The organism is Nonomuraea sp. NPDC059007 (assembly GCF_042740555.1).
GTDB lineage: Bacteria > Actinomycetota > Actinomycetes > Streptosporangiales > Streptosporangiaceae > Nonomuraea.
This window is the reverse complement of sequence record NZ_JBHYJD010000013.1, coordinates 57,255-113,293: the sequence shown is the minus strand read 5'-3', so window position 1 is coordinate 113,293 and position 56,039 is coordinate 57,255. Positions and strand designations below refer to the sequence as shown.

Sequence of the window (56,039 nt, the reverse complement as noted above, 5' to 3'; positions counted from 1 at the left end):
GGACGATCCACCGCCTGTTGCAGACCCTGCTGTCACGCGGCTACGTGCGGCAGGAGTCCGACCGGCGCTACGCCCTCGGTGGCGGGCTGGTACGGCTGGGCGGCGTCGCCGAGCGGATGGTCGGGGTGTGGGCGCAGCCGTACCTGACGAGGATGGTCGAGCTGTCCGGTGAGACGGCGAACCTGGCCGTGCTGGAGGGCGACTTCATCGTCTACGTGGCGCAGGTGCCGTCGCCGCGGCGGCTGCGGATGTTCGCCGAGGTCGGGCGGCGGGTGCTGCCGCACAGCACGGCCGTCGGCAAGGTACTGCTCGCCGACCGGGCCACCGACGAGGCCCTCAGCCTGTTCGAGCGCACCGGCATGCCCCGCAAGACCGCCAACACCATCACCGACCCGCAGGCGATGCTCGCCGAACTGGACCGGGTCCGCGTCCGCGGCTACGCGATGGACCTGGGCGAGGAGGAGCTGGGCGTGCACTGCCTGGCGGTACCGGTACAGGACGGCAACCGCGTGGTGGCCGCCATGTCGGTATCCGGCCCGGCCGAACGCATCGACGCCCTGGACCGGGACGAACTCGCCACCGGCATGCGCAAGATCGCCACCGCCTTCGGCGCAGAACTCAGCCCCACCCCCTGACCCCCATCCCGGGACCCGCATCGGGGTAACACCCCGAACCCAACCGGACAGCCACCGCGACCCCGGCCACTCCACAAGCGCGCCAGACGAACAGCCACGTCACTCCGCGAACGCACCACACACGCGGGCGCGAGGACCCCGCATGCGTCACCGACAGACACGGGCGACCACCATCGACCTGACGCGCTGGCCGACCCCACACGCGTGCCGCCAACGGCGCGGCACGGCGCAGCGCCGGGGCGGGACGGCGCGGTGACGGCGGCACGCCGCGAGGCGACGCGGCGCGGGGCAGCGCCGGGGAACGGTCCGCAGGGCGGCACGGTGCGGGGCCGGGGGCGGGTGCCTTCCGGGCGGGAGCCCACGGGGCAGCGGGTGGGGTTGTGGTTAGGTGGGGGTGATGGCGGTGAAGGGGATGCCGGTGGGGTCGCCGATGATGGCCAGGCGGCCGTGGGGGGAGGCCACGGGGCCATGGCCCACGGTGCCGCCCAGGTCTTCGGCCAACGAGGCCACGGAGTCCACGTCCGCCACCGCGAAGTACGTCATCCAGTGCTCGGGGACGCCGGCCCACTCGGCGTCGTTCATCTCCAGGCGGCCCGCCACCGGCCGGCCGCCGGAGTGCCACAACGTGTAGTCGCCGGCCGCCGGATGCGGGTCGTAGGACAGGACGGCGGTGTAGAAGGCGTCGATCCGCTCGCCGTCCCGGGTGTTGAGGTCGAGCCAGTGCACGCCGCCGCCCGTGAACTCCCTCGGCTGCCACAGCACGAACGGGGTCCCGGCCGGGTCGGCGGCCCGGGCGTAGTGGCCGTGGCCGGGGACGTCGAAGGGTTCTTCCAGGAGGGTGCCGCCGGCGGCCGGGACCCTGGCCGCGGCCGCGGCGAGGTCGGGGGTGGTCAGATAGACCTCCCACGCCTCTCCCGGGGCCTGCGTGATCTGGGCGACGGGGCGGGTGCCGTCCAGGCACACGGCCCAGGCGCCGCGCTCGTCGAAGGTCCAGCCGAACAGGCCGCCGTAGAAGCGCTTGGCCGCGGCGGCGTCGGGTGTCAGCAGTTGCACCCAGCAGGGTGTGCCTTCCGAGAACTCCATGAGCGAGAGCTTCCCACCCGGCACCGACAGAACCCAGTAGTGTTGCGTCATGAGCAACAGCTCGGTGCAGTCGGTGGATCGGGCGATCGCGATCCTGGAGATTCTCGCCAGCAAGGGCGCCACCCGGGTGACGGACCTGGCCGTGGAGCTGGACGTGCACAAGTCCACCGCGTTCCGCCTGCTCAACGCCCTCGAACAGGGCGGCCTGGTCGAGCAGAGCGGCGATCGCGGGCGCTACCGGCTCGGGTTCGGGGTGGTCAGGCTGGCCGGGGCGGCCACCGCGCAGCTCGACCTGTCCAAGGAGAGCCGGGAGGTCTGCCGCCGCCTGGCCGAGGACGTCGGCGAGACGGTCAACCTCGCGGTCCCCCAGGACGGCCACGCCGTCAACATCAGCCAGGTACGCGGCCCGTCGGCCATCAGCGGACACAACTGGGTGGGCCAGCGCACCCCCTCCCACGCCACCTCCAGCGGCAAGGTCCTGCTGGCCTTCGGCGCGCTGCCGCTCCCCCGCGACCTGGAGCGCTACACGCCCGCCACGATCGTCACGGTCGAGGGCCTCGCCCTGGCCGAGATCAGGGAGCGCGGCTGGGCGGGCACGGTCGAGGAGCTGGAGCTGGGCCTGAACGCGGTGGCGGCGCCGGTGCGCGGCTCGGACGGTTCGGTGGTGGCCGCGGTCAGCGCGTCGGGACCGTCGTACCGGCTGACGGCCGAGCGCCTGCCGGAGGTCGGCGCGATCCTGGCGGCGGGTGCCCGCGAGATCAGTCAGCGCATCGGCTATTACCGTTGAGGCATGTGTAGAAGCATCAAGACGCTGCGCCCGCCGTACACCGAAGACGTGACCGAGGAGGACGTGCGGGCCGCGGCGCTGCAGTTCGTGCGCAAGATCTCGGGATTTCGCGCGCCCGCCGCACACAACGCGGAGGCCTTCGACCGCGCGGTGGAGTCGATCACCCAGGCCTCCGAGGAACTCCTCAGCTCCCTCCAGGTCCGCGGAGCTCGCTGAAACGGCCTGTTGACAGGCTCCCTCAGCGAGGGGAACGTCCCCGGTGTAACCCCCATCGGGAGGGAGCCCCCCATGATCAGCGGGCTGTACCAGGGCCAGAACGGCGACTCGCGGCTGGAGCTGAGGGTCGACGTCGACGGAGCACGACCCACCGGACGGGTCAGCGGCGATCTGTTCTCGGTGGCCGGGGCGACCACCTCGTACGTGGGCTCCTTCCGCGTCGACCAGCCGAACACCCAGGCCGAGGGCGACAGGACCCGGGTCTGGGGGTCCGGCCGGTTCACCTACAGCGTGCCGACCGCGAGCGTCAGCATCACGGTCACCGACGAGGGCGCGTCCGCGCACGTGGGCGGGGACGACTTCCAGCTCGCCTACGTCTCGCCGTACTTCCGCACCGTCCTTCTGGAGCAGGATTCGGTGGCCGGGACGGCGCCGTTCGTGTCGTACGACACGGGTTCGCTGCCGGGCCCGACCGGCTCGCCCGCGCGTGAGCTCAGCGTGCCCGCCGCCTACGCCGAGGCCGGGATCGAGCTGCGCGTCACCGAGCCGGGCACGGTGCCCACCGGCGGCGAGGGCGCCGACCTGGCCTGGGACGACGCCGAGCTGCATCATGCGATGACAACCCAGTTCAGCCGGTACGGCGACGCCGCCGCCTGGCGGGTCTGGCTGCTGGTGGCCAGCAAGCACGTGGGCGGCTACCGGGGCATCATGTTCGACTACAACGACGGCTTCCAGCGGCAGGGCGCGGCCGTCTTCTACGACGCCATCCAGGGCCAGAGCCCGCAGGCGCAACGCGCCCAGCTCCGCACGTACGTCCACGAGCTGGGCCACGCCTTCAACCTGCTGCACTCCTGGCAGAAGAACCTGGCAACCCCACCCCAGCCGCTGGGCCCGAACGGCGGCTTCGGCGACCTGTCGTGGATGAACTACGTGCAGAACTACCGCCCAGGCGGCGAACAGGGCTACTGGTCGGCCTTCCCGTTCCAGTTCACCGACGTGGAGCTGGTCCATCTGCGCCACGGCTTCTTCCGCGACGTCGCGATGGGCGCCAACGCGTTCGGCACCGGCGCCGCCGAGATCGACCCGTTCGAGCAGCCCGTCATGGACCAGTCGGGGCTGCGGCTGGAGCTGCGGGCCAAGGAGTCGTTCGGCTTCGGCGAGCCGGTCGTCGTGGAGCTGAAGCTGGGCGTCACGGGCGAGGCGCGGACCACGCACAGCCACCTGCACCCGGACACGGAGTTCACGCAGGTCTGCATCACGCAGCCCGGCGGCCGCACGGTCGTGTACCGCCCGATGATGCGCCACTGCGTGGACGCCTCGCCGGACATCCGCCTCGACGAGAACAACCCGGCCGTCTACCGCAGCGCGTACATCGGCCACGGCCGTGACGGCCACTACTTCCAGCAGCCGGGCGAGTACCAGGTGCGCGCCCAGTACATCGCGGGCGACGGCTCGCGCATCGTCTCCAACGTCTGCGCGGTCAGGGTCGGCTACCCGGTCTCCGCCGACGACCACCGGGTGGCCGAGCTGATGCTGGGCGAGGAGCAGGGCAAGCTGTTCTCACTGCTCGGCTCCGACTCTCCGGCGCTGCGCTCGGGCAACGACGCGCTGGACGAGGTGATCTCCCGATACGGCTCGCACCCCCTGTCCGTCTACGCCCGGATGGTGAAGGGGCTCAACGCGGGGCGGGAGTTCAAGGACCTGACCCCGGCCAAGAACCTGCGCATCCGCCCGCCGGACACCAAGGAGAGCATCGAGCAGCTCGGCGTGGTCGTCAGGGACGCCTCGATCGACAACATCACGCTCAACATGGTCATGCGGCGCCTGGCCCGCGCCGAGGCCCGCCAGGGCGACCTGGCCCAGGCCCACGCGGTCATGGACACGATGATCGCGACCTTCGAGGCCAAGAACCTGAACCCGGTCGTGATGCGCCAGATCCGCCGCCAGGCGGAACTGACCAAGGCGGCGCTGAGCGCGGAAGGCTAGATGACCGGCCGGCCGTTCTGGCAGCGGACCACGACCTCGACGTCCTCGCCTTCCTCCCGGTCGAACTCGACCTTCAGGGAGGAGGCGGGGCCGGGCTCGGGGTCGTCGACGGAGTAGCCCTGGGAGGGGCTCCAGTTGCGGAGGCTGACCTGCCCGGCCGAGCAGGTGGCGATGACGGTGCCGCCCCGCGTCTTGATCACCTTGCCCACGGGAGCACCGCCGCCGGTCGGCGCCGTGGACGGGGAGGCGCCGGGGTCCGTCGGAGAGCCGGTGGGGTTGGCCGACGGGAGGGTGGCGAGCGCGGAGCGGGCTTCCGCCTGCGTCATGACATTTCCGGACTGGCCGGTGAGGACGCCGCCCAGGAGCCCGAGCACCGCCACCGCCACCCCGGCAGCGGCCAGCGCGGTCACCGCCCATGCCAGCATCAGTCTCTTCACGGCCCCACACTCCCCCAACCAGGTCTAACGCCAGGTTAACGTGGAGTTATATGGCCTCCATCCTCCTCATCGAGGACGACGTGACCATCCGCACCGCCCTGACCAGGGGTTTGCGCGAGCTGGGTCACGCCGTCTCATCCTCGTCCACCGCCCTCGACGGCCTGCGCCTGGCCGTGCAGGACCGCCCCGACCTGGTCGTGCTCGACCTCGGCCTGCCCGACCTCGACGGCCTGGAGCTGCTGCGCATGCTGCGCTCGGTCAGCCAGGTGCCGGTGATCGTGGCCACGGCGCGCGACGGCGACGCCGAGATGGTCCCGGTCCTCGACGCGGGCGCCGACGACTACGTGGTCAAGCCGTTCAGCGCCGCCCAGCTCAACGCCCGGGTCAAGGCGGTGCTGCGCCGTACCGCGGAAGATCGCCCTGACGCGTCGGTGAAGGTCGGCGGGCTGAGCGTCGATCCGCGCTCGCGGGTGGCGGCGCTCGACGGGACACCGCTGGACCTGACGCCGCGGGAGTTCGACGTGCTGCACTACCTGGCCGCCCGCGCGGGCGAAGTGGTCTCGAAGCGAGAGCTGCTCACGGAGGTCTGGCAGCTCCCGTACGGCGGCGCCGACAAGACCGTCGACGTCCACCTGTCGTGGCTGCGCAGAAAGCTCGGCGAGACCGCCTCGGAACCCCGCTACCTCCACACCGTCCGGGGCGTCGGCGTCAAGCTGGTCGGGCCCGCGTGAGGCGCTGGCTGGGGCTGCTGGTGGCGGCCACGACGTCGGTGGTGCTGATCGCGCTGCTGGTGCCGATGGCGCTGCTGATCCGCTCGGTGGCCGAGAACGGCGCCATGGCGCGGGCCACCAGCGCGGCCGAGTCGGTGGTCGTGGCCGTGGGCACGCCGGACCTGGAGCTGGCGGTCGAGCGGGTGCCCGCGCCCGTGTCGGTGTTCCTGCCGGACGGGCGGGTCGTGGGCGCGCGAGCGCGGGAGTCGGACGCGGTCCGGCTGGCGCGCGCGGGGCGCAGCGTGACCGCGGAGGCGGCGGGCGGCAGGGAGGTCCTGGTCTCGGTCAGGTCCGCGCAGGGCCCGGTGGTGATCCGGGTGTTCGTGAGCGACGCGGAGCTGTTCGCGGGTGTGCGGGAGGCGTGGCTGGCGCTGTTGTTGCTCGGGCTCGCGCTGGTGGTGCTGGGGATCGTGCTGGCCGACCGGCTGGCGGTGCGGGTGACGCGGCCGGTGGACGAGCTGGCGCGGGTCTCCCACCGGCTGGCGGGAGGCGACCTGGAGGCGCGGGCGGAGCCGGGCGGGCCGCCCGAGGTGGAGTCGGTGGGCCTGGCGCTCAACCACCTGGCGGGCCGGATCGGCGACCTGCTCGCCAGTGAGCGCGAGTCGGTGGCGGACCTGTCGCACCGCCTGCGCACGCCGCTGACCGGCCTGCGCCTGGACGCCGAGTCGCTGCGCGACCCGGAGGAGGCGGCCCGCATCGGCGAGCGCGCCGACGCCCTGGAACGCGCGGTGAACGCCGTCATCACCGAGGCCCGCGGCCGCACCGGCGTCCGGCCGCCGCAGGCCTCGTGCGACGCGACGGCGGTGGTGGGCGATCGGGTGCGGTTCTGGGCGGTGCTGGCCGAGGATCAGGAGCGCGCCCTCACGGTCGAGCTGCCCGGCGGGCCGCTGGAGGTCGCGGTGGGCGCGGCCGAGCTGGCGGCGTGCGTGGACGCGCTGCTGGGCAACGTCTTCGCCCACACCCCCGAGGGGGTCGCCTTCTCCGTACGGCTGGCGCCGCACGAGAAGGGCGCCGCCCTGACCGTCGCCGACGAGGGCCCCGGGTTCCCACCCGAACTGCAGGAACGCGGCTCAAGTGCGGGCGGCTCCACCGGGCTGGGCCTGGACATCGCCCGCCGTACGGCCGAGTCGTCGGGTGGCGCGATGACGGTGTCGAGGGCCGCGGTCGAGCTGATACTCGGGTTAACCCAGCCTTAGGGTTGCCACAGCGCGGCTTTACCGTTGATCGCGCTTTTCTTGACCCATGAACATCACCAAGAAGATCGTCATCGCCGGCGCCGGCGCCGTGGTCCTGCTCGCGGGCGGCGGCGTCGCCTACGCCTCGGTCAACGCGCCCGTCGCCCCGAAGGTCGGGGTCGAGCAGGCCATCGACATCGCCAAGAAGCAGGTCCCCGGCGCCTGGGTGCGCTCGGTCGACCACGACGACGACGGCACCTGGGACGTCGAGCTGATCAAGGGCGGCACCGAGCACGAGCTGGAGCTTGACTCGGCCAGCGGCAAGGTGCTCAAGAACAGGACCGAGAAGGCCGACGACGACGACTGATCCTCAGCACCCGTCGAGTACGCGCTCCATGGCCTCTTTCTCCGCGGCCGTCACCCAGAGCGCGTACTTGACCTTCACGTCGATCTGCCGCGCGATGTAGGCGCACCGGTAGCCCTTGCGCGGCGGCAGCCAGGTGGCCGCGTCGGAGTCGCTCTTCTGGCTGTTGAGCGGCCCGTCGACGGCCATGAGGTTGAGCGGGTCGTTGGCGAACTCCCGGCGCTTGCCGTCCGCCCACTGCTGGGCGCCCTTCTGCCAGGCGTCGGACAGCGGGATCACGTGGTCGATCTGCACGGCCATGCTGGTGTCGTTGCCGCGCTTGAACTTGATCGTCTTGCCGCTGTAGGGGTCGTCGAGCACGCCCGTGAGCACGATGCAGTCGTGGGTGCCCGCCTTGAACTTCTCCTCGCGCATGTCGCGCTTGAGGATGTCGTTGCGCGTGTCGCAGCCGTTGCGGTCGACGTCGGCCCACGCGGGGCCGAACTTCTCGCGCTCGAAGCCGGTACGCGGCGCCCGCCCCTTGACCGAGAGCTTGTCCAGCTTCTTGCGTGCCTCGCCTGCCTTGACCGGAGTCGTGGACTTGTCGGTCCCCTGCTCCACCCCGGCCTGCAACCCTCCGCACCCGGCGGCCAGCGCCGCGACGACGGCCAGCCCGCCCGCGAGACGACGTACGCGCACCGCAACCTCCATGCCAAGAAATGGTCAAGCGACTCCCCCTAGAGTCTAAACAGGGCAAATTCCTTAATATCCTGATTCAGCCTTTCAAAAGATCTTGGGAACCGAACAGCCGGTGCGGGTGAGAACGGGGTGAAGGGCGCGAACGCGCCCTACGGAAGGAAAGCCCCCATGGAAAGACTCACGCTGTGGTGAGCGCCGCGCTGTCCGGCCGTCCGACGGCCGACGCCGACGCCGCCGTCATCGCGGAGTCGCTGGCCGAGCCCGATCGTTTCGCCCGCATCTTCGACCTGCACGCGGACGAGATCCACCGCTACGCCGCCCGGCGGCTCGGCGCCGACCAGGTGAGCCTGGCCGACGACGTGACCGCCGAGACCTTCCTGGTCGCCTTCCGCAAGCGCCGGCGCTACGACCTCACGCGCCCCGACGCCCGCCCCTGGCTGTACGGCATCGCCGCCAACCTCATCTCCAAGCACCGCCGTACCGAGACCAGGAAGCTCAGGGCGCTCGCCCGCACGGCCGAGCCGGACGGCGAGGCGTTCGAGCAGCGCAGCGTCGACCGGATGGACGCCGAACGGCTCGGCCCCAGCCTGGCCGCCGCCCTGGCCAAGCTCGGCGCGGCCGAGCGGGAACTGCTGTTCCTCGTCACCTGGGCCGAGCTGTCCTACGAGCAGGCGTCGGAGGCGCTGGGCATCCCGGTGGGCACCGTGCGCTCGCGCCTGTCACGCACCCGAGCCAAGATCCGCAGCGCCCTGGAAGGCACACCATGAACGAGTTCGACCAGGTCAACCAGGCACGTCCCGACGTCCCCCCCTACGATCCCGGCACCAAGGCCATGGCCAGGGATCAGCTGGTCGCGGCGGGCAGGAAGCGCCTCGCGTGGCGCAAGCCGTACACCTTCGCCGTGGCGGGAGCGCTCGCGCTCGCGGTCGGCGTGGGCGCGGCCGTGTTCCTGCCCGCCGAGACCCCTCGCGTGAGCCCGCGGCAGAGCGCGCCCGTCGCGCTGCCGAAGATCGCGCTCATGTCGGCGGAGCAGGTGTTCGACCGTGCGGCGGGGGCCGCTGTCGAGGAGCTGGAGCCACGCGACGACCAGTATGTCGTCACCGAGTCGCAGACCATGTTCGCCTCGTATGCGATCGGCGAGAACACGGAGGAGCGCTGGCTGTACCGGACGAAGCGGAAGATCTGGCTCAGGGCCGACGGGAAGCAGGACGCCCAGGGGCGTGACGGCGTGCTCCAGATCGAGAGCATCGACCCGGTCGCCTACCCCGGCTGGGAGATCCCGAAGCAGGCCTACGAGGAGAGGGGCGTCTCGGTCATGCCGCTGACGTCCTGCGGCACGAGGGGCCCGTGGAGCAAGGACTACGCGACGCTCAAGCAGTTGCCCACCGACGCCGAGGCGATGAAGGCGTGGCTGCACAAGACCTTCCCCAGCGATGGCGACAAGCAGGTCGGGCCCGAGTTCGCGGTCTGGGACGGCGCCAGCGAACTGCTGCGTGAGGCGTACATGCCGCCGGCGCAGCGGGCCGCGCTGTTCAAGGCGCTGGGCACGCTGCCCGGCATCACGGTCACCGAGGGGGCCGAGGACGCGGCGGGCCGTAAGGGGCTCGGCGTCGGCGGCGTCTGGCGGGGCCAGCGCTCCGAGCTGATCATCGACGGGGAGAGCTACGCGCTGCTCGGCGAGCGCAGCGTGGTCGTGGACGAGAAGGCGGCGGGCGCGCCGGTCGGCAGCCTGCTGGCCTCCACCGCGCAGCTGAAGGTCTCGGTCTCCGACACCGCGCCGGACGCGCCGGTCACCTCGAAGGAGGACTGCTCCCAGAGCCAGGGTGGCTGAGCGCGTCCAGCAGCCATTCGGCCAGGTAGCCGGTGAAGGACGAGCGCACGTAGACGCGGAAGACGTCCGGGGCGGTCCGTTCCAGGATCACCCCCGCCTTTCCGAGCAGCGTCTGCGCGTATCCGGGGAAGACCGCGGGGTGCAGGTCGATCGGGCAGCCGGTGACCAGCACCTCGACGGCGTCCGGGCCGGACAGCTCCAGCACGGTGCGCTGGCCGGAGACGTCCGTCCAGCCCTCCTGGCCGCTCTCCCCGGTCACCAGCCACCAGGCGGGGCCCAGGCGCAGTCCTTGCCCCGGGTCCTGGCCCCGGACCTCCCACATGCGCACGAACGGCAGCTCGCGCAGCCGTACCCGCTCGGAGCTCGCGGCCAGGAAGCGGTGGGCGAACCGCGCGGCCGGGCTCTCCGGCCGCCACTCCCCCACCGTGCCGACGCGCTCTACCTGGTCGCCGTCGCGGCGGGTGTTGTCCGGGTCGTAGAAGACCGGCTCGACCACCGTGACCGGCACCGTACGCCCGCCCGACACCGCCTCCAGCCGGTCGCCGGGCGCGACGTCGCGCACCATCGCCAGCACGGCGCCGGTGTAACTGGAGGTCACGTGACCCAGCATCTCGCGACCGCCCGGCGCGACGAGCTGCGCCCCTTCCTCCACGAACGCCTCCGGCCGCAGCCCGACCAGGCGCTTGCGGCCCTCGCGTGCGGTGTCGGGGCGCGCGTGCGAGCGCTTGCCGACGTAGTCCGGCTTGCGGCGCGAGACGATCCACGCCATGCCGAGGTCCTGCGGGGTGACGGTCCCGTCGGTCTCCTGCCCGACGATCGCGAAGCCCTTCTCGGCGCGCAGCACGTGCATGGCCTCCGTCCCGTACGGCACCGCCCCCAGGGCCAGCACGCTCTCCCACAACGCGGCGCCGTACCACCAGGGCACGTTGACCTCGTAGGCCAGCTCTCCCGAGAAGCTGATCCTGAACACGCGCCCGTCCACCCCGGCGACCGGCGTCTCCACGCACCGCATGAACGCCAGCTCCGCCGCCTCGGGCGCGAGCGCCGCCACGACCTCGCGCGCCTTGGGCCCCGCCACCGCCACGGTCGCCCAGTGGTCGGTCACCGAGGTGAACCGCACGTCCAGCTCGGGCCACTCGGTCTGATGCCACTCCTCCAGCCAGTCGAGCACGGCGGCGGCGTTGCCCGTCGTGGTCGTCATGAGGAAGTGATCGGGCCCGAGCCTGGCCGTGGTGCCGTCGTCGAAGACCATGCCGTCGGCCTTGCACATCAGCCCGTAGCGGCAGGCGCCCACGGCCAGCGTCGAGTACATGTTGGTGTAGATCCGGTCCAGGAACTCACCGGCTCCGGCGCCCCTGATGTCGATCTTGCCGAGCGTGGAGGCGTCCATGGCGGCCACGCTTGTCCGCGCCGCGCGGCACTCGCGCCGCACCGCCTCGTCCATGTCCTCCTGGCCGAGGGGGAAGTAGCGCGGGCGCTTCCACTGGCCGACGTCCTCGAAGACCGCGCCCCTGGCGAGGTGCGACTCGTGCATGGCGGTGGTCCGCACGGGGTCCGACAGCGCGCCGCGGTCGCGCCCCGCCAGCGTCGCGAAGGACACCGGCGTGTACGGCGGGCGGAACGTCGTCGTCCCCATCTGGCCCGGCGCCGTCCCGAGCAGCGCGGACATGACGCCCACGACCACCGCGCCCGCCGTCTTGCCCTGGTCGGCCCCGGTGCCCGCGGTGGTGTAGCGCTTGACGTGCTCCACCGAGCGCATGCCGGTGCCGGAGGCGCGCTGGAGGTCGGCCACGGTGACGTCGCGGTGGAGGTCGGCGAAGGACGTCGCGGGATCGTCGCCCATCACCCAGAGCGCGGCGGGCGGCCTCCGGGGCGGCTCGTCACTGCTCGGGACATGGTGGCTGTCCCGCTCGGCGAACCCGGTCAGCCCCGCCGCCTGGGAACCGGCGGCGAAGCCGTCCGCGATCGCCTCGGCGGTGCCGTACAGGCCTCTGCACGCCCCGGCCGAGCGCTCGGCCTGCGCCGACAGGTGCGGCACGAACGCCTGCAACTCCTCGTCGAACCGCAGCCTGCCCTGCGACTGGCTGAACAGGTGCACCACCGGGTTCCACCCGCCCGCCACGGCCAGCAGATCGGCCGCGAACCGCCCGCCGCCGCGCGTACGGACGCCGGTGAGCACCCCTTCCGCGTCGGCGGTGGTGCCGGTGATCTCCGCGCCGTCGCGGGCGTCGAGGACCGCGAGCACCTCCACCCCCGCCGCCGCCAGGTCGCGGGCGGCCTCGTGCCCGGAGTCGGCGCAGGTGAAGACCACCGCTCTGGTGCCGGGCCGCGCGCCGTACCTGTTGGCATAGGTACGCGCCGCGGAGGCGAGCATCACGCCGGGACGGTCGTTGTCAGGGAAGGCCAGGGAGCGCTCCTGCGCGCCCGTCGCCAGCACCACGCGGCGCGCCCGCAGATGCCACAGGCGCTCGCCCGAGCCGCGTTTCTCCACCGCGGTCAGGTAGTTGTCGTCGTAGTAGCCGATCGCGGTGGTCCTGGTCAGCACCCGCACCTCGGGCAGCACCGCGAGCTGGTGCGCGACCTCGGCCACCCAGTCGAGGGCGGGCAGGCCGTCCAGCGTGGCCCGGCCGGCGAGCAGGTCGCCGCCCAACGCCGGCTGGTCGTCCACCAGGATGACGCGCGCGCCCGACTCGCCGGCCGCCAGCGCCGCGGCCAGCCCCGCCGGGCCGCCGCCGACCACGAGCACGTCGCAGTGCAGGTAACCCTTGTCGCAGCGGCGCCCGTCCGGCTCGGACAGGTCGACGCGGCCCTTGCCGCGCAGGCTCCACGCGGCCAGGCCCTCGTACAGCTCGACCGTCGTGGCCGCGAGCATGGGGTCGGCGCCCACGCGGACCAGCGCGTTCGGCTCCTCGGGGCCCGCGGAGAAGACGCCGCGCGGGCGGCCCAGGTCGACGCTGCGCCCGACCACGCGCACGCCGTTGCGCAGCAGCGCGGCGGCGAGCGTGTCGCCCGGCCGCCCCTCGTAGGTCCGCTCGTCGAAGGTGAACCTCACGGGTGCGGCCTCATCTCGTGGGTGACGGTGTGGCGGTGCACGGTGAACCAGGTCCGGCAGCCGTGCGCGTGGAACCAGCGCTCGTGGAACCAGCCCTTGGGGTTGTCGCGCATGAACAGGTATCCGGCCCACGCCTCGTCGTCCGCGTCCGGGGTGTAGGTGATCCCGGCCTGGCCGCCGTAGGTGAACTCGTTCTCGTCGCGTGGCCCGCAGTGCGGGCAGTCGATCAGCATCATCAGTGCGCCACCGCCGCGGCTCCGTGCTCGTCGATGAGGGCGCCGGTGGTGAACCGCTCCAGCGCGAAGGGTACGGCCAGCGGATGCGGCTCGTCATGGGCGATCGTGTGGGCGTAGACCCAGCCGGAGCCGGGGGTGGCCTTGAAGCCGCCGGTGCCCCAGCCCGCGTTGACGAACAGGCCGTCGACCGGCGTCCTGCCGATGATCGGGGAGGCGTCGGGCGAGACGTCCACGACGCCGCCCCAGGTGCGCAGCACCCGGACCCGGCTGAAGATCGGGAACAGCTCCAGGGCCGCGGCCATCTGGGCTTCGATGACGTGGAAGGCGCCGCGCTGGCCGTAGGAGTTGTAGGAGTCGATTCCGGCGCCCATGACCAGTTCGCCCTTGTGGGCCTGGCTGACGTAGACATGGACGGCGTTGGACATCACGACGCAGTCGAGGACCGGCTCCAGCAGTTCGGAGACGAGGGCCTGGAGGGGGTGGGACTGCAGCGGCAGCGGGAACCCGGCTTTGGCGGCGAGCACGGAGGTGTGCCCGGCGGCCGCGAGCGCGACCTTCCCGGCCGCGATCCGTCCTCTGGTCGTCTGGACGGCCAAGACCCGATTTTTCACCATTTCGAAGCCTGTGACTTCGATGTTCTGGATGAGGTCTATGCCGTAGGCGTCCGCTTTGCGGGCCAGGGCCCAGGCGACGTGATCGTGCTTGGCGATGCCGCCCCGCCGCTGCAGCGTGGCGCCGAGGACCGGGTAGCGGGCGGAGTCCGAGACGTTGACGACCGGGCAGAACTTCTTGACCTCGTCCGCCTCCAGCCACTCGGCGTCGACGCCGTTGAGGCGGTTGGCGTTGACCCTGCGCCTGCCCTCGCGGACGTCGGCCAGGTTGTGGGCGAGGTTGAGCACACCCCGCTGGCTGAACTGCAGGTCGTAGCCGAGGTCGTCGCTGAGCCCCTCCCAGAGCTTGAGCGAGTGCTCGTAGATGGCGGCGCTCTCGTCCCACAGGTAGTTGGAACGGATGATCGTGGTGTTCCTGGCCATGTTGCCGCCGGCCAGCCAGCCCTTCTCCAGGACGGCCACGTTGGTGATCCCATGGTTCTTGGCCAGGTAGTAGGCGGTGGCCAGCCCATGCCCACCGGCGCCGACGATGACCACGTCGTAGGCGGGCTTCGGCTCAGGATTCCGCCACAGAAACTCAGGATGCCTCACGCCGCCCGCCTCCACCCTTCCCCACCCCACAACAACCCAAGACCCGCCAACCCCTGCTCCGGCCAACCGGGACCCGAAAGCCTCCGCCCCGACCCACCCGAGCCCGTCAGCCTCCGGTCTGTCATACCCCGGACCGACAGCCCCGGGCACGACCCACCCGGGTCCGACCACCCCGTGTCCGACCAACCGGGGCCTGGCAGCCTCCGGCCTGACCCACCCGAGCCCGTCGACCTCCGACCTGTCATTGCCCGGACCGACAGCCCCGGGCACGACCCACCCGTGTCCGACCACCCCGAGTCCGACCCACCGGAGTCTGACCCACCGGAGTCTGACCCACCTGGGTCTGACAGCCGCGGGTCTGACCGACCGGGGTATCGGGGGTTCTGGTCCGGTGTCGCGGGCTGGGGTGGGGTTGGTGGGGGTTCCGTCGATCGGGTCATCGTCGGATCTTCTCCATCTTGGCGTCGAACAGGGGCTCGGCGGCGACCTCGGCCGGGACGGGGCGGCCGAAGTAGGCGACCTCCACCTCTGTCCCCGGAGTGGTGAGGTCGATCGGCAACCAGGCGTAGGCGATCGGGCGGCCGATGGTGTGGCCGTAGGCGGCGCTGGTGGTGTAGCCGACCGTGGCGCCGCCGTGCCGTACCGGCTCCTTGCCCATCACGACCTCGGCCGTCAGCAGCGGCACGAGCTTGCGCGTGATCTCCTTGGACAGCGCGTCCCGGCCGAGGAAGTCCTTGTCCTCCCGGACGGCGAAGGCCAGCCCCGCCTCGTACGGGTTGTGCTCAGGCGTCATGTCCACGCCCCACAACCGGTACCCCTTCTCCAGCCGCAGGCTGTTGAACGCCGCCCGCCCACCCGCGATCGGCAGCCCCGTCGCCCAGAGCGTGTCCCAGAGCTTGAGGCCCAGGTCGGACGTGGTGTAGAGCTCCCAGCCCAGCTCCCCCACATACGACACACGCATGGCGGTCACCGGCACATGCCCGATATAGCCCTGCTTACAGGTGAAATACCGGAACCCCTCATGAGACATGTCCAGGTCCGTGAGCGGCTGCACCAGTTCGCGGGCCCGTGGCCCCCACACCCCCACACAGCATGTCCCGGGCGTGATGTCCCGAACCTGCACATCGCCCGGCGCGTGCCGCCGCAGCCAGTCGAGGTCGAGGTTCCCGTTGGCGCCGACCTGGAACCGCTCCTCGGCCAGCCGCGCGACCGTGAGATCGGACCGCACCCCGCCACCGGCGTCGAGCAGCAGCGTGTACGTCACGGAACCGGGCTTCTTGTCCACATTGTTCGTCGTCATCCGCTGCAAGAACGCCGCCGCCCCGGCCCCCGCCACCTCGATCCGCTTGAGCGGCGTCATGTCGTAGAGGGCGACCTGTTCACGGGTGTGGTGGGACTCGGCAGCGGCGATCGGCGACCAGTACCGCGCCGCCCAGTCATCCCGCCGCCCGGGATCACCATCGGAAAGCGGGGCATTGGCTGTGAACCACTGCGGACGCTCCCACCCCGCCCCCTCCAGGAAGAACGCCCCGAGCTCCCGCTGACGCGGATAGAAAGGGCTGGTCCGCAGAGGACGGGGCGATTCCATCGGCTGGAGCGGATGGATGATGTCGTAGACCTCGACGAAGTTCCGCTTGCCGCGTTCCTCGATGAAGGCGGGCGCGAGGTGGACGGGCTCGAACCGGTTCAGCTCGCATTCATGCAGGTCGAAGCTGGAACGCCCGTCGACCAGCACCTCCGCCAGTGCCTTGGCCACCCCTGCCGAATGCGTCACCCACACCGCCTCGGCCACCCAGAACCCGTCGAGCTGCGGCGCCTCCCCGATCAGCGGGAACCCGTCCGGTGTGAAGGAGAAGATCCCGTTGATCCCGTCGGTGTAGGCCGACTCCTTGAGCGCGGGCAGCAGTTCGACGGCGTCCCGCCAGGCAGGTTCGAAGTCCTCTTCGGTGAACGCCTGTACCGACGGCATCGTGGTGCCGTTGGGCCCGATCTCCTCCTGCCGGACCGGCATCGGCCGGTGCGCATAGGACCCGACGCCGATCTGATCCCCGTGTTCCCGGAAATACAGGTCTCTGTCCTGGTGCCGCAGGATGGGCCGTACCGCTTCAGGATTTCCTTCCAGTACGGCCAGCGGCTCCGACCGCGCGTACTGATGAGCCAGCGGCAGCAACGGCACGCTGACGCCCGCCATCGCCCCGATGCCCGGCCCCCAGAACCCCGCCGCGCTGACCACGACATCAGCGGGTATGACCCGATACTCGAGCCCCTCAGCACCGGCCTCGACCGCCACCCCGGTGACACGCCCGCCCTGCTGTTCGATCCCGACCACGGTGTGGTGCGGCAGGAACCGCGCCCCCCGCTCGATCGCCCGCCGCGCCTGCGCCTCGCCGCACCGCAGTGAGTTGGCCAGCCCATCAGTAGGCACGAAATACCCGCCCAGCACCCGAGCGGGATCGAGCGGAGACCAGAGTTCAAGGCACCGCTCGGGACTGATCACCTCACCGTGCACACCCCACGCCTCGGCCCACCCCTGGCGCCGCCGCAGGTCCGCGAGCCGTTCGGGCGTGGTGGCCACTTCCAGCCCGCCGACCTGCTTGAAGCACCACTGCCCGTCGAGCGAGAGCCCGCTGTACTTGTTGACCGTGTAGGTGGCGAACTCCGTCATCGTCTTGGACGGATTGGTCTGGAACACCAGCCCGGGCGCATGAGAACTCGACCCGCCCGCGGCGTACAGGGGCCCCTGCTCGACCACGGTGACGTCGGTCCACCCCCGCCCGGTGAGCTCATCGGCCAGGGCACAGCCCACAATGCCGGCTCCAATGATCACTAACCGCGGCCGGGACACCATGCGCCCTCCGGTTGTTCCCTAATACGCAACACGTACCGGACTACGCAACGAACATAGAGCCCACCCGACCCCCAAACAAGAGCCCCACAGCCACCAACCCAAACATGACATCAAGCCAAACACCCCGAAACCCCAGGACATCCACAGCCCAGAAGCCGACAAACCCAAAGGGCAACCAGAGCCAGAAGCCGAAGGGGCAACAAGGGACAGAAGCCGGGGCCAAGAAACAGGAGCCAGGGGCGAACGAGGCGGAGGGCACTCGGCTCGAAGAAGGCAACGGACGGACAGCGAGCCCGGGAGCCGGTTAAGGAGGGCCGTTGCGGTGGGGACCACGTCCGACGTGAGAAGCGATCCCCCCGATCGGCGTCAACGAGCGACGGCGGGTGGCGTCAGCCTGGCTTGCCGTAACAGAAGGAAAAACTAAGAACGCCCGTACACATCCTCGAGGCGCTCGATGTCGTCCTCGTCGAAGTGGCCGAAGGCGATCTCGAGGATGCGGGTGGCGGGGCCGGAGCTGCTGAGGCGGTGGGTCTGGCCGGCGCGGATCAGAACCCGGTCACCAACGCCGGGCTCCGTGCGCTCGCCGTCGATCTCGAACACGCAGCCCGGGTCCAGCGCCACCCACAGCTCGTCGCGCGAGGTGTGCCGCTGAAGGCTGAGCCGCTGACCGGGCGCCACATCGATGATCTTCACGGTCGACATCTCATTCAGGGTGAAGCGCTCAAACCCACCCCAAGGCCGGTCGTCCCTGATAACTGCCGCAAGACGGTCGATGTCGCCCATAAATCCCTCCGAAACGTGAAGATCAGCGAGCAACCTATCAGGTCAGCAGAATCCCACCGTCAACCGGCAGCGTCACGCCCGTGATGTACGACGAGGCTTCGCTCGCCAGAAACACCGCCGCCGCCACGAGTTCATCGGCCTCGCCCACCCGGCCCATCACCACCCGCTGCTCCAGCATGCGCTCCAGGTACCCGGCGCTGTACTCATCCGTCATCTCCGAGGCGAAGAAACCGGGCTCCAGGCAGTTGACCCGGATCCCGCGCCGCCCCGTCCACTGCTGCGCCAGATCACGGGTCAGCCCGATGACCCCGGCCTTCGACGCGCTGTAGGCCGCCTGCGGCAGCCCCGCCGTGGTCTCACCGAGGATGCTGCCGATGTTGACGATCGACGACCCGGGCCGCATGACGCGCGCGCACGCCTGCGCCATCCAGTAGCTCCCGTGCAGGTTGATGTCGATCACCCGCCGGAACTCCTCGGGACTCTCCCGCAGCGCCGGTACGGCCGTGCCCACCCCGGCATTGTTGATCAGAACATCGACCTGCCCGAACTCCGCCACAGCCGCCTCGACCAGCGCCTGGCACTGCTCGACCACGGTCACGTCGGTCGCGACGGCCAGGCAACGCCGCCCGGCCTCCTCGACCAGCTTCCGGGTCCCGTCGAGCCGGTCGGCCCGCCGGGCGCCGATAACGATGTCGGCCCCCGCCTGCGCCAGCCCGCGGGCGAAGGCCACGCCCAGGCCCGACGAAGCCCCGGTGACGATGGCCACCTTCCCGTCGAGCCTGAACTTGTCGATCATCAGAGACCGTACTCCTTGACGATGCGCTCGTGCCGCTCGACCTCGACGTCGATCTCGCGGGCCAGGTCGAGCCAGGCCAGCGGGTGCGACCAGCGCTCGGTGGCGTCGTCGAGCAGGGCGTCGACATCGGTCGCGGCGACGTCCGGCGGGACGGCGACCCAGCCGTAGACGCCGGGCAGCGTCTCGCCGGAGCTCGGGTGGGTGACGGTGTAGTTTTCCTCCGAGTAGACCCACATCGGCCAGCCGCGCTCGGCCATGACCTCGGTGAACTCGGCCCAGTCGCTCTCGGACGGCGCGGCGCCGTCGAAGAAGTAGCTGACGTAGCCGCCGGGACGCAGGATGCTCACGGCCGCGAACGGCGGCACGAAGTTCTCCTGCTCCTTCGGGTCGTCGGGGATGGGCTCCAGCAGCTGCGGGTCGAAGACGACCAGGTCGCCGGCGTTGTACTCCATGCCACGCGGCTGCGGCAGCGCCAGGCGCGCCGTGGCCGGGCCGGTACGGATCGACAGCACCTGCCGCTGACCGCCGTCGGGCGCCGGGAGGATGACCCGGATCAGGCCCATCTCCTCCTCGATCGGGCCCTCGGTGGACTGGATCGGCATCCCGATCTTGGCCGCGCCCTTGCGGACGGTGTCCCAGTCCTCGGCGGCGGTGGCCATCACGACCATGCGCCAGACGTCCTCGTCGTTGAGCTCGTCGAGGACCTCCAGCAGCACCTGGGCACCGCGGGCGTTGTCGTCGAGCTGCTGCGCGGCGCCCGAGACCAGGCGGCGCGCCTCCGTGCCGGCGCCGGCGGCGATGGCGTGCTCGCCCTCGGCGGCGGTCTCGGCCCAGCGCTCGCGGGCGCTGTGCAGGCGGGCGAGGGTGAGGTGCTGGGCGGCGTGCGGCAGCATCGCGGCCATCTGCTCGAGCCGCTCGTCCTGACGGGCCTCGATGAGCAGCGTGGTCAGGTACGCGACGTCGTCGGGGTCGGCCGTGGCGATGTCGCCGGAGTCGACGAGCATCTTCCAGTAGATGTCGGCGCCGGTGGCCGGGTAGCCGAGGAAGCCGAGCGTGGTGGTGTGACGGCGGGTGGCCTCCAGGTCGGAGCCGGAGATCGGGGCCAGCCAGCCGACCCACTTCTCGGGGTCGGCGTTGAAGCCGTCGGCGGCGTCGAAGTAGGCGACCCGCTCGTCCTCGGAGCCGGGAGCCTCCGGCTCGGCGGTGGCGTCGGCGGCGGCGCGCAGGCCGGCGATGCGCCCGGTGACGCTCTCCGGCTCGCGCAGCTCGCCGGAGAACTGCTCGGCGAGGTCGGCCAGCAGCCGCGCCTGCCACACGCCCTGGCGCGCGATGGCCAGGTCGCCGGCGACCAGGGCCAGCTCGACGCGGGCCTGGTAGCCGCCCATCATGCTGAAGTAGTCGATCCACTGGCGCAGGACGCGGCCGAGCTGCCAGGTGTTGGTGATCTGCGAGGAACCGGCCAGCTTGAGCACGACCTGCGCCCACTCGACGAAGTCGCGCGGGTGGTTGCCCACGACGTCGAGGTCGGGCAGCGCGTCCACGGCCTCGGCGGTACGGCCGAGCTCGGCGAGGATGCGTGCGCGGCGTACACCGTCGCGGTGGGGCTTGGCGGGCGGGTCGTCGGCCGGGAAGTCCGCGGCGGCCTGCAGCGCGGTCAGCGCGGCCTCGGCGCGGCCCGCGGTCAGCAGCGCGTGGGCGCTCGCGGCGCCGAGCTCCCAGCTGGCCGGCTTGTCGACGGCGCGCAGCTGCTCGACGGCGGACTCGGCGTAGGTGACGGCCTCCTCGGCGCGCCCGGCGTCGACCAGGGCCGCGACGTACTGCGTCACCAGACCGGTGTAGGCGGGCTGGTCGGCGGACAGGCCCTCGATGGCCGCACCCAGCTTCTCCAGGCGCTGCTCGGCGTAGCCGGGGCCGTCGGCGTTGGCCCAGGCCAGGGCGAGCGCCTCGACGGCGGCCGGGGCCGCGGGGCAGTCACGCACCTCTTCGCGCTGGGCGAAGGCGAGCAACTCCTCGGCGTCGCCGATCGCCACCGCGCCCTGGGCCCGGTCGCCGACCCGGCCCACGAGATGCCAATAGCGGGCGTAGAACTCGAGCCAGGGCAGCCCGAGCTGCTCCGCCTGCTGCGCGATGGCCGGGGCCATCACGTCGAGCTGGGGATAGCGGCCCTCGTAGGCCTGTGCGGGGAGGTCTCCCAGCGCCATGGCGAGGCCAACGTTGCCCGCCTCGGAAAGCTGCTGCTGGGTGTCGCCGACCCAGGCCCAGATGTCCACGTCCATGGGGAGTCAGTCTGCCAGGTCAATGGGCGTGCCCCAAACGGAGAAGGCCTATCAGCTCATCCGATTCAGCCGCGTTCAGGACAGAAAATACCGGAGCCATGAGCCGATCGGTCGTCTCCTCGATCTTCGCCCGGCGCTCGATCACCTCGGCGGGGAGCTGCGGATAGGGCTCCGGCCAGGTGAAGAACCGCGCGATCGACTCGCCGGTCGCCCGTCCGAACGGGGTGCCCTCGTGCGAGGCGGCGAGGATGGCGTCCAGCGGATGCATCCCTTCCGCGATCACCGCATTGGCATGCAGACCGCCCCGTAGCTCCCGCACGACGTGCATGAGCTGCGTCGCCCGCGCGGGCGCGTCATCGGGCAGGGGTACGGCCCGCCACCCGGCGAACAACGGAGCCCCGACCGGCGAGGCCTTCTCGACGACCGGTTCGAGCAGCTCGGCGATCCTGGCGCAGCCGTCGAAGCCGCCGAGCTTGCGGCGCCCCCACGCGTGGCAGGCGCCGGTGTAGAGCTCGACCGCCTGCTCGACGGGCATCTTGCGGCCGGCGTCCCAGTTCTGCGCGACGTGCTCCGGCGGGAAGAAGATAGCCACGGAGGTGACCACGTCGGCCTCGCACTCGCCGAGCACGCCGCAGCGCCCGCGGAAGTAGAGCTCGCGTGGGCCGAGGCCGTACTCCTCGCAGAGTGCCTTGGCCTCCCTCGACAGCATGAAGTTGCCGCCCAGGACGCCGATGGGCGCTTTGACCTCGATCGCGGTGGTCTGTGGATCAGCCATGCGCCCAGCATCGCTCAGGAGAACATTATTCTGCAAGGGTCAGGTCGCCGGAGGCGATGATCACCGCCGGTCCGCTGAGGTAGCTGGTCTCCTCGTCGAGGGTGACCGTGAGCCGGCCGCCGGCGACCTCCACGATCCACTCGCCGGTGACCTCGCCGCTCAGGTGGGCGGCGGCGACGGCGGTGGCAACCGCCCCCGTGCCGCACGAGCGGGTCTCGCCGGAGCCGCGCTCGAAGACGCGCATGACCGCGCGGCGCGGGCCCACGGCGTTGAACAGCTCGATGTTGACGCCGCTGGGGAAGACACCGGGGTCGAAGGCCGGCTGGTGGGTCAGGTCGAGCTGGACGACGGGGTCGCCGATGGCGCAGGCCAGGTGCGGGTTGCCCATGTCGACGTGCAGGCCGGTGTATTCCTGGCCGGAGACGGAGGTGACGCTCTCGCCGTACACCGTGGGCTTGCCCATGTCTATCGTCACGTCCCCCTCGGCCCCGAGGCGGACCTTGCGGACGCCGCCGCGGGTGGCGATGCCGAACTCGCCCGGCTCGGCGAGACCGGCGTCGACCAGGTAGCGGGCGAAGACGCGTACGCCGTTGCCGCACATCTCGGCCATGCTGCCGTCGGCGTTGCGGTAGTCCATGAACCACTCGGTCTGCCCGGCCTGCTCGGAGACCTCGGGGCTGGTCTTGCTGCGGACCACGCGGAGCACGCCGTCGGCGCCGAGGCCGGTGCGGCGGTCGCAGATCTCGGCCACGAGCGCGGCCGACAGGTCGATCTCGCCATCCGGGTCGGGGATGATGACGAAGTCGTTCTCAGTACCGTGGCCCTTCAGAAACTTCATGACCCAAGCCTATCGACCGCAAGTCCCAGCAGATCGGGCGCGTCGTAGGGCAGCCAGACCACGCGGGGGTCGCGGCGGAACCACGACTCCTGGCGGCGGGCGAAGCGCCGGGTGGCCCGGACGGTCTCGGCGAACGCCTCCTCCTCGGTCCACTCCCCCGCCAGATATTTCATGACCTGGGCGTATCCCAGGGCGCGGCCTGCCGTACGGCCGTCCGCCAGGCCCTCATCGAGCAGGACCCGCACCTCGTCGACCAGGCCCGCCTCCCACATCCGCCCGACCCGCAGCTCGATGCGGGCGTCCAGTTCGGGGCGCGGCACGTCGAGACCGATCTGGACACTCGGGTACAGCGCCTCGTAAGAGGGCATCGTCGCCGAGAAGGGGCGCCCGGAGAACTCGATGACCTCCAGCGCGCGCACGATCCGCCGGCCGTTGCTGGGCAGGATCGCCTCTGCGGCCTTGGGGTCGCTCGCCCGCAGCCGCTCGTACAGGACGGCGGGCCCCACCTGGGCCAGCTCCGCCTCCAGCCGGACGCGGACCGCCGGGTCGGTTCCGGGGAAGTCGAGGTCGTCGAGGGCGGCGCGCACGTACAGGCCGCTCCCGCCGACGAGGATCGGCACCTCCAGCTTGTCCAGCAGGGGCCGGACCAGCCTCTGGTACTCGGCCACGCTGGCGGTGACGGTCACATCCCAGATATCGAGCAGATGGTGAGGAACACCTCTTTGCTCGGTTTGGGAGAGTTTGGCCGTTCCAATGTTCATTCCTCGGTAAAGCTGCATGGAGTCGGCATTGATGCATTCGCCCCCCAGCCGGAGGGCCAGATCCACGGCGAGATCGGACTTTCCGGCCGCGGTGGGCCCCACGACGGCGATGACAGGCTGCTTGCGCACACCGATAAGTGTGTCAACACAAGGGGTATGAAGGAGACGACGGCTCGGGGGGGCCGTCAATGAGACATCGGGGGAAGACATGTCGATTTTCGACAAGGTCAAGGAGATGTTCGGCGGGCACGACGAGAAGCTGAAGAACATCCCCGAACAGGCCAAAGACACCGCCGGTCAGACTCAGGACTCGGCGGGCGGCATGATGGACGGCCTGCGCGAGAAGGCCGAGGACGCCGCCAACCAGGGCATCGACAAGGCCTCCACGGCCGCGAGCGAGGCCACCGGCGGCAAGTTCGACGAGCACATCGCCAAGGGCACCGACATGGCCAAGGACGCCGCCGACAAGATCGACGGCAAGGAAGGCTAGAGATCCAGCAGCGTGGGCTGTAGGTAGCCCTCGTGGGTGAGCAGCCAGCGTTTGGTCTCCACGCCGATACCGCCGCTGAAGCCGCCCAGGCCCGCCGCCGCGAGCACGCGGTGGCAGGGCACCACGATCGGGATCGGGTTCGAGCCCATGATCGACCCGATCCCGCGTGCGGGCACGCTCGTGCCGCTCAGCTGGGCGAGCTCGCCGTAGGTGACGACCTTCCCGTACGGCACGCCGTGCAGGGCCCGTAGCACCGCCCGCCGCGACCCCGCCATGAGACTCCAGTCGATGGGCGTCTCGAACGCCTTGAGCTCACCGGCGAAATAAAGCTTCAGCTCATCGAGCACGAAAGCCGTACGATCCGGGTCATGAACCTCGTCGAGGCCGACCTGGAGCGGACGCCAGCCCGTCGCGACCAGCCCGTCCTCGGTGACGGCCACATGGAAGGCGCCGACGGGCGTCGGCAGCTGAGCGTAGGCGACGGTGAGCATCGTGTCCTCTCGTGAACTGGTCGTGCTGGGCACCTCAAGCGCGGTCCCTACCCGACACCGTAATCACAATGGCTATGTTTTGCGGTGGGATGGGCAGGGTTACCTGTTCGATCCCGGCGAGGGCAGCCAGCGCCAGCTCCTGTACGCCGGGCTCAGCTCCAGCCAGCTGCACTGGATCTGCGTCACGCACTTCCACGGCGACCACTGCCTCGGCGTGCCCGGCATCGTCCAGCGCATCGCGCGCGACCGCGTGCAACACGAGGTCAAAGCGGTCTACCCGGCCAGCGGCGAGCAGTACTGGAACCGCCTGCGCCACGCCGCGGTCTTCACCGACACCGAGGCCATCACCGAACACCCCGTCTCCGGCGACACCGCCACCCTGCCGCCGCTGACCGCGCGCCGCCTGTCCCACCCCGTCGAGTCGTACGGCTACCGCCTCCAGGAACCCGACGGCCGCCGCATGCTCCCTGAACGCCTCAGAAGGCACGGCATCACCGGCCCCGACGTGCGCGTTCTGCAGCAGGAAGGCGTGCTACGCGGCGTCACGCTGGAGATGTGCAGCACGCCACGCCCCGGCCAGTCGGCGGCGTTCATCATGGACACCCGCCTGTGCGAGAACGTCTTCGCCCTGGCCGACGGCGTGGACCTGCTGGTCATCGAGTCGACGTTCCTGTCGGCGGAAGCCGCCCTGGCCAAGGAGTACGGCCATCTGACCGCGCAGGAGGCCGCGCTCGTGGCCAAGGAATCGGGCGCGCGCCGCCTGGTCCTGACCCACTTCTCCGAGCGCTACGGCCTCGACGCCGAGCCGGTCTTCCTGGAGGAGGCCCGCGCGGTCTTCGACGGCGACGTGATCGTGGCCCGCGACCTCATGACCGTCCAGGTCCCGAAGCGCCCCTAACTCCAGACCGCCACCGCATACCCGACCCCGTAGGGCGCGCACTCCAGCACCAGCTCCGGCCGCAACTCCACCCCCGCCGCCGCTCCGGCCAGCACCTGCAGCGGCGCCCGCCCGCCGGCCCACAGCTCCGCCGCCTCGCCGGGGTCGAGCTCGGCGAGCGCCGCGAGGTCCGCCTCGGCGAGCGCCTTGACCAGCCTTCTCTGGTACGGCTCCGCCGCGGGGTCCAGGTAGCCGGGGGACTTGCCGGTCAGCTTGGCCGAGCCGTCGGCCATGACCAGCAGCGCGACCCGCGACCCGGAGGCCAGGCGCTTCCCCAGCTCCAGGCACTGGGCGGGACCGGCGTCCACGGCCACCGCCAGGAACCCGTCCGGGTCACCGTCCAGCAGCCATCGCCCGATCGTCAGCGACAACGGCAGCACCGGCTCGCCCGCGCCGGTCCTGACGTCCACGCCCCAGGGGCCCAGCGAACCCGCCGAGCGCGGGCCGTACTCGCGTGTGGTGTCGTCACCGCCGACGACGAGCAGCAGGTCGGGGGCGGCGGCACGCAGGGCGGCCACGGCCTCCGCGCAGGCGGCGCGCAGACCGTCGAGCTCGGGGGCGGCGGCACCGGCGAGCTCGGGCACGATCAGCGGAGGATGCGGGCAGACGGCCGCGGCGACAAGCACGCCGCCAGGGTATGCGAACGCCTGACGGCGGTTCACCTACAGATAGGGGTTGTGCCCTTCGCGGACCCGGCCGAACAGGTGAACGGCATGGGCATGCGCCGCGGCGTGCAACCCGTGACCGAAACTCACCCTGGCCACCCCCATCGCGGCCAGTTCGGCCAGGGACGGTGAACCCTTGTGGAAGATCACGTTCACCGGCCCGCCGATCGCCGCGGCCAGGGCGGCGGGGTCCGGGGCGAGGATCGGGTAGACGCAGTCGGCGCCCGCCTCCAGGTACCGATGGGCCCTGGCCACCGCGTCCTCCCGCGTCCCGGCGCCGCCCAGGAAGGTGTCGACACGAGCGTTGATCACCAGGTCTCCTCCGGCGGCGGCCCGTACCTCGGCCAGGAAGTCCGCCTGCTCCGCCGGGTCGATCATCTGGCCGGTGCCGGGGTCGGAATCCTCCAGGTTGCAGCCCACGGCGCCCGTCGCCAGCAGGCGCTCCACCAGCTCGGCCGGCTTGAGCCCGTAGCCGCGCTCGATGTCGGCGGTCACCGGCACCTCCACGACCCGCGCGATCCGCCCCACCGCGGCCAGCATCTCGGCCACCGGCGTGGCCTCGCCGTCGTCGTAGCCGAGCACACGCGCGATCGCCGCACTCCCGGTCGCCACGACGGCGAACCCCGCCTCCCGAACGGCCCGCGCCGACGCGGCGTCCCAGACGTTCGGCAGGACCAGGGGATCGCCGGGCACGTGCAGAGCTCGCAGGACGGCGGCCTTCTGACTTGTCATACCCGGAACCTACGGTCACACCAGGCCACCCAGAAGGTCCATTCACCCCCAGAACCGCCCGACCACTCCACCCGCGACGCGAGATTTCCGGCACGCGGACGGAACTGGTCAGGGGTTGGGGTGGGTCAGCAGCCGGATGCGGCGCATTGGCCGGTCAGCTCGCCGGCCGGGCCGTCCGCCGGGTTGTCCGGGGCGGTGGTGTTGTTGCCTGCCGAACCCGGCTTGTCCGTGCTGGGCTTACCCGTTCCGGGCTTGGGCGTTCCGGGGTCGGCGGTGTTCGGCTTGGCCGGGACCTGCGGGTTGGGGTTCTGGGGGACGGCGTCCTGGGGAAGGTTCTCGTCGGCGGTGTCGCCGTCCTTCGGCGCGTCGGTGGTGACGTCGCCCACCGAGGCGTCCTCGTCCTCCGCCAGCCGCGGATCCGGCTTCTGCTGCCGCGTCTGCTGAACGGTCTGCGGCTGTGTACCCCCGGCCGGGGTCTTGTCGCCGTTGGCCAGGAAGAAGCCGGCGCCTCCCGCCGCGAGCGCGACCACCAGGGCCGACGCGACGATGATGATCGTCTTGTTCTTCTTGGAGGGGGTACGGCGTGCGCGCCGAGGCTCCTCGCCCGGTCCGTCGAGGATCTCGGGCTTGTCCGGCTCGGTCGGGTGATGCATGGGGGACAGCTCCCTGCGGTCGTATCGGGAAAGCTCGCCGGCTTCCGCGGGTGATGGACCACACTAGCCGCAGCAGTGGAATGCTCGCACAACAATCACAGCCTCAATCACCGCTCAATCACAGGGAATCACGACTTGTCACGCTTTGGAGCCATTCGCCCAGGTGGGCAGGGCCGGCTGGCGTCCGCCATATCCGTGGTGATCGTCTTGACCGTGGCCGGGTTCGGCATTCTGCTGGCATTCGGGCCTTCCGAAAGATCACCCGAACTCCACTATCGGGTAACGCCGCTTTCCCCATCACCCTCGCCCCCCGCCCTGACCGGCAACACCGCCCCCGCCGCCTGGATCCAGCTGATCCCCGCCCCCGGCAAGACGCCCCCGCCATCCTCTCCACCGGAAACCCCAACCCTGGGCCCACCTCCGGCAGACGGCTTCCCCCCAACCCTGCCCAGCACGCCCCTGAACGACCCCGCCCCTCTGGCCACCGCCGCTCCCCCTCAGAGCAACTCCCGCCAAGCCGGCCCACCCGCTCAGAGCAGCACCCCGCCGGCCGTCAACCCACCAGCCCAGAACACCGCACCGGCCAACACCGGCACCCCCGCCCAACCGGCCCAGCAGGCCCCCGAGCCGGCACCGAACCCGGGCCACAACCCGTGCGCCACCTTCCCGGACATCCGCCGGGACTACTGCGACCGCCTACTCAGCAATCCCGGCTAACCCGGCAGCCGGGGCACCAGGTAGCGGGGCCGGAGCAGGGGGTCTGCGTGCGTTGTCGCGGCGGGGACCACGTCCGGCTGCCGGCCACCGAACCGGGCCGCCCGCCAGGGTCGGCGGGCGGCGGGGGCGGCGGCTTGCCGTAACGGAAAAGGGGCGGACACGCCAAACCAGACAGCAACCCCAAAGAACCGATCCAACGGGAAACCAGCAGAAACGACCGAAATAGAGGATCTACTGGGGTGCGCAGGAAGAGGTGGGAAGGGGCGGGCGGCCGAGGGTGGGCATGCCGAGGGAGACGCCCTTGGGCGCAGACGGGGCGGGGGAGCCCTGGCGGGCCTGCCACGCGTCGCCCGCGCGGGTCCGGCGGAGCGACCGCACGGCGCCGTCGGCCACCAGGTGGTGCGGGGCCGCGTACGTGACCTCGACCGTCACCATGTCCCCGGGCCGCGGCGTCTCGCCGTCGCCCACCGCGAAGTGCACGAGCCGGTTGTCGCCCGCGCGCCCGCTCAGCCGCAGCGTCGCCGCGTCCTTGCGGCCCTCGCCCTCCGCGACCAGCACCTCCAGCGTCCGTCCGACCTGCTTCTTGTTCTCCGCCCAGGAGATCTCCTCCTGCAGGGCCACCAACCGCTCGTACCGCTCCTGCACCACTTCCTTGGGCAGCTGGTCGGGCATGGTGGCGGCGGGCGTGCCGGGCCGGATGGAGTACTGGAAGGTGAAGGCGTTCGCGAAGCGCGACTCGCGCACCACGTCGAGCGTGCCCTGGAAGTCCTCTTCCGTCTCGCCGGGGAAGCCGACGATGATGTCGGTGGAGATCGCGGCGTCGGGCATGGCGTCGCGGACCCGGGAGATGATGCCGAGGTAGCGCTCGGCCCGGTACGAACGGCGCATCGCCTTCAGCACCCGGTCGGAGCCCGACTGCAACGGCATGTGCAACTGGTGCATCACGTTGGGCGTCTCGGCCATGGCGGCGATCACGTCGTCGGTGAACGCGGCCGGGTGCGGCGAGGTGAAGCGGACCCGCTCCAGCCCCTCGACGGAGCCGCAGGCGCGCAGCAGCTTGCCGAAGGCGAGCCGGTCGCCGAACTCCACGCCGTAGGTGTTGACGTTCTGGCCCAGCAGGGTGACCTCGAGAACGCCCTGGTCGACCAGAGCCCGGACCTCGGCCAGCACGTCGCCGGGGCGGCGGTCCTTCTCCTTGCCGCGCAGCGACGGCACGATGCAGAACGTGCAGGTGTTGTTGCAGCCGACCGAGACCGACACCCACGCCGCGTAGGCGGACTCGCGCTTGGTCGGCAGCGTCGAAGGAAAGACCTCCAGCGACTCCTTGAGCTCGACCTGCGCCTCTCCGGCGATCCGCGCGCGCTCCAGCAGCACCGGCAGTGATCCGATGTTGTGGGTGCCGAACACGACGTCCACCCACGGCGCCTTGCGGACGATCTCGCCCTGGTCCTTCTGCGCCAGGCAGCCGCCGACGGCGATCTGCATGTCGGGGTTCTTGACCTTGGCGGGACGCAGGTGGCCGAGGTTGCCGTAGAGGCGGTTGTCGGCGTTTTCCCTGACGGCGCAGGTGTTGAAGACGACCACGTCGGCGGTCTCGCCGTCGGTCGCCGCCACGTAGCCCGCGTCTTCCAGCAGGCCCGACAGCCGCTCGGAGTCGTGCACGTTCATCTGGCACCCGTATGTGCGCACTTCGTAGGTGCGGGCGCTCTCCTGGGTAACAGTCATCGCACGTTCAAGGGTAGTCGTTGTACGGCTTGCGCCGTCCCCCTCACTGGCTAAAACTCCAGCTTGGTGGCGTGATGTGATCGGATCGGTACCGCCTGGTTAGTGACCAGCGTCCTTACGCCCTTTAGGTTGCATCCATGACGGAGAACGGGCACGCGTCTCCACTAGTACAAATGGAGAACGTCAACAAGCACTTCGGGGCGCTGCACGTCCTGAGGGACATCAACCTGACCGTCTCCCGTGGCGAGGTTCTGGTCGTGATCGGCCCTTCGGGTGGGGGGAAGTCGACGCTCTGCCGTACCATCAACCGGCTTGAGACCATCGACGCCGGGAAGATCGTCTTTGACGGGCAGGTGCTTCCGGACGAGGGCAAGGCGCTGGCCAAGCTCCGGTCCGAGGTCGGGATGGTGTTCCAGTCGTTCAACCTGTTCGCCCACAAGACGATCCGCGAGAACGTCACCCTGGGCCCCACCAAGGTGCGCGGCACGGCGAAGGATCAGGCCGACAAGCGGGCGATGGAGCTGCTGGAGCGGGTGGGCATCGCCACGCAGGCGGACAAGTACCCCGCGCAGCTCTCGGGTGGGCAGCAGCAGCGCGTCGCGATTGCCAGAGCGCTCGCGATGGATCCGAAGATGATCCTTTTCGACGAGCCCACCTCGGCCCTGGACCCGGAGATGGTCCAGGAGGTTCTCGACGTCATGATCGGGCTCGCGCGCGACGGGATGACCATGATGGTCGTCACGCACGAGATGGGGTTCGCACGCAGGGCGGCCAACCGGGTCGTGTTCATGGCCGACGGGCAGATCGTCGAAGAGAACACCCCTGACGAGTTCTTCACCAACGCCCAGACCGACCGGGCGCGGGACTTCCTGTCGAAGATCCTCACGCACTGAAGATTGAGGTAAAGACTCATGTACAAGCGTCGAATCGGCGCCGCGGGCGCCGTGGCCGCACTCGCGGTCGGACTGGCGGCCTGTGGCGGCGGCGGGGGCGGCAGCTACTCGACCGTGGTCGACAAGGTGACCGGTGCCAGCGAGATCATCGTGGGCACCAAGTGGGACCAGCCCAGCCTGGGCCTGAAGACCGGCAACGAGCCCGTCGGCTACGACGTCGACATGGCCAAGGCCGTCATCAAGGAACTGGCCGCCGGCAAGGATGTCAAGATCACCTGGAAGGAGGCGCCTTCCAAGAACCGCGAGGCGCTGCTCCAGAACGGCACCGTTGACATCATCTTCGCCACGTACTCCATCACCGAGGAGCGCAAGGGCAAGGTCTCCTTCGCCGGGCCGTACATCGTCGCCCACCAGGACACCATGGTCCGCGCGGACGACGCGGCCATCGCCAAGGCGATGGACCTCAAGGACAAGCGGATCTGCCAGGCCGCGGGCTCCAACTCCTACAAGCGCATCACCGACCCGCCGCCGGACGGCAAGCTGGGCCTGCCGGCCAAGCTGGTCGGCGCGAGCAACTACTCGGAGTGCGTGCAGAAGCTGAGCGGCTCGAACCTCGACGCGGTCACCACCGACGACCTGATCCTGGCGGGCTTCGCCAAGCAGGCCGGCGGCAACTTCAAGATCCTCGGTGACCCGTTCACCGACGAGAAGTACGGCATCGGCCTGAAGAAGGGCGACACCAAGACCTGCGAGGCGGTCAACAAGGCCGTCACCTCGCTGTACCAGAAGGGCGAGGCCCAGAAGATCTGGACCACGTGGTTCGGCGACGCCAAGGGGCTGACGGCGCCCACCGCCGCGCCGCCCTTCGAGGGTTGCGCGTAAGGACACGCCCATGTCGCGGCGGCCGGTGATCCGGCCGCCGCTGCTATATGCGGTGGAGCACAATGGACGAACTCATTGAATACGGGCCGGACCTTCTCAAGGGCTTCCTGGTCAACCTTCAACTGTCGGCGATCTGCACGGTCCTCGCGCTGGTCCTGGGCACGATCCTGGTGGCGATGCGGGTCTCCCCCATCCCGGTCCTCCGGGCCGCGGGCACGACCGTCGTCAACGTCGTCAGGAACACGCCGCTGACCCTGCTGCTGGCGTTCAGCGCACTGGGTCTCAGCGACACGCTCGGGCTCACGTTCTCGGACGAGCCGTACGACAACGCGTTCTGGCTGGTCGTGATGGCCATGTCCATCTACGCCTCGACGTTCGTCTGCGAAGCGCTGCGCTCGGGCATCAACACCGTGCCCATGGGTCAGGCGGAGGCGGCGCGGGCGGTCGGGCTGACCTTCATGCAGACGTTGCGGCTGATCATCCTCCCGCAGGCCTTCCGCGCGGTCATCGCGCCGCTGGGCAGCGTCATCATCGCCCTGATCAAGAACACCACGGTGGCCCAGGCGGGCGGCCTGCTGGCCGACGCGGCCTTCGTGATGTACGACACCTTCGACACCACGGGCGTCTCCATCCCGATCTTCATCGGGCTCGTCATCGCCTTCATGGCGGTCACTCTCCCGATCGGCTGGTTCACCGGCTGGCTGGCCAAGCGACTGGCGGTGGCGCGATGACCAAGCCGCAGGCAACCGTCCTCTACGACGCCCCCGGCCCCAAGGCGCGGCTGCGCAACAACCTCTACACGATGATCACCGTGGTCGCCCTGCTGGCCATCGCCGCGTTCGTGGTGGTCAAGCTCAACGAGAAGGGTCAGTTCGCCGGCAACATCTGGGCGCCCTTCTTCGAGTGGGAGACCTGGAACCAGTACCTGATCCCCGGCGTGCAGGGCACGCTGACGGCGGCGGTGCTGGCCTCGATCTTCGCGTTGATCTTCGGCTCCGTCTTCGGCCTGGCCAGGCTCTCCGACCACAGGTGGATCAGGATCCCGGCGGGCTGGGTGGTGGAGGTCTTCCGTGCCATCCCGCTGCTGCTGCTGATCTTCTTCATCTGGTTCCTGGCGCCCGACCTGATGGGCGGCGGCGACTACGGCCTGCTGGCGCTGGTGATCGGCCTGACCCTGTACAACGGGTCGGTGCTGGCCGAGGTGGTGCGGGCCGGCGTGCTCGCCGTGCCGAAGGGCCAGTCGGAGGCCGCCTACGCGATCGGCATGCGCAAGAGCGGCGTGATGCGGCTGATCCTGCTTCCGCAGGCGCTCACCGCGATGATGCCCGCGGTGGTGAGCCAGCTCGTGGTCCTGCTCAAGGACACCGCGCTCGGCTACATCATCACCTACATCGACCTGCTGAACATGGGCTTCAAGATCCTGCCTTCGGTGCATTTCGGCACGAAGCTGGTCGCGGCCATCTTCATCGGCGTCTTCTACATCGGGCTCAACATGCTCCTCAGCTGGTTCGCCAACTGGCTGGAGAAGCGCAGCCGCCGCAGCCGCAAGACCGCGGCCAAGCCGGTGGCCCTGACCAACGACATGGGCAACATCGCCTGAGTCCGTGAGGGGTGGTTCCACGCGACCACCCCTCACGAGCGGCCGTTTTCCGGCAGGATGCCGCTATGCCGTGGCCTTCCCCCATCTCCACCACCGACGTCGCGCGTGCGGCCCTGCGGCTGGGCTGGCCCAGCGCCCAGTCCGGCCAGGTGTGGTGGACAGAGGACCGCCCCGACGAGGGCGGCCGCACGACGATCATGCACAGGGCCGCCGACGGCGCACGGAGCGAGCTGCTGCCCGCCCCCTGGAACGCCCGCACCCGCGTCCACGAGTACGGCGGGCGCCCCTACGCCGTCACCGCCGACGACCTGATCGTCTTCACCCACCAGCCCGACCAGCGCCTCTACCTTCTCGACGGCGAGCCACGGCCGCTCACCCCCGACGACGGCGCCCGTTACGCCGACCTGCTCGTCCGCGACGACCAGGTCTGGTGCGTACGCGAGCGCCACACCGGCGACGGCAAGGTCGTGCGCGCCATCGTCTCGGTCCCCTTAGAGGGCGGCGACCCGCGCGAATGGGTGACCGGCGCCGACTTCTACGCCGCCCCCGCCCTCTCCCCCGACGGCCGCCACCTGGCCTACATCTGCTGGAACCACCCGCGCATGCCCTGGAACGGCACCGAACTGCGCGTGCTGCGCCTTGAGGACGGCTCCTCCTGGACGGTCAAGGGCGGCTCGTCCGAGTCCGTCCTCTCCCCGCAGTGGAAGGACGACCAGACCCTCTACCTGGTCTCCGACTGGTCAGGCTGGTGGAACCTCTACCAGATCACCATGTACGGCACCTCCGCACAGGCGCTCTTCCCGGCCGAGGAGGAGTTCGCGTGGCCACTGTGGGTGCTGGGCGGCCGGCCGTACCTGCCGCTCGGCGACGGGCGGCTCGCGGTCGTGCACGGCCGCGGGGACCTGCGCCTGGCGCTGCTCGACCCCGACTCGGGCGAGCTCACCGACCTCGACGTCCCCTACGACGGCTGGGAGCCCAAGCTCGCCGCCGACGGCACGTCCGTCATCGGGCTCGGGTACGGCGGCGCCGTCCCCCGATCGGTGGTCAGGATCGACACGGTCACCGGCCGGGTGGAGGCGTTGCGGCGCGGCATCGACGAACTGCCCGACATCGCCTACCTGCCCAAGGCGCGCGCGGTCGAGTTCCAGGGCAGGTTCGGACGGCACGTGCACGGCTTCCTCTACCCGCCCGCCAACCCGGAGGTGCGGCAGGAGGGCAGCACGCCGTACGTGGTGTTCGTGCACGGCGGCCCCACCGGGCACGCGCAGTCGGAGCTCGACCTGGAGAAGGCGTTCTTCACCTCGCGCGGCATCGGGGTGCTCGACGTCAACTACGGCGGCTCCAGCGCGTACGGCAGGGCCTACCGCGACCGGCTCAAAGGCCAGTGGGGCGTCGTCGACGTCGAGGACACGGTCGCCGCCGCCGAATGGCTGGCCGCCGAGGGCCTCGCCGACCCGGCCAAGATCGCGGTGCGCGGCGGCAGCGCCGGTGGCTGGACGGTCATGGCGGCCTGCTGCCGTTCCGACGTGTTCGCCGGCGGCGTCTCCTACTACGGCGTCAGCGCGCTGGCCCCGCTCATCGCGCACACCCACGACTTCGAGTCGCGCTACATGGAGTGGCTGGTCGGCGCCGACGAGTCCGTCTACGCGGAACGCGAGCCGCTCGCCCTGGTGTCCGGGGTTTCCTGCCCGATGTTGCTGCTCCAGGGGCTGGAGGATCCGATCGTGCCCCCGGAGCAGTCGAGCGCGTTCGCCGACGCGCTGCTGGAGCGGGGCATCGCGTGCACGTACCTGGCGTTCGAGGGCGAATCCCACGGCTTCCGCCGCGCCGAGACCCGCACCACCGCCCTGGCCGCCGAACTGGCCTTCTACCAGCAGATCTTCAGCTAGCTCCGGCCGATGAGCAGCGGCGCCCGCCCGCCCACCCGCTCGATCACGTCGGTGACGCGGTAGAGCGGATGGTCGCCCGAACCGATGAACCGGAAGATCCCCCACAGATGGGTCAGATGATCCACCGTGTACGGGTCCTGATACCGCTCCATCGCCCGCTCCTCCCAGACCTCCGGCGCGACGTCCACATACTCCAGCCCGAGCGCCGCCGCGGCCTCCCCGGCCGTCGCCATCTGCCCGGTCAGTGGTACGACCCGGTCCACCGGCCCCGCCTCCTCCAGGAACCCGGCCGCCACCCTGGCCACGTCCTCGGCGGCGATGAGCGGGATCTTCGTGTCCGGCGCGCCCAGCGGAAGGGCCAGCTCACGTTCGCCGGCCGCCACCTTGAGGTTTTCGAAGAACACCGCGGCCCGCAGATGCACCGCACCGACGTCGGCCCAGTCGAAGACCTGCTCCGACAGCCAGTGGCGGCGCATGCGCGGGGTGAACGCCTCGGGTGAGGCGTCCAGCTGCGACACCTCCACCACCCGCTCCACCCCTGCCCGCTTGGCCGCGGCGGCGACCGAGGCGGTGGCGTCCAGGAGTCCCGCGGTAACCGGGTAGGTGAAGTAGACCCGCGAGACCCCCTCGAACGCCTTGACCACCTGGGAGACCTCCCGCAGATCACCGACCACCACCTCGGCGCCCCGTTGTTTAAGCTCTTCGGCTCGATGGTCGTCCCGGCGCACGAACGCCCTCACCTGGTGACCACGTTCAAGCAGCAGCTCGGCGACCAAGCGCCCGGTACCACCCTGGGAACCACCTGCGGCTCCGGTAACAAGAATCATCGCGACACCCTTCTCGGTAACCCAGCCCATCCGACACCCGCGCGGCGTCCTCCACCCGCTCAACAGCCCCACGCAACGCACCCCACGCGGCGTGCTCTGTGCGGCATTTCTCCCGGTGTTCCTCCCTCAACCCGATGTCCCGGGGTGGTCAGGAGGGGGTGAGGGGTTCGGGCAGGGTGAGGGTGAAGAGGCCGAGCCGTTCCAGATCGCGCAAGAACGGCGCGGCGGCGAACGCCTGAGCGGGGCCGTAGACGCCCGGACGGTCGGGGCCGCGGCCGTCGGCCAGGCGCACGGCGGCCTCCACCGAGGCCACCGCGCTCTCCCTCCACAGGTCACGCCCGCTTGCCTGACCGGCCCGGTTGCCGTCGGCCGTCACCACCTGGACGGCGACGGTGAAGTGGGAACCGGCGCGCGTGGCGGCGTCGACGTGTTCGTTGGTGAACGCGCGTTCGTCGCTGAACGTGTCGGCCGTGAGCTGCGCCTCCACCCGGCGGGCGGTCACGTGGCGGGGGATGGTGACGACGTCCGACGACGGAAGGGGGGCGATCATGCTGCGCGGCCCCAGCGGCGGCGGGAAGGGGTAGACGGCGTTGCGCGGTTCGATGTCGCCGACGTGGAAGGCGCCGTCGGTGTAGGTGATGCGCCGCGTGTCGGCGAACAGCAGCTCGGCCGTCCCCTTCGCGCCGGTCGTCAGCATCCAGTCGCTCACCGCGTAGGCGACGGTGACCCGGTCGACCTCGCTCATCCCGGCCGCCACGGCGCCCGCGAGCAGGTCGCCCAGCCCGCCGTAGAAGCTCATCGCGGTGACCATGGTGATGCCGGCGCTCTGGGCGCGGGCGTCCATCTCCGCGTACATCCAGGCGGTGTGGTGCTGCTCCAGCGCGTGGTCGACGTAGTGGCAGCCGCCGTCGGCGGCGGCCTGCGCGACCGGCCGTCCGGTGTGGGTGAACGGCCCCGCGCAATGGATCAGTACGTCAGCCTCGGCGGCCAGCTCCCGCAGGGCCGCCGGGTCGTCCAGTGCGGCCTGACGGACCCGGGCCCCGCCGAGTTCGTCGGCCATGGCCTTGAGCTTGCCCTCGTCGCGCCCGGCCAGGATGACCTCCGCGCCCCGGGCACGTAATTCGGCGGTGGCCAGGCGGCCGGTGTGGCCGGTGGCTCCGTAGACGGCGATGTTCACGACTCGCCTCCGTGTTTCATACTGACGGTAGGTAACGTGCCTTCGAAGTTACGTACCGCGAGTATGCAAGTCAATGGGGAGCACGAAGATGACGCGCCGCACGCAGGCGGAGCGCTCGGACACGACCACGTCGCAGCTGATCAGCGCGGCGCGAAAGCTGTTCGGCGAGTACGGCTACGCCGCCACCTCCATCGACGCCGTCGCCGCCACGGCCGGGGTCACCAAGGGCGCCGCCTACCACCACTTCAACGGAAAACTCGGCCTGTTCCGCGCCACCTTCACCCGCGAACAGGAGGAGATCGCCACCCACCTGGAAGAGGTGGGCGCCGCATCCCCCGACGCGTGGACCGCCCTGCGGCACGGCTGCCGCACCTTCCTGGAGCACTGCCTCGACCCGGGCTTCCGCCGCATCGTCCTGCTGGACGCGCCATCGGTGCTGGGCTGGGAAGAGGTACGCCAGATCCAGCAAGCCCACACCCTGCGCGTCCTGCTGAACGCCATGCGAGCAACCGACGACACACTCCCCGCCGAAGCGTTGGCGATCAGAGGTCAGTTGATGTTCGGCGCCCTGTGCGAAGCCGGCATGCTCCTGGCCCGCTCTCCAGACCCCACCGCCGCCCTACCCCCCATAACCACCCAAGCAAACCACCTCCTAACCGCCCTCCACACCCCCTAATCCCCACCCCCCAAGAACCCCAGCCCCTCACAGCCCCCAGCCCCTCACGCCCCCTGCCAGCCCCTGCCGCCTCACGGTCTCCGCCCTCCCAGCCCCCGGCCTCACGCCCTCTCTGTCCCACGCCTCACGGCCCGCCCCCCTCCGCCGGCTCTGCCGCCTCACGGTCACCGCCCTCTCAGCCCTCGGACGCCGACTCTTTGGGCGTGTGGCATGCGGCCTTCGGGCCATCGGGACCGTGGGGGAGGTTGACGAAGGGCCGTTGCGGCGGGTGCCACGTCCGACGTGAGAAGCGATCCCCCCGACCTGCCCCGGCGCACGTCGGCGGGTGGGGGTGGCGGTGGCTTGCCGTAACAGAAGAAAGGGAGATTTGTCTCGGGCGAGACGAAATCCCGTCAGCGGGCGAACTCGGTGGCGCGGGACTCGCGGACGACGGTGATGCGGATCTGCCCCGGGTAGGTGAGTTCTTCTTCGACCTGTTTGGCCACGTCGCGGGCGATCACCTGGGCCTGGATGTCGTCGATCGCGTCCGGCTTGACCATCACGCGGATCTCGCGCCCGGCCTGCATAGCGAACACCTTGTCCACGCCGTCGTACGACTGGGCGATCTCCTCCAGCCGCTCCAGCCGCTTGACGTAGGCCTCCAGCGACTCGCGGCGCGCACCAGGGCGGCTGCCGGAGATGGCGTCGGCGGCCTGGGTCAGTACGGCCTCGACGGTCCGGACCTCGACCTCGTTGTGGTGGGCCTCGATGGCGTGGACCACGTCCTCGTCCTCGCCGTAGCGCCGGGCGATCTCCGCGCCGATCAGCGCGTGGGAGCCTTCCACCTCGTGCGTCAGGGCCTTGCCGATGTCGTGCAGCAGGGCGCAGCGCTTCATGAGCGCCTGGTCCATCTTGAGTTCGGCGGCCATGATGCCGGCGATGTGCGCGGACTCGATGAGGTGCTTCAGGACGTTCTGTCCATACGAGGTGCGGTAGCGGAGCTGGCCGAGCAGCAGGGTGAGCTCGGGGTGCATGTCCGTGATGCCCAGCTCGACCAGGGCGTCTTCACCGGCCCGCGCGCACAGGTCGGCGACCTCCTGGCGGCTGCGGTCGTGCGCCTCTTCGATGCGTTGCGGGTGGATACGCCCGTCGAGCACGAGCTTTTCGAGCGTGAGCCTCGCCGTTTCCCGGCGTACCGGGTCAAAACACGACAGAAGCACCGCTTCCGGGGTGTCATCGATGATCAGGTTCACGCCGGTCGTGGATTCGAAAGCGCGGATGTTGCGCCCCTCGCGGCCGATGATGCGGCCCTTCATCTCGTCGCCCGGCAGGTGTAGGACGCTGACGACCGACTCGGCCGTCTGCTCGGCCGCCACCCGCTGTACGGCCAGCGTCACGATCTTGGTAGCCCGCTTCTCACCCTCCTTGCGGGCGGTGCCCTCGATGTCGCGGATGATCAGCGCCGCCTCGCGCTTGGCCTGGTTCTCGATCTCCTTGACCAGCTCGGACTTGGCCTGATCCGCGCTCAACCCGGACACCCGCTCCAGAATGGCCCGGCGTTCGTCCTCGACCTGCAGCAGTTCCTCGCGCCGCCCGGCCAGTTCCGTCTCGGTCTCGGCCAGCTTGCGGTCGCGTTCGCTCTGGCGCCGTGCCTCCTCGTCGAGCCGTTGCTCACGCTCGGCCAGCCGGCCTTCCCGGCGTTCGAGGTCGGTGCGCAGCTCCTTGAGCTCGGTCTTCAGGATCCGGCTCTCCTCTTCGACCTCCCGCCGCATCTGCGTCGCGCTCGCCGCCGCCTGCTCCGACCTGCGCAGAATGTCCTCGGCGTCGGTCTCCGCCTTCGCGCGGATCTCCCCGGCCTCCAGACGCGCCTGCTCCAGTTCCTCGTGGACGGCGGCCTCCTGCTCGGGGGACGGCTTCGCCGTACCTGGAACGTGCCCGGACGTACGCCGCAGCACTATCACCAGTGTCGCCATCGTCACGAACACCAACAGGAGCACAGCCACCAGCAACACCACGACCAGCGGATCCATGTGCTCCCCGCCCTCCTCGCGTCACAAGACTTTCAAAACGCGGACTGAAAAACGGGAGGGGTCACGTGCGCGGCACGGACAGCCCGATCGGCGTGTGGACCGATATCAAGCCAAGACCGACCGGGCGTCGGCCCACCTGGCCAACACCTCGCCTGTCTCGGTCAATCGAGCTCGCTCGTACGTCGTTCACCGGTATGGCAATCCGCGCTGCGCGGAGTAACTCCTCACTGCCGTCGAGGTTATGCGTCGAACAAGTCACGAGCAAGCAAACGCATCATCAAGCGTGTCTTACCGACCACTGCATACCAATTCAGACACCTATCCGGCCCAACACCCCAAAGACCCCCAATGTCCCAACTCAGGCCGACCGGCACCCGCTAGGAGAAGTCATCCTCTATCTCCACGCCCTCCTGCTCCAGCGCCTCCCGGATCACCCGGAACGCCAGCCCACCCGAGTACCCCTTGCGCGCCAGCATCCCCGCGAGCCGCCGGGTACGGACCTGAGGGTCGAGCCCCCGGGTGGAGGACAGCTTGCGATCCACCAGCCGGCGGGCGGTCTCCGCCTCCTGGTCGGAGTCAAGGCGTTCGACCGCGTCCTTGACCGTGTCGTTGTCGACACCACGATGGCGAAGCTCCGCGGCCAGAGCACGCCGAGCCAGGCCGCGGCCATGGTGCCGGGAGTCGACCCAAGCCTCCGCGAACGCCTCGTCGTTGATCAGCCCGAGCTCGGTGAACCGGTCGAGCACGGCATCGGCCGCCTCCTTCGGTATCTCCCGCTTGCGCAGGGCCTCGGCCAGCTGGGCCCGCGTCTTGGGCGCCAGCGTGAGCATCCGCAGGCAGACGGCCCGCGCCACCGCCTCGGGATTGGCCGGTGGCCCGGCGGCGGCGGCACTGCCCTCGTCCGGCCCGTCCGGCAGCCACCCGCCGCCCGAACCGTCCTCCGATCGTCGCCAGCCACCACGTCCGGAGCCTCTGGAGCCCTTGGCCCCCCGCCCGGACCGGCCGCCACGCCGCGATCCCCGCTTCCCCCCTCGCTCAGACTCCCCCGCGGGCTCGGCGAAGAGCCCCCGCTCTTGCCCCGCCTCGGGCCCCGGCGTCTCGGCCGGTACGTCAGGAGTCCCCCAGCTGGTCCAGGGAGCCGGGCCGCCGGGGGGTTCGTCGAAGGCCCCGGGCTCCGGCCCGGCGGGCGGGGGCTTCCGGGTGGCGCGTACCTCGTCCAGCGAGGCCGGCCAGCCGTCCGCAGGCTTGCCGCGACGGGCGGAGCCCTTGCCGCGGCCCCGCGCGGGACCGTCCGGCCAGGCGCCCCAGTCGTTGGGGTGAGGCGCCCGTGCCGGGTCGTCGTCGCTCACGTGCCGACCGATCAGACGTCACCGGGCTTCGGCGCGGCCGCGGCCTTGGCGCGGCCTGTGGGCGCGGCGGGCGCCGTGGCCGGCGCGGCGGCGGCCGGCGGAGCGGCGGCCTCGGCCGGGGCGTCCAGGCGCGGGCCGACGCCCAGCTTGTCCTTGATCTTCTTCTCGAGCTCGTTGGCCATGTCGGGGTGGTTCTTCAGGAAGTTGCGCGCGTTTTCCTTGCCCTGGCCAAGCTGCTCACCCTCGTAGGTGTACCAGGCGCCGGACTTGCGGACGAAGCCGTTCTCCACACCCATGTCGATCAGGCCGCCCTCGCGCGAGACGCCCACGCCGTACAGGATGTCGAAGTCGGCCACGCGGAACGGCGGGGCCATCTTGTTCTTCACGACCTTGACCCGGGTACGGTTGCCGACCGCCTCCGTGCCGTCCTTCAGGGTCTCGATGCGGCGGATGTCGAGGCGGACCGAGGCGTAGAACTTCAGCGCCTTGCCGCCGGTCGTGGTCTCGGGCGAGCCGAACATGACGCCGATCTTCTCGCGCAGCTGGTTGATGAAGATGGCGGTGGTGCCGGTGTTGCTGAGGGCGCCGGCGACCTTGCGCAGCGCCTGGGACATCAGGCGGGCCTGCAGGCCCACGTGGCTGTCGCCCATCTCGCCCTCGATCTCCGCCTTGGGCACCAGGGCGGCGACCGAGTCGATGACGATGATGTCGACGGCGCCCGACCTGATCAGCATGTCGGCGATCTCGAGCGCCTGCTCGCCGGTGTCGGGCTGGGAGACCAGGAGGGCGTCGGTGTCGACGCCGAGCTTCTTGGCGTACTCGGGGTCGAGTGCGTGCTCGGCGTCGATGAAGGCGGCGATGCCGCCCGCGCGCTGGGCGTTGGCCACGGCGTGCAGGGCGACCGTCGTCTTACCCGAGGACTCCGGCCCGTAGACCTCGACGATCCTGCCTCGGGGGAGCCCGCCGATGCCGAGTGCCACGTCGAGCGCGATCGACCCCGTCGGGATCACCTCGATCGGCGCGCGGGCGTCGTCACCGAGGCGCATGACGGAGCCCTTGCCGAACTGCCGCTCGATTTGCGCGAGGGCAGTCTCAAGGGCCTTCTCGCGGTCGTTGATAGCCATGGGAACTCCCCTGAAGGGTCGTGGTCGGTCGGTCGAGTGAAAGCTACGGGCTGCCACCGACAATTTCCCGCCGTCGCCACGAAGTCGCGGTCCGGCGTGTTTCATAGTAGCCGAACGGCTGTTCGATCAACTCCGGAACACGCTACAACGAACCACGTCGCCAAGGACCGGTGATGGCGAAGGTGATCCCCGGCGTCTGGATGTTGGCGAAAAGCCACTTCCCGCTGGGGTCGAAGACCGATCCGCACCACTCCGAGCCCCGGTAGTCCCCGGCCGGGACGCTCTTACCGGGCACGCCGCCCTCCGGGATCACCACCGCGTTCTCCGCGAACGGGAAGATCTCGCCGTCCGTGGTGAGCCCGTGCAGGTACTCCGCGCCGCTCCCGTCCTCGCACAGCACGATCCCGCCGCGGGGGCTCACGCAGATGTTGTCCGGGTTGTTCAGGACCGAGGCGTTCGGCGAGGCGAACAGCACGCGCATCTTGTCGCGCCGCAGATCGTACTCGAACACCTGCCCCTGGCCGGCGGGACCGCCGCTGGTGCTGACGATGTAGATCTTGCGATGGTGGTACCAGGCGCCTTCGAGCCTGCGGAAGGAGGCGCCGCCCTTGGCGATCCCCTGCTCCACCACGGAGGTCTCGCCGGGCCCCGGGTCCGGCTCGTCGATGCCGACCCACCCGATCTCCGGATAGACCGTCCCCGTCCCGTCGGCGTAGGTCGTGTAGGGGCCGTCGCCGATGGTCAGCATCTCCAGTTTGCCGCCCTTGCCCAGCTTGCCGCGCACGCGCGGGCGGAAGCGGTAGAGCCCGCTGGGAGTGGCGTCCTCCGTCTCGTACACGTACCCGGTCGCGGGGTCCACCGCGACGGCCTCGTGCGAGAAACGCCCCATCGCCTTGTACGGCACCGCGTCCGACACCCCGTCATGCGGCACCTCGAAGATGTACCCGTGCCGCACCTCCCCGTTGACCAGGGTGGTTTCCTCGCACGACAGCCAGCTCCCCCACGGAGTGGGTCCGCCGGCGCAGTTGCGCACGGTTCCCGACAGCGAGGCCCACGACGCCAGGAAGGCGCCCCTGCGGGTGTCGAAGGCGAGGTTGGTGGTGCCGCCGCCGGCCTGGGGGTCGTAGTTGGGGGAGAGATAGGCGCCGGTCAGGTCGCCGACCTCGTGGTTGCGGACCAGGATGGTGGCGTGGGCACCGCCGTACCGGAAACCCCATCGCGGGCGGAAGGCGGCCATTCCGTCGTGCAGGGCGGGGGTGGGGCGGCCGTCGGTCATGCGGTCGCCGGTCCAGCCGTGGGAGACGTAGGAGAAGCCTTCCGGCAGTTTGAGCAGTTCGAGACCGGTTGTACGGTCGCGTACGGGACGGAGCGGCCCGTAGTCGACGCTGAACGGATGTTTCACCATCGTCGTGGCGTCGGCCGTGCGCGCCGAGAGCGCCGCGAGCGGCCCACTGGCGGCCGCGCCGATCGCCGTGGTGCGTAAGAAGCGGCGCCTGTCGATGCTTGTCATGGTTGCACCCTCCTCGCCGCCAGTGTCCGTCCGGCGACGCGAGGGTGTCATGTGCCTGAACCGACAGGACATTCCCGGGCATTGCGCCAGCCCTGTTGCCATGCCCCGTGAGCTGGGGAGATCCTGAGGAGAACGGTCGAAGGGCGGCGACGTGGCGAGCACGTACACCGGGGAACGGCGCACCCATCTGGAGGCTCTGGCCGAGCTGCTGCCCGCGCACGGGCTGGTGGGTCGCATGGTCGGCGGCGACGATCCGGTCCTGTGGGCCTGGCATCCGCGCAGCGGCAAGCAGACCATCATCTTCGCCACGCCCGCGCACCGGGGCTGGATGTTCCTGTGGTCGCCCGGCGGGCAGGGCAGCGCCGACGATCTGGATCAGACCGCCAGGTCGCTCAGGGACACACTGTCAGTGGAGCTTGGGTGAGACGCTCTCGACCTGGCAGACCGCCCGCCAGACGGACTTGACGCTCTCGCCGTCGGCGAGCGCCTGCACGACCGTGCGGCCGCCGAGCGGGGCCAGCACGTAGTCGTGGGCCCATGAGTCGGCGTACACGTCACCGAAGTGCACGCGCATCCTTCTCCAGAATTCGGTCAGGCGCATGCACCAAGTATCGACGAGCTGAGGCATGGGTAAGACACCCGCATGCCAAAGGCCTCCAAGTCTTCATCCCCCAGACCCCCCACATCCCCCAGGAAGCGGGCTCTTCGCGCTAGGCGTCGCCATCTGCTCGTCTTACTTCGCTCCGCCGTACAGCAGGAGAAAGCGGATCGATCCGAGCGGCACGCCGGAATCCGGAGCCAACCCCGCACGGGCCGGCCGCGCACCCGGCGTGCGTCGCGGCGCTGACCGTCACATCACCCGGGAGCCGTACATCTCACCGAGATGGTCGGCGAGCAGCTCCAGCCTGGCGCCGTCGGGGTCTTTGAAATAGATGGAGGCGCCGCTCTCGATCTGGTGCGGCACGCCGGCCATCTCCAGCTTCCCGCGCAGCCGATCCCACGTCGCGGGGTCGACGGAGATCGCGATGTGGTGCAGACCGCCGAGCACTTCCTGGTACGGTCCGAGGTCGAGGCCGGGGAAGTCGAAGAAGGCCAGCAGGTTCCCGTTGCCGATGTCGAAGAAGAAGTGGTTCGAGCCGCGGTAGTCGCGGTTCTCGAAGATCTCCGTGAGCGGGAACTCCAGAAGCTCCTGGTAGAAGCGGATCGTTCGCTCCACGTCCGAGGAGATGAGCGCGAAGTGGTGCAGGCCGCGGGCACTGCTGGACGGCCGGTGCGGTAAGAGGTACTTCTCCCTCAGCCGGTCCCGTTGCGCGTCGATGGCCGCGTGGTCGGTGGTCACAGTCGGTGTATGTCCGTTCGGACGTCACTCAACCACCCCAGGCGGCGGCAATGCGTTTTCTGTCGGTGCGGCGAGGCATCATGTGCACGTGAGCTCGCTTGCCCATTTCAGCCCGCTGACCAGCCAATGGTTCACCGGCGCCTTCGTCGCGCCCACCGCCGCCCAGGAGGGGGCGTGGGCGTCCATCGCCCGCGGCGACAACACGCTCGTCGTGGCGCCCACCGGGTCGGGCAAGACGCTCGCCGCCTTCCTGTGGTCGCTCGACCGCCTGGCCACGCGCGCGCGGGAGGCCAAGGGCACCAAGGTGCTCTACGTCTCGCCGCTCAAGGCGCTGGCCGTCGACGTCGAGCGCAACCTGCGCGCGCCGCTGGCGGGCATGAAACAGACGGCGCGGCGGCTGGGCCTGCCGGTGCCGGAGATCTCCGTGTCGATCAGGTCCGGCGACACGCCCGCCGACGAGCGGCGCAGGTTCGCCGGCAAGCCCTCCGACATCCTCATCACCACGCCGGAGTCGCTGTTCCTGCTGCTGACCAGCCAGGCGCGCGAGGCGCTGCGCGGCGTCGAGACGGTGATCGTCGACGAGGTGCACGCGGTGGCGGCGACCAAGCGCGGCGCGCACCTGGCGCTCAGCCTCGAACGCCTCGACGCCCTGCTGGAGCGGCCCGCCCAGCGCATCGGGCTGTCGGCGACCGTGCGGCCGGTGAGCGAGGTGGCCGCGTTCCTGGGCGGCGCCCGCCCGGCCGCGGTGGTCCAGCCGCCGTCCGACAAGCGGATCGAGGTCGAGGTCGTCGTCCCCGTCGAGGACATGACGGAGATGGAGGCGCGCCCCGGCGAGCCGCAGGACGACTTCGCCGAGCCGGTCAACCGCTCGATCTGGCCGCATGTCGAGGACAAGCTGTTCGACCTGATCGAGGCCCACAGTTCCACGATCGTCTTCGCCAACTCGCGGCGGCTGGCCGAGCGCCTGTGCACCCGCCTCAACGAGCTGGCCTACGAGCGCGAGCAGGGCCCCGAGGCGCTTGACCTGACCGGTTTCGACATGCCCGCGCAGATGATGGCGCAGGCCGGGGCGAGCAGGGGCGCGATACCCGAGATCGTGCGCGCCCACCACGGCTCGGTCTCCAAGGAGGAGCGCGCCCAGATCGAGGAGGCGCTGAAGTCGGGCCGGCTGCCCGCCGTGGTCGCCACCTCCAGCCTGGAGCTGGGCATCGACATGGGCGCCGTCGACCTGGTCGCCTGCGTGGAGGCACCGCCGAGCGTGGCCAGCGGGCTGCAGCGCATCGGCCGCGCCGGCCACCAGGTGGGCGCGGTCTCCAGGGGCGTCATCTTCCCGAAGTACCGCGGCGATCTGGTGCAGACCGCCGTCGTGGCCGAGCGCATGAAGGCGGGCCAGATCGAGGAGCTGCGCTATCCGCGCAACCCGCTCGACGTGCTGGCCCAGCAGATCGTGGCGATGACCGCGCTCGAGGAGTGGACGGTCGACGAGCTCGAGGCTCTGGTACGGCGGGCCGCGCCGTACTCCACCCTCCCGCGAACGGCGCTGGAGGCGACGCTCGACATGCTCGCCGGCCGCTACCCGAGCGAGGAGTTCGCCGAGCTGCGCCCGCGCGTCGTGTGGGACCGCGTGACCGGCACCCTGCAGGGGCGGCCCGGCGCGCAGCGGCTGGCCGTCACCAACGGCGGCACGATCCCCGACCGCGGCCTGTTCGGCGTCTTCCTCGTCGGTGAGAAGGCCTCGCGGGTGGGCGAGCTGGATGAGGAGATGGTCTACGAGTCGCGCGTCGGCGACGTGTTCGTGCTGGGCGCGACCTCCTGGCGGATCGAGGACATCACCGCCGACCGCGTGCTGGTCTCCCCCGCGCCAGGTCAGCCGGGCAAGCTGCCGTTCTGGCACGGCGACACCGCCGGCCGTCCCGCCGAGCTGGGCAAGGCGATCGGCGAGTTCCTGCGCGAGCCGGAGGAGGAGCGGATGCGCGCGGCCGGGCTCGACGCGTTCGCCTCGGCGAATCTGCTGGCCTACCTGACCGAGCAGCGCGAGGCCACCGGCTACGTCCCCGACGATCGCACGCTGCTGGTCGAGCGCTTCCACGACGAGCTGGGCGACTGGCGCGTGGTGATCCACTCCCCCTATGGCGCGCGCGTGCACGCCCCATGGGCGCTGGCGATCAACCGGCGGCTGCGCGAGCGCTACGGCGTCGACGTGCAGGCGGTCCACTCCGACGACGGCATCGTGCTGCGCATCCCCGACACGCTGGCGGAACCGCCCACCGACGTGGCCGCCTTCGACGCCGAGGAGATCGAGCAGCTCGTCACCGAGGAGCTGGGCGGTTCCGCGCTGTTCGCCGCGCGGTTCCGGGAGTGCGCGGGCCGGGCGCTGCTGCTGCCCAGGCGGGTGCCGGGCCGGCGCAGCCCGTTGTGGCAGCAGCGCCAGCGCGCCGCCCATCTGCTCGGCGTGGCCAGCCAGTACGCCTCGTTCCCGATCGTGCTGGAGACCATGCGCGAGTGCCTGCAGGACGTCTTCGACGTGCCCGGCCTGGTGGCGCTCATGCGCGACATCGCCGCCAGAAAGGTGCGGGTGGTGGAGGTGGAGACCTCGCAGGCCTCGCCGTTCGCGGCCTCGCTGCTCTTCCACTACATCGGCGCGTTCATGTACGAAGGCGACGCCCCGCTGGCCGAGCGCCGCGCCCAGGCGCTGGCCCTCGACACGTCCCTGCTGGCCGAACTGCTCGGCCAGGCCGACCTGCGCGAACTGCTCGACCCCGACGTGATCGCCGACACCGAGCGGGAGCTGGCCCGGCTCGACCGGCCGCTGCGCGACCAGGAGGACCTCGCCGACCTGCTGCGTTCGCACGGTCCGCTGCTCGCCGCCGACGTCAGCGTGCGCGGCGGCGACCCTGCCTGGCTGACCGGGCTCGAGAGCGCCCGCCGCGCCCTCCCGGTGCGGATCGCCGGGGAGGAGCAGTGGGTCGCGATCGAGGACGCCGCCCGCGTGCGCGACGCGCTCGGCGCGCCGCTGCCCGTCGGCGTCCCGCACGTCTTCCTCGAACCGGTCGCCGACCCCCTGGCCGACCTCGTGGCCCGACACGCCCGCACCCGCGGCCCCTTCCATTCCGGTACGGCTGCCGCCCGCTTCGGCCTCGGCGTCGCCGTGGTCACCGACGCGCTGCGGCGGCTGGCGGTGACCGGGCGGGTGGTCAGCGGCGAGTTCCGTCCCGGCGGCCGGGGTGAGGAGTGGTGCGACTCGGGCGTGCTGCGGATGCTGCGTCGCAGGTCGCTGGCCCGGCTGCGCAAGGAGGTCGAACCGGTCTCCCCGGAGACGCTGGCCCGCTTCCTGCCCGCCTGGCACGGCATCACCTCGCCCGGCCCCGCCCCCGGCTCCGCGCGCGACAGTGGTGCGGCGCGGGCCATGGACGCTCTGGTCGGTGCGCTCGACCAGTTGCAGGGGGCGGCGGTCCCGGCCTCGGCCCTGGAGACGCTCGTGCTTCCCGCCCGTGTCCCCGGCTACTCGCCCGCGCTGCTCGACGAGCTGACGGCGGCCGGTGAGGTCATCTGGGCGGGGCAGGGTTCGCTGCCCGGCGGGGACGGCTGGATCTCCCTCTACTTCGCCGACACGGCTCCCCTGCTCATGCCGGAACCCGCCGAGATCACCCTGACGCCGCTGCACGAGCAGATCCTCGGCGCGCTCGGCGGGGGTGGGGCGTTGTTCTTCCGCGGGTTGTCCGACCAGATGGGCTCGCTGGATGACGGGGCGCTGGCCGCTGCCCTGTGGGACCTGGTGTGGGCGGGGCGGGTCTCCGGTGACACGCTTGCGCCGATGCGCGCCGCCCTGGGCACCGGGCGTCCGGCGCACCGGCCGGCGACGAACCGGCGGCGGCGGGCCGTACTGCCCAGCCGTACCGGGCCGCCCACGGTCGCCGGCCGCTGGTGGCTGCTGCCCGCCCCCTCCGACCAGCCGGCCCAGCGCGCCCAGGCGCAGGCCGAGGTCATGCTCGAACGCCATGGCGTCGTCACCAGGGGCGCGGTCACCTCGGAGCGCCTGCCCGGTGGGTTCACGCCCGTTTACCAGGTGCTGCGGGCGTACGAGGAGAGTGGGCGCTGCCGCCGCGGCTACTTCGTGGAGGGGCTGGGCGGCGCCCAGTTCGCCCTGCCCGGCGCGGTCGACCGCATGCGCGCGATGTCCGCGGAACCCGAGCCACGCCCGGAACCCCACCCCGGCTCGCACCCGGACTCGCGCCGCGGTTCCGAAGCCGAGCGGGCCCGGCGCGCGGTGGTCCTGGCCGCCGCCGACCCCGCCAACCCCTACGGCGCCGCTCTCCCCTGGCCCGCGCACCCCGGCAGCCACAAGCCCGGCCGTAAAGCGGGCGCCCTGGTGGTCCTGGTGGACGGGCACCTGGCGCTCTACGTGGAGCGGGGCGGCAAGACACTGCTCTCCTTCGCCGACGACACGCGACTGCAGCCCGCCGTGGACGCACTGGCTCTGGCGGTGCGGGATGGGGCGCTGGGCAAGCTGACGGTGGAGCGGGCGGACGGCGGACACATCAACGACTCGCCCTTGGCCGCGGCCTTGGAGTCCGCCGGATTCCACCCGACTCCGCGGGGGTTGCGGCTGCGCGCCTGACTGGGGCGGCGGTTTCCAGCCTCGGTGCGGGATGCCGGCGGGGCGGTGGTGGCGGTTGGGTGTGCGGGCGTTCTCAGCGACCGCTGCAGTCGACGCTGGTTGTCGCCTGCGTCTGCGCCGGGGCCGGGACGGCACCGTTGCTGGTTGGGCGCGTGGGCGGCTGTGACCCCGGAGGTGGTTCTTGGTTGGGTGCGAGCGCGCATAGCCCGCTCTTGGGCACGGCGCGGAGCGCGGGGCACGGGACGCAGGCACGGACGCGGAGCACGGACGCGGAGCACGGACGCGGAGCGCGTGCGCGGGAGCGCAGAGGCGCGTGCGCGGGAGCGCAGAGGCGCGGGAGCGCAGAGCGCAGGGGCGGGCGCGGGAACGCGGGGCGGGAGCGTAGGGGACGCAGGCGCAGGGCGCGGACGCGCAGGAGCGCAGGGGGCGCGGACGCGGAGCGCAGGGGGCGCAGGGGGCAGGGCGCGGGCGCGGGAGCACAGGAGCCCGGAGCGCAGGGCAGGACGCGGAGCGCGGGGGCGCGGGGGCGGGGCGCGGGCGGTGGGCTCGCGGGGTGGGGTTCTTGGGCTGCGGTTGTGTGTGGACCGGGGTTGCGGTGCTTGGTTTGCGGCTGGGCGGGGAGGCCTTGGGTGGGTTGGGTGCGGTGTTGGGGCTGGTCAGGGGGTGGTGGGGATGGGCTCACGATGGTGACGTTGCCGTAAGGGTTGAAATGGGTATAAACCACTCGTGACTCCCCTCATCGGGATCGAGGAGGAGTACCTAATCGTCGATCCCCACACACGACATGTGGCACCCAGGGCGGCGGATGTTCTGGCCGCAGCGACGAACGTGATGGGTGAGGACATCACCCAGGAGATCAGCCAGTTCCAGATCGAAGCCCGTACCGCGCCGTCGAGCGACCTCTCCGAGTTGGGGGCGAGACTGCGCGCCGCCCGCACCGAGGTGGCTAAGGCGGCGCAGGAATGCGGGCTGGCGCTGGTCGCCAGCGCGATGCCGGTCCTGGGCCAGTCGGGGCCGATTCCGCTCTCGGACGATCCGCGGTACGAGAACGGGCAGGTGCGCTATCGGGCTCTCCAGGATGAACTGTGCATCTGTGCTCTCCATGTCCATGTGGACGTGCCGGATGAGGAGCTTGCCGTTTACGTCGGCAACCACCTGCGGCCCTGGCTGCCCACGCTCATCGCGCTCGCGGCCAACTCCCCGTTCTTCGTCGGCCGGGACACCGGCTACGCCTCCTGGCGGGTGATCAGCTGGAGTCGGTGGCCGGTTTCGGGGGCTCCGCCGTACTTTGCGAGCTTTGCGGAGTATGAGCGGGCGGTCGGCGCGCTGTCGGAGTCGGGCGCGCTCATGGACGCCAAGACCCTCTACTGGGACGCCCGCCCCTCCTCCACCCTGCCCACCGTCGAGGTACGCGTCGCCGACGTGCCACTCGACGCCAACGACAGCCTCACGATCATCGGGCTGATCCGGGGGCTGGTGGTCACGGCGCTGGGCGATGTGGCGCGCGGCGATCGCGGGCTGCCCATCGGCGCGGAGGTGATGCGCGCCGCGTACTGGCGGGCGGCGCGCGACGGGCTCGAAGGCGCCTGCCTCGACCTGCGGGCGGGCGAACTGGTGCCGGCGCCGGAGATGGCGCGCCGCCTCCTCCAGCACGTACGGCGGGCGGTCGGCGATGCCGGCGACCTCCCGTTCATCGAGGAGGGCCTGGACCGGCTGATGCGCCGCGGCTCCGGAGCGGTACGCCAGCGAAGCGTCCACCAGCGCGACCACGACCTCGCGGACGTGGTCGACGACCTCATAGTCGCCACCGTCGCCTAGCTCACTCCCGCCACCCATTTCACCCCACTGGCCCAACCGCACCGTAAAGCCGCTCCACCCAGGGCTGACCTCCGCGGGCTGACCTACCGCGGGCTGACCTACCGCGGTCTGGCCTCCCGTGGGCTGACCTACCCAGGTCCGACAGACCGCGGGCCGCCCAGCCGCGGGCGGACGGACCGGGAGCACGATCGAACCGTCACCCGCCGCGAAGCCGCGCAGGATCGTCGCGGCGGAGACGGGGCCCACGGCCTCGAACCGGCCCGGCCCGCAGCCGCGGCGCGGTGGCGGGGCCGAGCTTCTTGCGTATGCCGGAACACGGGTCTACCAGGTGACGGGCAGGCTGGCGGGGCCGTTGTCGAGGGGGTTGCCGGTCCATGGGACGTCCTCGGGCGCGCAGGCCAGCCGCAGGCCGGGTACCTGCTCGGCCAGCGCGCCGACGACCGCGACCAGCTCCATGCGGCCCAGCGCGGCGCCGATGCAGTGGTGGGGGCCGTGGCCGAAGGCCAGGTGCGGGTTCGGCGTGCGGGCGGGGTCGAAGCGGGCCGGGTCGGGGATGAGGTCGGGGTCCTGGTTGGCGGCCTCCAGGCGGACGAGGACCTGGTCGCCGGCGGCCAGCCGTACCCCGTCGAGGTCGATGTCCGTCTGCGCGTAGCGCGCGAAGGCCTCGCCGTGGAGGCCGGCGGAGTAGCGCAGCATCTCCTCGACGGCGGTGGGGACGTCGGAGATCTGGGCGAGCCCGCCGGCCTGGCCGAGGTGGACGACGCCGATCGACAGCGTGTTGGCCACGGTGAGGTAGCCGCCGAAGACCAGCGAGATGGCGGTGGTGAACAGCTCGTCGTCGCTCAGGCGGCCGTCTTCGGCGTCGCGGACCGCGATGACCTCGCTCAGCAGGTCGGGACCCGGGTCGGCGCGCTTGGCGGCGATCAGGCTGGGGAAGTAGGCGGTGAGCTCGCCCCACGCCTGCTCGAAGCCCTCGCCGCCGCCGGTGATGCCGGAGGCGGCGTCGGCCCAGGTGTAGAAGCGTTCGCGGTCGGTGACGCTGATGCCGAGCATGTGGCTGGTCACTCCAAGCGGCAGCGGGCGGCCCACGATGGAGACCAGGTCGGAGCCGGGTCCGCGTTCGCGCAGCTCGGCCACGAGCTCGCCGGCCAGCGTGATGATGGCGGGGCGCAGCCGTTCCAGATGGCGAGGAGTGAAGGCGCGGGAGAGCAGGCGGCGCAGGCGCGCGTGCGGCGCGCCGTCGCTGAGCAGCGAGGCGGGCCCCTCGGGCGTGCCGGGCGGGGCCATCGTGAAGCGCGCGTCGGACAGCACCTGGCGGGCCAGCGCCGCCCCGACGATCACCCACGCGGGCTGACCGTCCGCGGTCACGACTCTGGCGATGGGTCCGGTACGGCGCAGCTCGTCGTGGACCGGCGTCGGGCCGAACGGGGCGGGGCGCTCAAATGGTAGATTCCGCATATCGTGAAGCTAGCATATAGTGAAGGTGCATCACTACATGACCATTGAGGTATTCGAGCGGACGCTTGAGCTGGCCGGACTGCTCGGCGAGGAGATGGAGCGCAGGCTCGCGGCCGACGGCCTGACGCCGTCCCGCGCGCAGTTGCTGCGCGAGCTCGGCCGGCGCGGACCGCAGCAGCAGCGGGAACTGGCCGGCACGCTGGCGGTGAGCGCGCGCAACATCACCGGCCTGGTGGACGGCCTGGCGGCCACCGGATTCGTGACCCGCGAGCCGCACCCCGACGACCGGCGGGCCACGCTCGTCACGCTGACCGGGCGGGGCACGGCGGCGGTGCGCGCCATGGAGGAGGGGCGCGCGGCCGCGGCGGCCGCGCTGTTCGCGGGGATGCCACCGGAGCGGCTGGCCGCCTACGCCGCCGACCTCGACGTGCTGCTGGGGAACCTCAGAAAGGCGTAGACCCGTAGAGGGCGAAGGAGGCGCCGGTGGTGAAGGCCCAGTAGCGGTCGCCGTAGGACCAGTGCCACCACTCGGTCGGGTAGTTGATGAGGCCGGCCTCTTCGAGGGCCTTGCCCAGGATGGCGCGGTGCTCGCGAGCCTCGGGACCGATGTTGGCGGCGCCGGTGTAGCAGGCGCCGTCGCTCTGCTCGGGGTTGTCGTTGACGGCGGTGCCCATGTCGTACTCGACGCCTTCGGGCGAGCACAGCGTCAGGTCGACGGCGGCGCCGGCGGTGTGCGGCGCGACCTCGACCGGCGAGACGTAGCGGCTGGCCGCGACGTGCGCCTCCGCGGGCGTCATCTCCGGGAAGGAGGCCTGGAGCTGGTCGCGGTACTCCTCGAAGTAGTGCCGCTGCGTGGGGATCGGGCGATAGCCCTCGACGATCAGCAGGTGGTAGCCGGAGGGCAGGAGGTTCTCGGCCTTCTCCAGCCGGGCCAGCAGCCCGGAGCGCAGGTGCGCGTAAGCGCCGATCGCGTCGGCCAGCCGGTCGTCCACGCGCAGCCGCCCGCGTACGTCGGCGAGTGGCTCCCCACTCTCCCGAACCGGAATCGCCGCCACCCGAGGGTCCGAAATCAGCACGATGTCAGCCGCCATGGGCATAAATTCTCACACAGTGTCAGAGAAGACCTGTTCACGGGCCTGCTCCAACGCGGCCACGAGCGCGCCGCGCAGTACCGGATTTCCGGCCACGCCGGTGGTCACGACCCGGGAGGGCGAGGGGCAGACGCGGGCCACGGCCCGCTCCACCTTGGCCGCCAGGCGGGCCCCGCCCGCGCGGCCGATGTCGCCGCTGAGCACGATCAGCCCCGGGTCGAGCACGACCGCGATGGCGGCACAGCCGACCGCCAGCCGGGCGGCCACCTCGTCGAGGTAGCGGTCGCCGCCGTTGCGGACCTGGTCGGCGACGGACAGGCCGCTCACGTTGTGGTGCTTGGCCAGGCCTTCGAGCGCCTCGTGGCCGACGAGCCGCTGGAACGAGCCGGACTGCGGGTGGCGGACGTCGGTGGGCAGCGGTTCGCCGGGGACGGGCAGCCAGCCGATCTCGCCCGCGCCGCCGGTGAGGCCGCGGTGCAGCCGGCCCCCGAGCATGACGCCGAGGCCCTGGCCGATACCCGCCCAGATGACCGCGAAGTCATCGTGCCCGGCGGCGGCGCCGTAACGGTGCTCGGCCAGCGCGACGAGGTTGACGTCGTTCTCTATCGTCACCGAGGCGCCGAGGGTGTGGCGCAGGCTGGCCAGCACGCCGACGTGCCAGTCGGGCAGGTCGTGGGAGAAGCGCACATCGCCGGAGCGGGGGTCGACGACGCCGCGGGTGCCGATGACGAACGAGCGCAGCTGCGACTGGCTGATGTTGGCCGAAGCGCACGCCCGTTGTACGGCAGAGTGCACCGCTTTGACCGGATCCTTGGTGCCCCGCGGATTGACCGTCACCTCGACCACGATTTTACCTGTGATGTCGGCCACACCGACGGTCAGGCTGTCGGGCAGGACTTCCAATCCAGCGACGTAGGCGCTCGACGGAACCACGGCGTACAGGGCGGCGTGCGGACCTCTGCCGCCGGCGCGCTCGCCGACCACCTCCACGAGTCCACGATCTTCCAGTCGGGCGAGTAGCTGACCTGCGGTTACCTTGGAAAGCCCCGTCTGTTCCCCCAGCTCGGCGCGGGTCAACGGTCCTTGGTAAAGGAGCAGTTCGAGTGCCGATCTGTCGTTCAGCCGGCGCAGCAGCCGCGGGGTTCCCGGGCTTCGGCTCATGAATGCGCCCCCTCTCGTCACGATCGGCTAACGGTCTGTTTCTTTTAATAAAGTTTCTTGTTAGTTTAGCAGCAATCGTTCGGACTGACGATCAGCCAGCCTGGTGCCGACCGTAGGCCAGCACCATGGAAGGGAGAACCCTGTGAGGATCGCGAAGATCACAGCCACTACGGTCACCACAGCCGCTCTGGCTCTTGGCGTGGCCGCCTGTGGAGGCTCCGAGGCGCCGAAGACCTCCGCGGCACCGTCCGAAGGCGCGTCGAGCGCCGCACCGGGCCAGAAGTTCGCGGGTCAGACGCTCACGATGTGGCGTCTGGGCACGCCGAAGGACGTCTCGACGAAGCTCATGAACGACATCAACACCAAGTTCAAGGAGCTCACCGGCGCTGACGTCAAGGTCGAGTTCGTGCCGTGGCCCGACGCCCAGAAGAAGTGGACCACCGCTCTGGCCGCCGGTGAGGGCCCGGACGTGACCGAGTTCGGCAACGACCAGGTCGCCGCCTGGGTCAAGCAGGACGCGCTGCAGGACATCACCGACATCGCCAAGTCGACCCCCGACTTCCAGTCGATCCCGCAGAACCTGTGGAGCTACGAGACGATCGACGGGAAGATCTACGGCGTGCCGTGGGGCGGCGGCACCCGTGCCGTGCTCTACCGCAAGGACTGGTTCGACGAGCTC

The 56,039-nt window shown here is 70.9% G+C and carries 51 protein-coding genes (2 of these 51 cut by a window edge); 22 read left to right on the top strand and 29 right to left on the bottom strand.

Features of this window, described 5'->3' with window-relative positions; genetic code table 11:
• Positions 1-635 carry the 3' portion of an IclR family transcriptional regulator gene (locus ACFWY5_RS22920; protein WP_379616739.1) on the top strand. The gene continues 103 nt to the left of window position 1, outside the view, so only the last 635 of its 738 coding nucleotides appear in the window; its start codon lies off the left edge, out of view; it ends in the stop codon at positions 633-635.
• Between the two features lie 384 nt (positions 636-1,019).
• On the opposite strand, the gene ACFWY5_RS22915 is transcribed toward ACFWY5_RS22920, so the two are convergent.
• Positions 1,020-1,769, bottom strand: coding sequence for a VOC family protein (locus ACFWY5_RS22915; RefSeq protein WP_379634139.1), 750 nt, complete (start codon positions 1,767-1,769; stop codon positions 1,020-1,022).
• Between ACFWY5_RS22915 and ACFWY5_RS22910 the strand changes: the two genes are divergently transcribed.
• The 3 genes from ACFWY5_RS22910 (at position 1,768) to ACFWY5_RS22900 (ending at position 4,707) form a co-directional block, all read left to right on the top strand.
• Positions 1,768-2,505, top strand: a complete 738-nt coding sequence (locus ACFWY5_RS22910) for an IclR family transcriptional regulator (protein ID WP_379616540.1) — start codon at positions 1,768-1,770, stop codon at positions 2,503-2,505. The two genes, ACFWY5_RS22915 and ACFWY5_RS22910, sit on opposite strands and share 2 nt — an antisense overlap.
• A gap of 3 nt (positions 2,506-2,508) precedes the next feature.
• Positions 2,509-2,721 carry a DUF2277 domain-containing protein gene (locus ACFWY5_RS22905; RefSeq protein WP_184966672.1) on the top strand — a complete coding sequence of 71 codons (213 nt, stop codon included), beginning with the start codon at positions 2,509-2,511 and terminating at the stop codon, positions 2,719-2,721.
• A 72-nt stretch (positions 2,722-2,793) separates the two neighbouring features.
• Entirely contained in the window at positions 2,794-4,707 is a 1,914-nt protein-coding gene (locus ACFWY5_RS22900) for a hypothetical protein (protein WP_379634136.1), read from the top strand.
• Here the strand turns inward: ACFWY5_RS22900 and ACFWY5_RS22895 are convergent.
• Positions 4,704-5,144: a hypothetical protein gene (locus tag ACFWY5_RS22895; protein WP_379616534.1), complete on the bottom strand. Its 441-nt coding sequence runs from the start codon at positions 5,142-5,144 to the stop codon at positions 4,704-4,706. The two genes, ACFWY5_RS22900 and ACFWY5_RS22895, sit on opposite strands and share 4 nt — an antisense overlap.
• Positions 5,145-5,194: 50 nt before the next feature.
• Here ACFWY5_RS22895 and ACFWY5_RS22890 point away from each other — a divergent pair, with 50 nt between their 5' ends.
• From ACFWY5_RS22890 to ACFWY5_RS22880, 3 genes are read left to right on the top strand one after another with little or no spacing between them, the layout of a single operon-like run.
• On the top strand, positions 5,195-5,875 hold the full coding sequence (locus ACFWY5_RS22890) for a response regulator transcription factor (RefSeq protein WP_379616532.1): 681 nt from the start codon (positions 5,195-5,197) through the stop codon (positions 5,873-5,875).
• Positions 5,872-7,110 (top strand): sensor histidine kinase, encoded by a 1,239-nt coding sequence (locus tag ACFWY5_RS22885; protein ID WP_379634134.1) that lies wholly within the window; start codon positions 5,872-5,874, stop codon positions 7,108-7,110. Before ACFWY5_RS22890 ends, ACFWY5_RS22885 begins: the two co-directional genes overlap by 4 nt.
• Positions 7,111-7,156: 46 nt before the next feature.
• Positions 7,157-7,456 (top strand): PepSY domain-containing protein, encoded by a 300-nt coding sequence (locus ACFWY5_RS22880; RefSeq protein ID WP_379634132.1) that lies wholly within the window; start codon positions 7,157-7,159, stop codon positions 7,454-7,456.
• Between the two features lie 3 nt (positions 7,457-7,459).
• Here ACFWY5_RS22880 and ACFWY5_RS22875 read toward each other — a convergent pair whose 3' ends face one another.
• Positions 7,460-8,131: an HNH endonuclease family protein gene (locus ACFWY5_RS22875; RefSeq protein ID WP_379616526.1), complete on the bottom strand. Its 672-nt coding sequence runs from the start codon at positions 8,129-8,131 to the stop codon at positions 7,460-7,462.
• A 185-nt stretch (positions 8,132-8,316) separates the two neighbouring features.
• Here ACFWY5_RS22875 and ACFWY5_RS22870 point away from each other — a divergent pair, with 185 nt between their 5' ends.
• Positions 8,317-8,898 carry an RNA polymerase sigma factor gene (locus tag ACFWY5_RS22870; RefSeq protein ID WP_379634129.1) on the top strand — a complete coding sequence of 194 codons (582 nt, stop codon included), beginning with the start codon at positions 8,317-8,319 and terminating at the stop codon, positions 8,896-8,898.
• A complete protein-coding gene (locus ACFWY5_RS22865; protein ID WP_379634127.1) occupies positions 8,895-9,962 on the top strand; it encodes a CU044_5270 family protein in 1,068 nt (355 codons plus the stop codon). The genes ACFWY5_RS22870 and ACFWY5_RS22865 overlap by 4 nt, the downstream gene beginning before the upstream one ends.
• On the opposite strand, the gene ACFWY5_RS22860 is transcribed toward ACFWY5_RS22865, so the two are convergent.
• The 10 genes from ACFWY5_RS22860 to miaA all read right to left on the bottom strand — a co-directional run bounded on the left by ACFWY5_RS22860 (position 9,922) and on the right by miaA (position 23,658).
• Entirely contained in the window at positions 9,922-13,014 is a 3,093-nt protein-coding gene (locus ACFWY5_RS22860; RefSeq protein ID WP_379634125.1) for a 2Fe-2S iron-sulfur cluster-binding protein, read from the bottom strand. The genes ACFWY5_RS22865 and ACFWY5_RS22860 overlap by 41 nt on opposite strands.
• Positions 13,011-13,250, bottom strand: a complete 240-nt coding sequence (locus tag ACFWY5_RS22855) for a sarcosine oxidase subunit delta (protein ID WP_379634123.1) — start codon at positions 13,248-13,250, stop codon at positions 13,011-13,013. Before ACFWY5_RS22855 ends, ACFWY5_RS22860 begins: the two co-directional genes overlap by 4 nt.
• Complete coding sequence (locus ACFWY5_RS22850; protein WP_379616516.1) at positions 13,250-14,452, bottom strand: sarcosine oxidase subunit beta family protein; 1,203 nt, start codon at positions 14,450-14,452, stop codon at positions 13,250-13,252. Before ACFWY5_RS22850 ends, ACFWY5_RS22855 begins: the two co-directional genes overlap by 1 nt.
• Before the next feature lie 436 nt (positions 14,453-14,888).
• On the bottom strand, positions 14,889-17,300 hold the full coding sequence (locus ACFWY5_RS22845; RefSeq protein ID WP_379634121.1) for an FAD-dependent oxidoreductase: 2,412 nt from the start codon (positions 17,298-17,300) through the stop codon (positions 14,889-14,891).
• A 420-nt stretch (positions 17,301-17,720) separates the two neighbouring features.
• Entirely contained in the window at positions 17,721-18,083 is a 363-nt protein-coding gene (locus tag ACFWY5_RS22840) for a phosphomannose isomerase type II C-terminal cupin domain (RefSeq protein WP_379634119.1), read from the bottom strand.
• A 37-nt stretch (positions 18,084-18,120) separates the two neighbouring features.
• Positions 18,121-18,879: an SDR family NAD(P)-dependent oxidoreductase gene (locus ACFWY5_RS22835; RefSeq protein WP_379616510.1), complete on the bottom strand. Its 759-nt coding sequence runs from the start codon at positions 18,877-18,879 to the stop codon at positions 18,121-18,123.
• Positions 18,879-21,155 (bottom strand): tetratricopeptide repeat protein, encoded by a 2,277-nt coding sequence (locus ACFWY5_RS22830; RefSeq protein WP_379616508.1) that lies wholly within the window; start codon positions 21,153-21,155, stop codon positions 18,879-18,881. The genes ACFWY5_RS22835 and ACFWY5_RS22830 overlap by 1 nt, the downstream gene beginning before the upstream one ends.
• A gap of 19 nt (positions 21,156-21,174) precedes the next feature.
• Entirely contained in the window at positions 21,175-21,930 is a 756-nt protein-coding gene (locus ACFWY5_RS22825; protein WP_379634117.1) for a hypothetical protein, read from the bottom strand.
• Positions 21,931-21,955: 25 nt separating this feature from the next.
• The gene (gene dapF / locus ACFWY5_RS22820; RefSeq protein ID WP_379616504.1) at positions 21,956-22,768 is read right to left on the bottom strand and encodes a diaminopimelate epimerase; all 813 of its coding nucleotides are present in this window, start codon (positions 22,766-22,768) and stop codon (positions 21,956-21,958) included.
• A complete protein-coding gene (miaA, locus tag ACFWY5_RS22815) occupies positions 22,765-23,658 on the bottom strand; it encodes a tRNA (adenosine(37)-N6)-dimethylallyltransferase MiaA (protein ID WP_379634115.1) in 894 nt (297 codons plus the stop codon). The genes dapF and miaA overlap by 4 nt, the downstream gene beginning before the upstream one ends.
• Positions 23,659-23,737: 79 nt before the next feature.
• Between miaA and ACFWY5_RS22810 the strand changes: the two genes are divergently transcribed.
• Positions 23,738-24,019 (top strand): antitoxin, encoded by a 282-nt coding sequence (locus ACFWY5_RS22810; RefSeq protein ID WP_379634114.1) that lies wholly within the window; start codon positions 23,738-23,740, stop codon positions 24,017-24,019.
• Here ACFWY5_RS22810 and ACFWY5_RS22805 read toward each other — a convergent pair.
• Positions 24,016-24,543 carry a methylated-DNA--[protein]-cysteine S-methyltransferase gene (locus tag ACFWY5_RS22805; RefSeq protein ID WP_379634111.1) on the bottom strand — a complete coding sequence of 176 codons (528 nt, stop codon included), beginning with the start codon at positions 24,541-24,543 and terminating at the stop codon, positions 24,016-24,018. The genes ACFWY5_RS22810 and ACFWY5_RS22805 overlap by 4 nt on opposite strands.
• Here ACFWY5_RS22805 and ACFWY5_RS22800 point away from each other — a divergent pair.
• Positions 24,512-25,408 (top strand): ribonuclease Z, encoded by an 897-nt coding sequence (locus ACFWY5_RS22800; RefSeq protein ID WP_379634109.1) that lies wholly within the window; start codon positions 24,512-24,514, stop codon positions 25,406-25,408. The two genes, ACFWY5_RS22805 and ACFWY5_RS22800, sit on opposite strands and share 32 nt — an antisense overlap.
• Here the strand turns inward: ACFWY5_RS22800 and ACFWY5_RS22795 are convergent.
• The 4 genes from ACFWY5_RS22795 to miaB all read right to left on the bottom strand — a co-directional run bounded on the left by ACFWY5_RS22795 (position 25,405) and on the right by miaB (position 29,939).
• Positions 25,405-26,073 carry a hypothetical protein gene (locus ACFWY5_RS22795; RefSeq protein ID WP_379634107.1) on the bottom strand — a complete coding sequence of 223 codons (669 nt, stop codon included), beginning with the start codon at positions 26,071-26,073 and terminating at the stop codon, positions 25,405-25,407. The two genes, ACFWY5_RS22800 and ACFWY5_RS22795, sit on opposite strands and share 4 nt — an antisense overlap.
• Positions 26,074-26,109: 36 nt before the next feature.
• Positions 26,110-26,844 (bottom strand): isocitrate lyase/phosphoenolpyruvate mutase family protein, encoded by a 735-nt coding sequence (locus ACFWY5_RS22790; RefSeq protein WP_379634105.1) that lies wholly within the window; start codon positions 26,842-26,844, stop codon positions 26,110-26,112.
• A gap of 125 nt (positions 26,845-26,969) precedes the next feature.
• The gene (locus tag ACFWY5_RS22785; RefSeq protein ID WP_379634103.1) at positions 26,970-27,497 is read right to left on the bottom strand and encodes a hypothetical protein; all 528 of its coding nucleotides are present in this window, start codon (positions 27,495-27,497) and stop codon (positions 26,970-26,972) included.
• A gap of 948 nt (positions 27,498-28,445) precedes the next feature.
• Entirely contained in the window at positions 28,446-29,939 is a 1,494-nt protein-coding gene (gene miaB, locus ACFWY5_RS22780) for a tRNA (N6-isopentenyl adenosine(37)-C2)-methylthiotransferase MiaB (protein WP_379634101.1), read from the bottom strand.
• 173 nt (positions 29,940-30,112) lie between these two features.
• Here miaB and ACFWY5_RS22775 point away from each other — a divergent pair, with 173 nt between their 5' ends.
• From ACFWY5_RS22775 to ACFWY5_RS22755, 5 genes are all read left to right on the top strand, one after another.
• Positions 30,113-30,832 (top strand): amino acid ABC transporter ATP-binding protein, encoded by a 720-nt coding sequence (locus tag ACFWY5_RS22775; protein WP_376773517.1) that lies wholly within the window; start codon positions 30,113-30,115, stop codon positions 30,830-30,832.
• 18 nt (positions 30,833-30,850) lie between these two features.
• Positions 30,851-31,714 carry a glutamate ABC transporter substrate-binding protein gene (locus ACFWY5_RS22770; protein ID WP_379616485.1) on the top strand — a complete coding sequence of 288 codons (864 nt, stop codon included), beginning with the start codon at positions 30,851-30,853 and terminating at the stop codon, positions 31,712-31,714.
• Positions 31,715-31,776: 62 nt separating this feature from the next.
• The gene (locus ACFWY5_RS22765) at positions 31,777-32,445 is read left to right on the top strand and encodes an amino acid ABC transporter permease (RefSeq protein ID WP_379616483.1); all 669 of its coding nucleotides are present in this window, start codon (positions 31,777-31,779) and stop codon (positions 32,443-32,445) included.
• Complete coding sequence (locus ACFWY5_RS22760; protein ID WP_379616481.1) at positions 32,442-33,314, top strand: amino acid ABC transporter permease; 873 nt, start codon at positions 32,442-32,444, stop codon at positions 33,312-33,314. Before ACFWY5_RS22765 ends, ACFWY5_RS22760 begins: the two co-directional genes overlap by 4 nt.
• A 65-nt stretch (positions 33,315-33,379) precedes the next feature.
• Positions 33,380-35,203, top strand: a complete 1,824-nt coding sequence (locus ACFWY5_RS22755; RefSeq protein ID WP_379634098.1) for a S9 family peptidase — start codon at positions 33,380-33,382, stop codon at positions 35,201-35,203.
• On the opposite strand, the gene ACFWY5_RS22750 is transcribed toward ACFWY5_RS22755, so the two are convergent.
• Together ACFWY5_RS22750 and ACFWY5_RS22745 are read right to left on the bottom strand one after the other, a co-directional pair.
• Complete coding sequence (locus ACFWY5_RS22750; RefSeq protein ID WP_379634096.1) at positions 35,200-36,030, bottom strand: NAD(P)H-binding protein; 831 nt, start codon at positions 36,028-36,030, stop codon at positions 35,200-35,202. The genes ACFWY5_RS22755 and ACFWY5_RS22750 overlap by 4 nt on opposite strands.
• A 148-nt stretch (positions 36,031-36,178) precedes the next feature.
• Positions 36,179-37,207 carry a saccharopine dehydrogenase NADP-binding domain-containing protein gene (locus ACFWY5_RS22745; RefSeq protein ID WP_379634094.1) on the bottom strand — a complete coding sequence of 343 codons (1,029 nt, stop codon included), beginning with the start codon at positions 37,205-37,207 and terminating at the stop codon, positions 36,179-36,181.
• Between the two features lie 88 nt (positions 37,208-37,295).
• Here ACFWY5_RS22745 and ACFWY5_RS22740 point away from each other — a divergent pair, with 88 nt between their 5' ends.
• The gene (locus ACFWY5_RS22740) at positions 37,296-37,883 is read left to right on the top strand and encodes a TetR/AcrR family transcriptional regulator (protein WP_379634092.1); all 588 of its coding nucleotides are present in this window, start codon (positions 37,296-37,298) and stop codon (positions 37,881-37,883) included.
• 392 nt (positions 37,884-38,275) lie between these two features.
• Here the strand turns inward: ACFWY5_RS22740 and rny are convergent, their stop codons facing one another.
• The 4 genes from rny to ACFWY5_RS22720 form a co-directional block, all read right to left on the bottom strand.
• The gene (gene rny / locus ACFWY5_RS22735; RefSeq protein ID WP_379620660.1) at positions 38,276-39,892 is read right to left on the bottom strand and encodes a ribonuclease Y; all 1,617 of its coding nucleotides are present in this window, start codon (positions 39,890-39,892) and stop codon (positions 38,276-38,278) included.
• Positions 39,893-40,269: 377 nt separating this feature from the next.
• Complete coding sequence (gene recX / locus ACFWY5_RS22730; RefSeq protein WP_379634090.1) at positions 40,270-41,241, bottom strand: recombination regulator RecX; 972 nt, start codon at positions 41,239-41,241, stop codon at positions 40,270-40,272.
• 11 nt (positions 41,242-41,252) lie between these two features.
• Entirely contained in the window at positions 41,253-42,365 is a 1,113-nt protein-coding gene (gene recA, locus ACFWY5_RS22725) for a recombinase RecA (protein WP_379611420.1), read from the bottom strand.
• A gap of 142 nt (positions 42,366-42,507) precedes the next feature.
• Positions 42,508-43,875 carry a PhoX family protein gene (locus ACFWY5_RS22720; protein WP_379634088.1) on the bottom strand — a complete coding sequence of 456 codons (1,368 nt, stop codon included), beginning with the start codon at positions 43,873-43,875 and terminating at the stop codon, positions 42,508-42,510.
• Between the two features lie 151 nt (positions 43,876-44,026).
• Between ACFWY5_RS22720 and ACFWY5_RS22715 the strand changes: the two genes are divergently transcribed.
• Complete coding sequence (locus tag ACFWY5_RS22715) at positions 44,027-44,299, top strand: hypothetical protein (protein WP_184966736.1); 273 nt, start codon at positions 44,027-44,029, stop codon at positions 44,297-44,299.
• On the opposite strand, the gene ACFWY5_RS22710 is transcribed toward ACFWY5_RS22715, so the two are convergent.
• Positions 44,282-44,476, bottom strand: a complete 195-nt coding sequence (locus ACFWY5_RS22710) for a DUF3046 domain-containing protein (RefSeq protein ID WP_184966738.1) — start codon at positions 44,474-44,476, stop codon at positions 44,282-44,284. The two genes, ACFWY5_RS22715 and ACFWY5_RS22710, sit on opposite strands and share 18 nt — an antisense overlap.
• A gap of 249 nt (positions 44,477-44,725) precedes the next feature.
• A complete protein-coding gene (locus ACFWY5_RS22705) occupies positions 44,726-45,214 on the bottom strand; it encodes a VOC family protein (RefSeq protein WP_379611423.1) in 489 nt (162 codons plus the stop codon).
• Positions 45,215-45,302: 88 nt separating this feature from the next.
• Here ACFWY5_RS22705 and ACFWY5_RS22700 point away from each other — a divergent pair, with 88 nt between their 5' ends.
• The gene (locus ACFWY5_RS22700) at positions 45,303-49,832 is read left to right on the top strand and encodes an ATP-dependent helicase (protein ID WP_379634086.1); all 4,530 of its coding nucleotides are present in this window, start codon (positions 45,303-45,305) and stop codon (positions 49,830-49,832) included.
• 726 nt (positions 49,833-50,558) lie between these two features.
• On the top strand, positions 50,559-51,650 hold the full coding sequence (locus ACFWY5_RS22695; RefSeq protein WP_379611425.1) for a glutamate--cysteine ligase: 1,092 nt from the start codon (positions 50,559-50,561) through the stop codon (positions 51,648-51,650).
• Between the two features lie 321 nt (positions 51,651-51,971).
• On the opposite strand, the gene ACFWY5_RS22690 is transcribed toward ACFWY5_RS22695, so the two are convergent.
• On the bottom strand, positions 51,972-53,108 hold the full coding sequence (locus ACFWY5_RS22690; protein ID WP_379634084.1) for a cytochrome P450: 1,137 nt from the start codon (positions 53,106-53,108) through the stop codon (positions 51,972-51,974).
• A 37-nt stretch (positions 53,109-53,145) separates the two neighbouring features.
• On the opposite strand from ACFWY5_RS22690, the gene ACFWY5_RS22685 reads away from it, so the two are divergent.
• Positions 53,146-53,565 carry a MarR family winged helix-turn-helix transcriptional regulator gene (locus ACFWY5_RS22685; protein ID WP_379634082.1) on the top strand — a complete coding sequence of 140 codons (420 nt, stop codon included), beginning with the start codon at positions 53,146-53,148 and terminating at the stop codon, positions 53,563-53,565.
• On the opposite strand, the gene ACFWY5_RS22680 is transcribed toward ACFWY5_RS22685, so the two are convergent.
• Together ACFWY5_RS22680 and ACFWY5_RS22675 are read right to left on the bottom strand one after the other, a co-directional pair.
• Positions 53,552-54,199, bottom strand: a complete 648-nt coding sequence (locus ACFWY5_RS22680; RefSeq protein ID WP_379634080.1) for a M15 family metallopeptidase — start codon at positions 54,197-54,199, stop codon at positions 53,552-53,554. The genes ACFWY5_RS22685 and ACFWY5_RS22680 overlap by 14 nt on opposite strands.
• A gap of 12 nt (positions 54,200-54,211) precedes the next feature.
• Positions 54,212-55,360: an ROK family protein gene (locus ACFWY5_RS22675; protein WP_379611429.1), complete on the bottom strand. Its 1,149-nt coding sequence runs from the start codon at positions 55,358-55,360 to the stop codon at positions 54,212-54,214.
• A 142-nt stretch (positions 55,361-55,502) separates the two neighbouring features.
• On the opposite strand from ACFWY5_RS22675, the gene ACFWY5_RS22670 reads away from it, so the two are divergent.
• Positions 55,503-56,039: the 5' end (the start) of an extracellular solute-binding protein gene (locus tag ACFWY5_RS22670; RefSeq protein WP_379611430.1), read on the top strand. It continues 807 nt past the right edge of the window; the window shows 537 of its 1,344 coding nt (coding positions 1-537); it begins with the start codon at positions 55,503-55,505; its stop codon lies beyond the right edge, outside the window.

Coding starts and splice junctions, on each gene's coding strand:
- ACFWY5_RS22710 (WP_184966738.1), bottom strand. CDS start 44,476: ATGCGCCTGACCGAATTCTGGAGAAGGATGCGCGTGCACTTCGGTGAC.
- ACFWY5_RS22855 (WP_379634123.1), bottom strand. CDS start 13,250: ATGATGCTGATCGACTGCCCGCACTGCGGGCCACGCGACGAGAACGAG.
- ACFWY5_RS22810 (WP_379634114.1), top strand. CDS start 23,738: ATGTCGATTTTCGACAAGGTCAAGGAGATGTTCGGCGGGCACGACGAG.
- ACFWY5_RS22830 (WP_379616508.1), bottom strand. CDS start 21,155: ATGGACGTGGACATCTGGGCCTGGGTCGGCGACACCCAGCAGCAGCTT.
- ACFWY5_RS22790 (WP_379634105.1), bottom strand. CDS start 26,844: ATGACAAGTCAGAAGGCCGCCGTCCTGCGAGCTCTGCACGTGCCCGGC.
- ACFWY5_RS22760 (WP_379616481.1), top strand. CDS start 32,442: ATGACCAAGCCGCAGGCAACCGTCCTCTACGACGCCCCCGGCCCCAAG.
- ACFWY5_RS22915 (WP_379634139.1), bottom strand. CDS start 1,769: ATGACGCAACACTACTGGGTTCTGTCGGTGCCGGGTGGGAAGCTCTCG.
- ACFWY5_RS22685 (WP_379634082.1), top strand. CDS start 53,146: ATGACCATTGAGGTATTCGAGCGGACGCTTGAGCTGGCCGGACTGCTC.
- ACFWY5_RS22825 (WP_379634117.1), bottom strand. CDS start 21,930: ATGGCTGATCCACAGACCACCGCGATCGAGGTCAAAGCGCCCATCGGC.
- ACFWY5_RS22680 (WP_379634080.1), bottom strand. CDS start 54,199: ATGGCGGCTGACATCGTGCTGATTTCGGACCCTCGGGTGGCGGCGATT.
- ACFWY5_RS22690 (WP_379634084.1), bottom strand. CDS start 53,108: ATGCGGAATCTACCATTTGAGCGCCCCGCCCCGTTCGGCCCGACGCCG.
- ACFWY5_RS22785 (WP_379634103.1), bottom strand. CDS start 27,497: ATGCATCACCCGACCGAGCCGGACAAGCCCGAGATCCTCGACGGACCG.
- recA (WP_379611420.1), bottom strand. CDS start 42,365: ATGGCTATCAACGACCGCGAGAAGGCCCTTGAGACTGCCCTCGCGCAA.
- ACFWY5_RS22910 (WP_379616540.1), top strand. CDS start 1,768: ATGAGCAACAGCTCGGTGCAGTCGGTGGATCGGGCGATCGCGATCCTG.
- ACFWY5_RS22775 (WP_376773517.1), top strand. CDS start 30,113: ATGGAGAACGTCAACAAGCACTTCGGGGCGCTGCACGTCCTGAGGGAC.
- ACFWY5_RS22675 (WP_379611429.1), bottom strand. CDS start 55,360: ATGAGCCGAAGCCCGGGAACCCCGCGGCTGCTGCGCCGGCTGAACGAC.
- ACFWY5_RS22720 (WP_379634088.1), bottom strand. CDS start 43,875: ATGACAAGCATCGACAGGCGCCGCTTCTTACGCACCACGGCGATCGGC.
- rny (WP_379620660.1), bottom strand. CDS start 39,892: ATGGATCCGCTGGTCGTGGTGTTGCTGGTGGCTGTGCTCCTGTTGGTG.
- ACFWY5_RS22765 (WP_379616483.1), top strand. CDS start 31,777: ATGGACGAACTCATTGAATACGGGCCGGACCTTCTCAAGGGCTTCCTG.
- dapF (WP_379616504.1), bottom strand. CDS start 22,768: ATGAAGTTTCTGAAGGGCCACGGTACTGAGAACGACTTCGTCATCATC.
- ACFWY5_RS22770 (WP_379616485.1), top strand. CDS start 30,851: ATGTACAAGCGTCGAATCGGCGCCGCGGGCGCCGTGGCCGCACTCGCG.
- ACFWY5_RS22865 (WP_379634127.1), top strand. CDS start 8,895: ATGAACGAGTTCGACCAGGTCAACCAGGCACGTCCCGACGTCCCCCCC.
- miaB (WP_379634101.1), bottom strand. CDS start 29,939: ATGACTGTTACCCAGGAGAGCGCCCGCACCTACGAAGTGCGCACATAC.
- ACFWY5_RS22840 (WP_379634119.1), bottom strand. CDS start 18,083: ATGGGCGACATCGACCGTCTTGCGGCAGTTATCAGGGACGACCGGCCT.
- ACFWY5_RS22750 (WP_379634096.1), bottom strand. CDS start 36,030: ATGATTCTTGTTACCGGAGCCGCAGGTGGTTCCCAGGGTGGTACCGGG.
- ACFWY5_RS22845 (WP_379634121.1), bottom strand. CDS start 17,300: ATGGTGTCCCGGCCGCGGTTAGTGATCATTGGAGCCGGCATTGTGGGC.
- ACFWY5_RS22900 (WP_379634136.1), top strand. CDS start 2,794: ATGATCAGCGGGCTGTACCAGGGCCAGAACGGCGACTCGCGGCTGGAG.
- ACFWY5_RS22740 (WP_379634092.1), top strand. CDS start 37,296: ATGACGCGCCGCACGCAGGCGGAGCGCTCGGACACGACCACGTCGCAG.
- ACFWY5_RS22835 (WP_379616510.1), bottom strand. CDS start 18,879: ATGATCGACAAGTTCAGGCTCGACGGGAAGGTGGCCATCGTCACCGGG.
- ACFWY5_RS22880 (WP_379634132.1), top strand. CDS start 7,157: ATGAACATCACCAAGAAGATCGTCATCGCCGGCGCCGGCGCCGTGGTC.
- ACFWY5_RS22890 (WP_379616532.1), top strand. CDS start 5,195: ATGGCCTCCATCCTCCTCATCGAGGACGACGTGACCATCCGCACCGCC.
- ACFWY5_RS22755 (WP_379634098.1), top strand. CDS start 33,380: ATGCCGTGGCCTTCCCCCATCTCCACCACCGACGTCGCGCGTGCGGCC.
- ACFWY5_RS22905 (WP_184966672.1), top strand. CDS start 2,509: ATGTGTAGAAGCATCAAGACGCTGCGCCCGCCGTACACCGAAGACGTG.